The organism is Candidatus Oscillochloris fontis, assembly GCF_004138135.1.
GTDB classification, from domain to species: domain Bacteria; phylum Chloroflexota; class Chloroflexia; order Chloroflexales; family Chloroflexaceae; genus Oscillochloris; species Oscillochloris fontis.
On the sequence record NZ_RYFD01000026.1, the window covers coordinates 1 to 57,671 of the forward strand.

Genomic DNA, 57,671 nt, shown 5'->3' on the forward strand with positions numbered 1-57,671 from the left:
CGACGCAATATCACGACGCAATATCACGACGCAATATCACGACGCAATATCACGACGCAATATCACGACGCAATATCACGACGCAATATCTTGCGTCTCTACTTTATGCCTCGCGTTCCAACACAAATTGGGCTAGGGTGATCAGGGTGCGGCGGGCCGGGGTATCGGGGAAGATGTTCAGGTGGTTGATCGCCTGATCTACATAGCGCCGCGCCTCGTCTATCGCCGCAGTCGCCCCGCCGGCGGCCAAGACCTCGCCGATGGCGGCTTCAATCGTGGCATCATCGCTGAGGTTTTGCTCGACCACCGCTCGCAGACGTGGGCTACCCGTGGCCTGAAGTGCGTAGATGAGTGGTAGTGTGATTGTTCCCTGGCGCAGATCGTTGCCCGCCGGTTTACCCAGCGTGGCTTCGTTGCCGATGAAGTCGAGTACATCATCAACGATCTGGAAGGCAACGCCCACATCGAAGCCATACCCCGCGAGCGCCGCAATCTGGGCCTCATCGCCGCCGCCCGCCGCCATCCCAGCCTTACAGGCCGCCTCGAAGAGTACCGCTGTCTTCGCCCCGGTCTTGTAGAAATATTGGCGCAGTGCCGTTTCGGTAGGTTCCGCCACCATCACCGGGCTGAGTTCGCCCTCGACGATCACCTGCACCGCTTGGGCGTAGAAGGTGATGATGCGCGGATCGGGGCTGAGCGACATCTCCGCCGAAGCGAGGGCGAAGAAGTAGTCGCCGACCATCAGCGCCACGTCGTTATCCCAGCGTGCATGCACTGTCACCCGCCCGCGACGGCGCGCTGCCTGATCAACCAGATCGTCATGAACGAGCGAGGCCGCATGGATCAACTCCGCCGACGCCGCAGCATGAATGACGTGGCTGAGTTGATAGGTGCCGAGTTGGGCGGCCAGTAGCGCCATGGCGGCGCGTAGGCGCTTACCACCAGAGCGAACGGTATGCACCCCGGCTTCAGTGATCAGGCTCGAACGCGACTGGGAACGAGCGATTAGTAACTCCTCCACCGCCCGCAGATCGGTAGTCAGGTTGGCGCGCTCAAAGAGTTCTAGCAGATCCATACTGCGCCCATTGCGCTGCGATCCATGGCGATCCTCGCTCTCACTCGCTCTGGTCATTGGTGTCATTGTGTTGGTTAGAGTGCCATTGAATTGGTACGCAGCCATGCGGCTGTTCCTTCCTAGTGCCATACAACCTCTGATAGGCAGCGGTACGTCGCTGGGGGAACGCCCAGCATGCTACGCATGTGTCTGCGCGGGTTGGTGGGGCGTCGTGTAATTTCTTGTGATATTAACTACAAAATAACTATAACACAGCACGCCCGCTCGTCAACCTAGACGGTACGGCATTCAATCATACGGCTTGTCGGTCATTTGCACAAGGTGGGCATACGGGGCTTCTCAGCCACCTCTCATCTCGCTATGCAACACGTCTCAGCCGATAGGACGTATAATAACCAGAAATAGGTATCATATCTTTATGAGGGCGGTACTATGAATCAGCAGAACTTTACGACCCTCCATCCGGCCCACGTGGTGCGCCGGACTCTGGGTTTTCTCTTTTTAGGCGTTGGGATTGTCGGATCACTCCTGCCTATTCTTCCTGGGTGGCCGGGGTTGTTCGTGGCGATTCTGCTCTTAGGCCGCCGCGATCCGACTCTGCGCCGTTTGCACCTCTTTGGGCGGCGTAGGTTGCGTAGCCTGCGTACCTCGCGGGTGCCGCATATGCGCCGGGTGGGGCGTTGGCTTTCGGATCAGTATGTGGGGATGCGGCGTCTTATTACGCCTAAGTTGATCTGGGCGGAGAAGTTTTTTGTGTAGTTGGTGCTGATGGTGCTACGACGTTTTCGGCCTCGCTTAGCCCTTTTGTTGGCCTTCTTGCTCATCGCTTGCGCGCCGTTGGCTCCTGCTGATCCGAGTGATCCGGTGGCCAATCCGCATGGCTTGGCAGAGCCGTTCTTTGGTACATGGCGCACCAGTGGTGGCGAGGCGGTGCTGGGTGCGCCGCTGGGTTCCCCGCGCTGGGTTGATGAGTATCAGGTGCAGTTCTTTGCCCAGGCCGCGATTACGGCGGTGGATGCTGGCCGTGCGGTGGTGGATCGCTATGCCCCGGAGTGGCAGGCGCGTTACCCTGCTGACCTGCTGAGTCTGCCGGTGGCTCCGCTACGCGCTTCGGTGAGCCTCGTGGATATCCACGAGGCGCTGGCGCAACCGTTGTTGCCGGTGCGCTTGGCGCTGCGTATCGAGGGCTATACTGGCCCTGCCGAGGTGCGCCTCTATGATGCCCAGTTGCACCCCACCGCAACCGTGAGTGCCGAGGTGGTTGATGGCCACGCCGAGGTGTCCGTTACTGCGCGGGGTGGCCTGGGGCCACAGTGGGCTATCGTGCTGGTTGATGGCCAACTGGCGGGGGCGCGGAGTCAGATCTTTGTGCTTGAGGCGACCACAGCCATCCAGACCGGCGATGCGGAACTGGATGCGCTCTATCCCCGTCTGCACGGCTTCATGCAGCAGGACGTGGTTAGTTATGCACTGCACGGCCAGATGGTGCGTGGCTACCGTTCGCCGGATAACCCGCTGCTCTGGTTGCGCGATCATGTCTATCAGGGGCGCTCGTTCCGCTACTTCGAGACCGACATGACCAGTCTGCTTGATGCGTTTCGGCAGGCCCAGCGTGCGGATGGCAGTTTCCCGGATGTGCTCGACTACCCGGAGCGCTTTGTGCAGGCGACGCGCAAGGAGGTCGAGTCGGATCTGGAGTTTCTGTTTGTGCAGGGGGTGTATGAGGCGTGGCAGACGACCGGCGATGATGTGTGGTTAGCGAATCAGCTTGAGGCGATGCGGCGCGCCCTCGCGTATAGCACGAGTGATCCGCTGCGCTGGGATGCCGAGCGCGGGTTGGTGCGCCGCCCCTACACGATTGATATGTGGGATTTCGCCTATGGGCCGACGACGCTCAGCCCCGATGGTAAGCCCGCGCCGCGCCACTGGATCACACCGGATACGATCTGGGGCACCTTCCACGGGGATAATACCGGGTTGGCGCAGGCGCTCAAGCTCATGGCGTTGATGGAAGCGCGGGTCGGTGATGCGATGCGCGGTGAGGCGTATGCGCAGCAGGCGCAGCAGATTATGGAGCGGCTGAACCAGTTGGCCTGGAATGGCAACTTCTACACCCATTTTGTACCCGAAGCAGCACCCGATCTGGTATTGAGTCCTCAGTTGAGTCTCTCGAATGCCTATGCACTGAATCGGGGCGTGCTGAGCAGTAGCCAGGCGCGGGCGATTATCGAGAGCTACTACCAGCGCCGCGATTTTGGGCGCGCCTTTGCCGAGTGGTACAGTATTGATCCGCCCTTCCCGGCGGGCACGTATGGGATGGCGGGCGGTAAGGGCGAGAACCCCGGCGAGTATGTGAATGGCGGCATTATGCCGCTGGTGGGTGGTGAGTTGGCGCGGGGAGCCTTCCGCTATGGCTATGAGGCGTATGGCTTCGATATTCTGCGCCGCTATGCGGCCTTAACCCGGCTCACCGATGCGACCTACCTCTGGTACTACCCCGATGGGCGACCCGGTATCTCCGGGCCGGATACGCTCGACACTGATGGTTGGGGCGCAGGGGCGATGTTGGCGGCGCTGATCGAGGGCGCGGCGGGGGTGCGCGATGCCCAGAGCCGCATGCGCGATGTCATCCTTAGCCCGCGCTGGGCGGCTGACCCGACCTTGAGCCAGGTGCGCGTCGTGGCGCGCTATCCGGCCTCGGATGGCTATATTGCCTACCTCTGGCAGCGTGAAGCCAACGCGCTGCGGCTCAGCCTGAGCGGCAGCGCGGATGTTCTCTACATCAACCTGCTGCTCCCCGCTGACGCCCCCGGTGCTGTGCAGTTGCAGATTGATGGACTGGCGGTCGAGGCCGGGATCGCCCGGAGTGGGCCGAGCCGCTATCTCTCCTTCAGTGCGCCCGCCGATGCGCGGGAGATACTGGTAGTATACTGAAGCGTATGATGACCCCTATGCAAAGGAGAGCGTCTCATGTCGCGCACTGACTTCAAACCTGAGGTAAACGGTTTCGCCTTCGTGAATTCATGGAAACTCGACGCATTTGAGAAGAAACAGATGCAGCAGATCCTCTCCGGCTCGATCAACGAGGCGAGCCAATCGGCGGCGGGGGGCTTTGGGGCGATGCTGAGTGGGCGGATCGGCCCGCAGATCGAGCGCTGGATTGATGCGGCCCTGCCCGATTATTATGGCATGTGTGGTGGCATGGCCTTTGTGGCTGCCGACTACTATGCGGCCAACCAGCCCTTGCCTCGCGGTAACGACTACCACGATATTCCGCTGAATGATACACCGCGTGGGCGGGCGCTGCGGGCGCATCTCTGGACGCGCCAGGTGCAGAGCCTGCAACTGAATGCGGCGCAACTGCTGGCCTGGATGATCATGCTGCACATGCCGTTGCCCTTTGCTGGCCCTGGCTGGTTGCTCCAGCGCACCCGCGAGGAGTGGGAGCAACTCAAAATAACGCTCGATCAAGGCCACCCATGGCCGCTCTGCCTGATCGGCAGTTCGATCTCGCCCTTCAACAACCATCAGGTGTTGGCGACGGGCTACGAAGATCATGGTGATGGCACCGGGATTATCTATCTGTACGACATGAATGATCCGGGGAAAGAGCAGACGATCCGGCTCGATATGCGTGGTGCGGCGCTGGCGGCTGAGGAGAGTGTGCCTAACGCGGAGCGCGGATCCTTGCGCGGCTTCTTCTGTGAGCAGTACCAGCCGGGGGACGTACCGGATCTGCCAGAGGATTAGACTGGGGTAGGCAGGTTTCCCACTCCTACGCGAAGCCGTAACTGTTCACACTTCTCCTAGCTTCCAGTTTTTGACGCAAAGACGCAGAGGCGCAAAGCCTGCAACAAAACCTTTGCGTCCTTGCGCCTTTGCGTCAATACAAGATTTCTTTTACCCCAAGTGTGAACAGTTACGTGAAGCCTCTTTATTGAGGCAACGGCGCGATGGTAGTAGAGGCGAAACATCGCCCGCCAACGTCGTTCGGGTTCCCCTGCTCTTATGGCGGGCGATGCTTTGTCCCTACGTGATCTCATTCTCTGCGGAATCGTGCTTGCGGCCTTGCAATGGGCTTAAGAAGTGGCCCCTCGCCGCGCAAGAGTGCCAGCACTTCATCGCGGCGGGGTAACGAGGCTTGTGCACCGAGACGGGTCGCCGCGAGCGCACCCGCCGCACAGCCCCAGCGCAGCGCCTTGGTGGGAGCAAGCCCCTCGGAGAGCGCGACCGCAAACCCGGCCACAAAGGCATCCCCAGCAGCGGTCGAGTCCACGGCATGCACGCGGAAGGCAGGTTGATGGATCGCCCCACTGGGTGAGGCCATCACCGCCCCGGCTTCGCCAAGGGTGATGATCGCATTGGGCACCCCGGTGACGGCGGCCAGTGCGCGTGCCAAGCCCTTGGGCGGGGCTGAGCTTGGTTCATCGAGAAAGGCACTCGCCTCACTCTCGTTGGGCACCAGATAATCTACCATCGAGAGCAGCTTAGTCGGTAAGCGCCCAGGAGGAGCCGGAGCCGGATTCAGGATGACCGTCGCTCCCGCTGCACGTGCCAACTCGGCGGCGCGGATGACCACCGGCAACGGTACTTCGAGTTGGAGCAACACCACCCGCGCCGAGGCGATCAGATCGGCGGCCACCTCGACATCTTCGGGGGTGAGCGTGGCATTCGCACCGGGGGAGATCACTATCGTGTTCTGACCGCCATCCTCCACGGTAATCAGCGAAACCCCGGTTGCCATGGTCGGGGTATCAAGCACCTGATCCACATTTACGCCATCAACCTCAGCCGCGATGCGCAACATCTGGCCAAAACCATCAGCGCCAACCCGGCCAATAATGGCCGTCTTAGCCCCCATACGCGCCGCAGCCACCGCCTGATTCGCGCCCTTCCCACCAGGGTAGGTCGCAAACGGCCCACCACGCAGCGTCTCGCCCGGTTTGGGCAATCGCGGTGAGCGTACCACCAGATCCATATTGAGTGAGCCAACCACGACAATCATAGGTGCTGTTCCAATAGGGTGTCTACAAAGCTGCTTCCGGTGGGGGTGCGGGGCTGCCCCCGCAGATCTTTTTTTGGTTCTGTTTTGGCGGCGAAGCCGCCAAAACAGAACCAAAACTAGGGTTTGGGGCGCAGCCCCAAGAATCCCAGATTAGAGCAACCCAAACAATAAATACGATCCCAGCACACAGGCACACGAGAGTACCAAACCGGCAATCACCTGCATGAGCGTATGGTTGCGGGTGCGCAGCCGCGCCCAACCCAAGCTGATCGCCCCGATCCAGAGCAGCAACCCCAACGGCTCGGAGTAGAGTGCGGCGATGGTCGCACTCGATCCAATCCCTGCCGCATGGATACTGATCTTCCAAAAGAGGTTGATCACCCACGAAGTACCATTCAGCAAGGCCGCACTTGAGAGTAGCGCAATGAAGGGCAGCGGGGCTTTGAGTAGCATCAAGATACCCACGCCCACCAGCACCGTGACCATCCCAAAGAGATAGAGTTCGTTGCGTTGGGTGCGATCCGAGACATCATCGTCGGTGTAGGCACCCTGGCGCAGCCGAATCATAAAAAAGATGGTCGGCGGTAAGACCTGAAGAACGGTACACAAGGTAGCCCAAGCCAACCCCCGCAGAAGCGGCTGAACCCCCATGATGCCCACAATAAAGACGCTCAATACACTAAGTATCACCGGGTGGAAGATCTGTGAAATGGTACGGGCCACCGCATAGCCACGACCAGGAATGGCCCCACGGCGCAACGCCTCAGCGGTCAGATCATGCTGTTGTGTCATATTTTCAGTCCGTCATAGGCGCGGCTTGGCCAGCGCATGATAGATGTCAATCACATGCTCAGCGGCAGTCTCCCAGCGAAAGGAGGCTGCCTGAGGAGGGCCGGCAGTGCGCAGTTCTGAACTGTGCGCTAGGGCTTGCTGAACCCCAGCCGCAATTGCCTGGGGATCGTGCGAATCAACCAGGATCGCTGCTGTCCCGACAACTTCGGGTAAACTGGAGGTATTGGCCGTCACCACCGGCGTACCACACGCCAGAGCTTCAAGAACCGGCAGGCCGAAGCCCTCGTAGAGTGATGGATAGATAAAGGCTCTGGCCAGATTATACACTGCTGGCAAGTGTGCGTCGTCTACAAAATCGAGGAAGCGTATCCGTTCGTGCAGACTCAGGCGCGTCACGGTAGCAAAGATCTCCTTATAGAGCCAACCCCGCCGTCCGGCAATAACAAGATGGAGGTCGGGATACGCACCCGCAGCACCGAGCGCCCCAAAGGCTTCGATCAGGCGCACCAGGTTTTTGCGCGGCTCTAGGGTGCCCACAAAGAGTAAGAACGACGCGGGCAAGCCCAACTGGGCACGAATCGGTTCGACTGCTTCCGGCGGCATGGGGTGGAAACGTGGGTTGACCCCTGGATAGAGCACGCGCACCCGATCAGGGCTGACACCGAGTAGGCGCTGGAGATCGGCGCGGGTAGCCTGCGAGTCGGCCAGTACAAGATCGGCGCGGCGGAGCGAGCGTGGCACCGCGACCTCAAGGTAGCGCCGCAACCCAGCATCGGCGGTTTCTGGGCGCACCATAAAGGTGAGGTCGTGGACAGTGAGCAGGGCGCGGGCGCGGGTAGGCGGCAGAACAAAGTCGGGTGCGTGCAGAATATCGAGCTTGCCGACCCAATGTTCAACCGGCAAGGGCAGGCGTAGGCGCTGCCAAAGAATGGTGAGCAGGCGCGGGCTGATCGGGATGGGGCGCACTTGGACATTCGGGTTGGCCGCACAGAGATCGGCGAGGGCGCGTAGGTAGGGGCTGTGGGCGGGCAAGCCGCGTGCCGCGTAAAAGAGCACATAGCGCAGCGAGTGATCACGCGGGATCGTCGCGGCGAACAATTCGCGGGTATAGCGGCCAATCCCGGCACCCTGCCAGGCAGCGGCGGTGTAGTCAACTCCAATAATCATTGTGATGATGCTATTTGCGTTTACTGAAGAGGTAGAGGATAAACCCGCCGACCACAATACTCCAGAAATTGATTAGGCGATCCAGCAGCGTGACAGCGACCCCTAGGTGGCGATCCACGCCGAAGAAGGTCAGCACCACCGTGACCGTCCCCTCAACCACACCCAAACCGGCGGGAGTAATCGGCAGTGCGGTGAGCAGTGAAGAGGCCAGGGCGACAAAAATCACCGCCGACAGCCCCAGACTGAGACCTTCGTGGCCAAGCGCGAGAATGACGAAGTAGAGCCGTGTACCTTCGAGGAGCCAGATCACCCCGGTGAGCAGCACGAGGCGCGGCAGAATCGCCGGGCTAAACGAGCGCAGCGCGGCATACTCAAAGCGCGCATAGAAATCGTGGAGGCGGGTGGGAATAAAGCGGCGGATGAGCGGACTGAGCCAGCGCATCCCGGCCAAGCCGGTGAGAATGAGCACCACTAAGAGTGCTCCAAACCCAAAGACGATCTGGGTACCTTCGGGCATGTGGGCACCAAAGGTGAGCCAACCGGAGACGAGGAGCATCGCAAAGAGGCCGATCATATCGAGCAGGCGCTCGGCAAAGATCGTGCCAAAGGCGGAAGAGAAAGAGACCTTACCGTTATGCTTGAGGAGGTAGGCGCGGTAGGCATCGCCCAATTTGGCGGGCACAATACAGTTGGCAAACCAGGAGAGGTACAGGTACTCCATCAGTGCAGGGAACGAGGCCCAACTGCCACGCCCCTGATGAATCGGCACATCGGCATTGTGCAACAACATACGCCAACGTAGCGCCCGCATGGGGAAGGTGGTATAGAAGACCGCCAAGCCAAGCAGCATGAGCCACGGATTCGCCGCTCGCATGTAGGTCCAGGTCTGATCGAGATCAATATTCAGCCCACGAAAGGCGAAGATGATCAGAGCGAGGGCGATCCCAAATGAGATCAGGGTACGCGGGCTACGCAGGCGCTTCCAGAGCGAAAAACCTTCGCGCTCAACCTCAATATCATCCGCCGAACCCATCGGCTCATCTGTCGCATTCGCTCGCTGGCCCTCGGTCTCTTCCATCAGCATCCTCGTTACTTCCTCTCTGGTCGAATGGGGGCATTCCGTAGGGGCGAAGCATCGCCCACCAACGCAGTTCGTCTTCTCCAGGCCACATGGTCGGCGATGCTTCGCCCCTACTTCATAATCGTCGCCCGATACCATGCCCAGAAGCGCTCCAACCCCACCTCCACCGGTGTGGCCGGGGCAAACCCAAGCATCTGCTGGGCCTTCGCTGTGCTGGCAAAGGTGATCGGTGGCTCGGTGGCGGGCAGCGGGCGATCTTCGATCTGAGCGGGGTAGCCAGTAATCTGCTCCAACAAACCTACAAAACGACACATCTCGACGGGTTGCGAGTTGCCCAAATTGAAGATCGCATAGCCATTTGGGCGATCCAGCGCCGCCACGACCCCAGCCACAATATCATCAACATAGGTGTAGTCGCGGAAGAGATCAACCCCACGGTTAAAGAGCACAAACGGCTCGTTGCGCACCATTTTATCCACAAATAGGTGTGGTGTCATATCGGGGCGGCCACGCGGGCCATAGACGGTAAAGAAGCGTACTACACTGATCGGCATGGCATACAGGCTGTAGAAGGTGTAGGCCAGCACCTCGGCGGCCTTCTTACTGGCCGCATAGGGCGAGAGCGGTTTATCTGTGCGGTCATCTTCCTCAAAGGGTACCTTCTCGGCCTTCCCATAGACCGAAGAGGTTGAGGCGAGCACAACATTCTCAACCCCATGCTGGCGGGCACATTCGAGCAGGCGCACGGTTCCGCCCACATTCACCGCCTCGTAGAGCGCGGGGTCGGCAATCGAAGGCCGGGGACCGGGCATTGCAGCGAGGTGGGCCACGTGGGTCGGGCGGTAGGTGGCAAAGAGCGCCGCCAGCGCCGCAGCATCGCGCAGGTCGGCTTCAACCAGCGTATAGCCCGGTTGTTCCATCGCCCAGGTGATGTTGTGCCGCTTACGCAGCGGATCATAGTAGGGGGTGAAGTTATCCAAGCAGACCACCCGCTCTCCCCGCCGCAACAGGGTATCAACGAGGTGGCTGCCGATAAAACCAGCCCCGCCGGTGACGAGGTAGGTCATATGTGCATCTCCTTGTGTTGGCCTTCTGCGAGCACCAACAAGGCCCAGGTGGTACCCAACTGAAGCCCCATATTGAGGACGTGCAGGTTTTCAAAGAGGTTATGCACGACCACAGCGGCACTGATGCCCGTACAACCTATCGCCACACTGAGCCAGAGTAGGTTGGGGGCATGGCGGATGGCGCGCAACGCCTGATAGGCGACGCTCGCTAACAGTAGCAGGTAGGCTGCCAGCCCCAAACCGCCCGCTTCGGCGGCGATATGCAGGTAGTAGTTATGGGCATGTCCACGCGAAGTGTACCATGGACGGGTGGTGATGGGAGTCATGCCCGAATCGGGGAGTGACTCGAAGGCGAGGCTGTAGTTGCCTGGCCCCACCCCGGTGATTGGGTGGCGCTGGAACATGTTCCAGGCGGCTTGAATATGGGCCATACGCTCCACCACCGCGAAGTTCTCCGGGGTGACGACCGCGCCGCGCACATCAAAGAGGCGCATGCTGGCGGTAATGCTGCCTAGACGCCCGGCCAGCGAACTGGGCAGCCACCCACCACCGCCAAGCACGAGGAGGAGCAGCATGCCGGCACCGGCAACAATAAGCCCCCGCTGCGCCCAGCGCCGTAACTCCGGCGGCAGTGCGATCATGGTTGCCAGCCCTAGCACCAACATGCCCCCCAAAGCCCCCACCCAGCCTCCGCGTGAGAAACTGGTGAGCAGGCCCGCCAGGAGCACACCGCTGATGCCGCCGAGGAGCGCGAGGAGCAGAAACCGGGTATGGTGTTGTTGGTGCGCACGCGCAGCGTGCGCACCAACAACAGTTTGAACAACCCCCACCAACATCCCACCCGTCAAACTGAGCGCCAGCGGCCATGCCTGGTTCATATACCCGGCGAAGGAATTAGGCTGTCCAATCGTGCCATAGGCGCGGGTACGCCCGCCCCCGGCTCCGAAGCTCTCCGGGCCGATCCCAAACCAGAATTGCACTAACCCCAATGCTGCATTTAAGGCCGGAGCCAGCAGCAGACAGGCGAGTAGGCCATACAGACGCCAATTGGCCAGCCCCGCTCGCCCGCCCAGCGCCCGCAGTGTCAGCAGATAGACCAGCGGCACGGTGATCCAGCGCAGCAGTTCGCGGGTAGCCTCGCTACGGCTGAAGGGGGTGAAGATCAGCGCGGTAAAGAGGGCCAGGAGAAACAGCGCCAGTGGCCCAAAGAGCCGCCCCAAGCGTAGTGGACGTTCGGGGGCGGCAAGCGTGTGTAAGCCCAAACTACCTAGCATCAGCAAGAGGGTAGCCTGGGTGACACTGAGGCCACCGGGGAGTTGGATGAGTTCCTGCACCGGTACCGAGAGGATCGCCGCATAGAGCGCCCAGACCGGATCGATCAGGGTCAGGATGAGCAGCGCCAGCCCCAGACTGATCGCGGTTGCCCATTGCAAGGGCATGAACGCCAGCGGCAGTGCCAGCAACAGCAGCAACCAGAGTGGTGAAGGGACGCGACGGGAGAGATTCAGCATGGTACAGACAACCCTGAACGACTAATAGGCACCATGCCCACCGATAATGGCCGGGATGATCATGATCAGGATGCGCAGATCCATCCCTACCGACCAGTTCTCGGCGTAGTAGAGATCGAGGCGCACCTGTTCATCGAACGAGACATCACTGCGCCCCAGGGCTTGGCTGAGGCCCGCGCAGCCGGGTAGCACCTCAAGGCGGCGCATCTGCCAATGCTCATAGCGCGCTACTTCATCGGGCAGGGCCGGGCGCGGGCCGATTAGGCTCATATCGCCGCGCAGCACATTCCAAAGTTGGGGTAACTCATCGAGGCTGCGGCGGCGCAAAAAGCGACCCACTCGCGTCACTCGTGGGTCGTCGCGCATCTTAAAGAGCGGGCCATCGGCCTCGTTTAGCGCGTGGAGTTCGGCTTTGCGCGCCTCGGCATCGGGCACCATGGTGCGGAACTTGTAGCAGGTGAAGTGCTGTCCGCCCTTACCCACCCGGCGTTGGCCGAAGATGACCGGGCCGGACGAGTCGAGCTTGATCGCCAGCGCGATCAGCAGGGTGATCGGGATGACCACGATCAGGCTGGCCAGCACGAGCGTCACATCGAGGATGCGCTTGAGGACGAGGTTGGTACCCTCCAGCAAGATCTCCTTGGGACGCAACAGCGGGACACCGCTCAATTGCAAGACATCCACGCGGTCAAAACTGAGTTGGTAGAAGTCGGGGGCCACCTGATAGCCCACCCCCAGATCGCGGCATGTCTGTACCAGATCGGGCATACGTCCCTGCTCCCAGAAGGGCAACGCGATGATCACCTGTTGCACATTCTGTGCGCCTACCACCTGCTCCAGATCCTCGATCTGGCCAAGGTGCCGATAGACGCGAGGGGTGCGATCACTCGCCACAATCGGGCGATCATCCAAGTAGCCCACCAGCGCATAGCCTAAGCCGGGCGAGGCGGCAATTCCATTCATCACCTGCTGACCCAAGCCGGTACCGCCGATGACCAGAACGCGATCCTGGGCTTGCCCGCGTGTCCAGCGCCAGTGATGGTAGCCCCAGAGAACCAGACGCCACGAACCTAGCAGAAAGGTGATCGTCGCTCCAGCAAAGAAGAAGATCAGCCGTGAATAGAAAAAGGGCTTGTAGAGAAAGACAAAGACGATCAGCAGCGCAATACCGATCAGGGTCGTACTCACGATACTACCCATCTGATCGAGCAGATTGATACGCGGAGATCCCCGATAGAGCCCACGGGTTGCAAAACGCAGCCCCAAGAAGAACATCAGGGGGAGGACAATCGGCAGGAAAGCGACCAAATCAACCTGATTGCGCGTTGCGACCTCAACCACAATCCGGTTGAGTGGTTCGGGCCATGCCGCACTATAGCGCATCCAGTAGGCGATCACGAAGCCAATGAAGATCAGCACCTGATCCGCCACCATCAGACCGATTGCCGATAAACGCCGCGCCCGCCGATTGGCCAGACGTGTCGCATCGCCGTTGAGTGCCGGCCCGACGGGGGGGGGCAGGCTCCTATCCATACCAACTCCATGTGCCTGAATGGCAGCATACCAAGCGTGGCAGCAACTTCAGCCCCGCATGGGCCACCGGTGTGGATTGTACCACACTGCACACAGCCTACCGCCAGCCTTCAAGTGCGCTGCTGACAGGTTTTCGGGATCGAAACGTGGCTTGACCGAGAAGCACATGCCTACAAAGCACCCAGTTTGGAGCCGCACCAGCAGCGTCACGTGCAAGGCAATATTGGGCGGTGGAGTTGCCGTAGCAAGTAAGCTACCCAAGCCTAAAGGACTTGGGCTTTACTCTGGCGCTACCAGTCGATGAGCGACTGGCATCCGAGTAGTATGGCCTGCTTACCGAGGCCCTGCCGGGCGAACCCGGCAGCGATTGCCCGTCGAAGGAACGTCACCTTCAACCTTTTACCCATCGGAGGTTTCCCCGATGGAACCGCCAAGGTTCAGTTGTGTATGTACCAACCGTTTGCCCTGCAATCCTTCGCGACAGGGTGCCTCGTACAGAACAATTCTACGACACATCGAACGCCCGTGCAACTCTGGGCTAAAGCCGCTCAAGCGGGGCGCTCCTCCCACGGCTAAAGCTCGTGGGTTTCCGCGCCTAAAGGCAGGGTATATCTATGAGCTAGGTCTCTGATAAAGGAAGGGATGATTGCGTGGCAAGTTCTGTGTCCACTTCGTGCGCCACCTCCGCGAGGGTGCGTCGAGGGCGATGTTGAGCGCGCCGCGCATCCAGAAATGCCTGAAACGCGACACTTGCTCGCAATTGCTCCACTTCCTGCTCAAAATCATCCGCCTCTGCCACGAGGTATTCTTTTCCATCCGGTGCGACGAGTACCACTGGACCTGTTTGCACAAGCGTAAGGAGTTCCGTCATATCAACCGGATGTTCCATCAGGTTAACGCGCTTCATAGTTTGATGATCTTTTCACGCTCATATGAGCGTTATTAGCGTTTAGCTACCGGATCAATACTGGCTGAACGGCTCATCTCCATCTGGCCGCTGGCCCCATTGCGGTGTTCGACGTAGATTGAGATGCCGGGGGCTGAAGCAACTAGGATCATCAGGACAAGCAAGCTGAGCCAAAACATAGGTTGTCTCTCTCGTAACTAGTGCGATGTGTCTCTACATGACACGACAAGGGGTGGCGTGCTATCCTACCATGGATTATGCTCCCACACGTTACATACGGGGCCAATAGTAGCTGATAGCTAACTGATATGAAGGTGATAGCTCATGAACACATCAGCATCTTCAAGCAATGATCCCGAAGAGACGAACGAATCTGTGCCCCATCGCTATATTCCATTCCGCAACTTCGAGAGCCTGATTGATCAGCAGATGCGTACCGCTGAAGCGGCCGGAGCCTTTGAGCAACTGCCCGGTGCGGGGAAGCCGCTTGACCTCCACGATGATGACTATGTTCCCGAAGAGATGCGGGTTGGCTTTCGTTTGCTCAAGGGGAATGGCTATACCCCCTCGTGGATTGATATGCAAAAGCAGGTACGCGCCAGCCGCGAGCAGTTCAGCCACTGGCTGGCCCAATTGCGCCAGCGCTGGCCGCACCTCAAGCCCCACGAGCGTGCGGCATGGCAGCAGGAGTATGAACAGCGGCTGCGCGATCTCAACCGCGAGATTACCAACTATAATCTGACTGCGCCGCCGGTGGTGGGGCAGATGGCGTTGCTGCAAGCCGAGGATTTTGAGTAAGTGTATGTTGACGCCAAGGCGCAAGGACGCAAAGATTTTGCGATGGGTCTAGCCTAAAGACTTTGCGCCTTGGCGTCTTTGCGTCAAAACTGGGATGCCAACAAAATCATGAATTTTTTTTCTCTCTATACCCACGGTTTTGCTCGCGTCGCCGTTTGTGTACCCGCGCTGCGCGTCGCCGAACCGGCCTTCAATGCTGAACGCACCATCGCCTTGGCCCAACAGTCGTCGGCGGCGCACGCGGCACTTGCGCTCTTTCCAGAACTGGGGCTTTCCGCCTATAGCAATGAGGATCTCTTCCACCAGGATGCGCTGCTCGATGCCAGCCTCGCGGCGCTGCAACGGGTGGTGGCGGCCAGCACCGATCTGACCCCGCTGCTGCTGGTGGGGGTGCCGTTGCGCCACGAGGGGCGGCTCTTTAACTGTGCGGTGGCGATCTATCGCGGCCAGATTGTGGGCGTGACGCCGAAGAGTTACCTGCCCAACTACCGCGAGTTCTATGAGAAGCGCCAGTTTGCGGCTGCCCGCGATGCCCTCAGCGGTGCGATCCGGGTGCTGGGGCAGACGGTGCCCTTCGGGAACGACCTGATCTATGTGGCTGAGGATCTGCCGGGGCTGCGCATCCATAGCGAGATCTGCGAGGATGTCTGGACGCCCGTGCCGCCCAGTACAATGGCGGCGCTGGCCGGGGCGACGGTGCTGTGTAACCTTTCGGCCTCGAACATTACGATTGGTAAGGCCGATTATCGCCGCGATCTGTGTGCCGCCCAGTCGGGGACGTGTGTGGCCGCCTATCTCTATTCGGCGGCGGGGCCGGGCGAGAGTACTACCGATCTGGCCTGGGATGGCCATGCGCTGATCTATGAGAACCATGAGTGTCTGGCCGAGTCGCAGCGCTTCTGCGATAGCGAGCAGGTGATTCTGGCCGATATTGATCTGGATCGCTTGCTGCAAGATCGTATGCGCTTGGGCAGTTTTGGTGATAGTGTCGCCGACCAGCGCGAACGGTTGCGCCAGATGCGCCAGATCCCGTTTGCCTTCCAGGTGCCCCAGGGGGAGATCCGGCTACTGCGCCATGTCGAGCGGTTCCCCTATGTGCCCGATAATCCCGCCACCCGCGACGAGCGCTGTTATGAAGCCTACAACATCCAGGTACACGGCTTGCTGCAACGCCTGCGCTCGACCAAGATCGAGAAGTTGGTGATCGGCGTGTCGGGTGGCTTGGATAGCACCCAGGCATTGATCGTCGCTGCGCGCACGATGGATCGCCTGGGCTTGCCACGGCGTAATATTCTGGCCTACACTATGCCGGGCTTCGCCACTAGTGAGCGCACCCACCAGAATGCCCATGCGCTCATGGCGGCGCTGGGGGTGACAGCAGCCGAGATTGACATCCGGCCTTCGGCCCTACAGATGCTGCGCGATCTGGGGCACCCGTTTGTTGAAGGTGCCGCTCAGTATGACATTACCTTCGAGAATGTGCAGGCCGGGGAGCGGACTTCGCACCTCTTCCGGCTGGCCAACTACCACAACGCGCTGGTGCTGGGTACGGGCGATCTGAGCGAGTTGGCCTTGGGTTGGGCCACCTACGGGGTGGGCGATCATATGTCACACTACAATGTGAATGCCTCGGTGCCTAAGACGCTGATTCAGCATCTCATCCGCTGGGTGGTGCGTCATGGCGAGTTCGGGGCGGCGGCAAATACGATCCTCCAGTCCATCCTCGACACCGAGATCTCGCCCGAACTGGTACCGGCCACAGCGGGCAACCAGGACGAACCGGCGCAGAGTACCGAGGCCAAGATCGGCCCCTACGCGCTGCAAGATTTCAACCTCTACTACACCACGCGCTACGGATTCCGCCCCAGCAAGATCGCCTTCCTCAGCGAACATGCCTGGGCCGATGCCAGCCGAGGCCACTGGCCAGAGGGCTTGCCGCAGGAGAAGCGGGTCGCCTACGATTTCCCCACCATTCTGCACTGGCTAGAGGTCTTTCTGTTCCGTTTCTTCCAGATCAGCCAGTTTAAGCGCTCGGCTGTCCCGAATGGCCCCAAGGTCGGATCGGGTGGCTCGCTCTCGCCGCGTGGCGACTGGCGCGCCCCTAGTGATGCGAGCGCGACGGTGTGGCTGGAGGAGTTGCGGCGGGTGCGCGAGACAACTGTTCATACTTGGGGAAAGTAGAAATCTCGTGTTGACGCAAAGACGCAAAGACGCAAAGGGTTGTTGCAGGCTTTGCGCCTCTGCGTCTTTGCGTCAAAACCTGGAGGCTAGGAGAAGTGTGAACAGTTACGGGATAACTGTTACTGTGCGAGGAATAAGAATTGTAAGGACTACACAATGCGACGCTCCCTCATCTTCATTCTAGCCCTGCTCGGCCTAACTGCCTGCGGCATGACCGCCACTGCCACGGCTGACCCGGTAGCAACCGGGCGGAGTGCCTATACCATCCACTGCGCTGCATGCCACTCCGTCTCGGATGTCGGGAACACGTCGTTTGGGCCAAACCTGACCGCCCTCTATGAGCGTGCGCAGACCGAACCCGATCCCGAAACATGGCTGCGCGCGGCGATCATCTACCCCAACACCGAACTCGCCCCCGGCTATCAGGCGGGGATCATGCCCATGAGCTACGCGACGGATCTCAGCGCGGAGAAATTGGATGGTTTGGTGGCCTACATCCTGAAGGTGGGGGCACCCCAGCCATGAGGATGCTGCCGGCTGCGATTACCACTGCGTACCATACCGAACTGGGCCTGAGCTACCTGTGCGCCGGTGATACTGGCCCGGTGCTGCTCTTTTTGCACGGCTGGGGGGCGTTCAAGGAGTTGTGGTGGATGACGCTGCGCGATCTGGGGCAGGATTACCGCTGCTTCGCGCTCGACATGCCGGGGCATGGTGACTCGCGGCTGGGGCGGGCGGCGACGATCCCCGCTCTCGCTGAGGTGGTGATTGCCTTTTGCGAGCAGATGGGGCTGCGCGAGGTGATCCTGTTTGGCCACTCGATGGGCGGGAGTGTGGCGGCGGAGATCGCCCTCCAGCGCCCCGATCTGTTGCGCATGCTCTTCTTGGTAGATGCGGCGGTGGAGTCGCAGCGCATGCCGCTCTTCACGCGTATCTACCTGTTGCCGCATGTGGGCTGGCCCGCGCTGCGCCTGAGCCAGATGTTGGGGCGACTCTTCAGCCCGTTGGGGATGCGTGTCCCCCACGAGCATGGCGGGGGGGTGTTGCGGCCCTGGGCGCGCCGGGCGGCCTACCTGGCGCGCTTCGACCCCGAAGGACTCTATCGCCTCTTGCGCTCGCTCTTCACCCACCGCGAACCAGCGCGGCTGCGGGGCATCAGCACGCCAACCGTGGTGGTGAGCGGGCTGTTTGATCTGCTGGTGCCGATCTACCTCTCCTACCGCTTGGCGCGGCATATCCATGGAGCCAAGCTGTCCATCATCCCGGCTGCCGTCCACAACCCGATGGATGAACGGCCAGGCGATTTTTGTCGGGTGGTGCGTAGGTTGCTTGGGGAGTAAGCCGTGGACACCTTCGAGATCACGATTCAGCGCCGCGATGGGACGGGTTGGCCGGTTATTGTCGAGCAGAGTCATCCGCAGAGCCTGACCCCGGAACGTAGCGAGGGGCGGCTGCACTTCAACCTAGAGGAGTTGCGCGGGCTGGAGGTGCAGCCGTTGGCCTACGGGCGCTTCTTGGGCGAGGCGCTCTTTCACGGATCGATCCATGATGCCTTTCGGCGCGCCCTCGCCCGCAGCGAGGATCGGCTGCGGGTGCTGCTCTTCATTGAAGATGCCGAACTGCGCGGGCTGCGCTGGGAGCGTCTGTGCGCCCCGATTGATGCCGATTGGCCGATTCTGGCACTCAGTCAGCGTGCACCCTTTTCGCGCTACTTGCCCAGCCTGACCGACCGGCGCTTCCCGCAGATTGGCCGCCAGGATCTGCGTATGCTGATCGTGGCCGCTAGTCCGGCCAATATGTCCCGCTTTCGGCTCGAACCCTTCGATGTGGCGGCGGCGGTGAGCGGGGTGCAACGCGCCTTGGAGGGGCTGCCCACGAGCTTGCTGAGCGATCTGCCCGACTCGGCTGGCCCACCCAGCCTGGATGCGATCTGCGCCCAGATCAGCGCCGAACCCTTCACCATGCTGCATATTGTCTGCCATGGGCGGGTCATGCCCGATGGCGAGAGCGTGATCTTCCTGGCCCGCGACGATAATCCGGCTGAGGTTGATCCGGTTCCAGCGGCGCGTCTGATCGAGCGCCTAGGCAACCTGCAAGGAGCGCGGGGCTTGCCGCGCTTCACCTTCCTCTCGACCTGCGAGAGCGCTAGCCCCGGTGCTGATGTGGCGCTGGGCGGCTTAGCGCAACGCCTCGTGCGCGATCTGGGCATGCCCGCTGTGGTTGCGATGACCGACAAGGTGCAGATTAGTACCGCCAACGCGCTGGCTGCCGCCTTCTACCCGCGCCTGCGCGAGCATGGCGAGGTGGATCGCGCCCTGGTTGAAGCGAGTGCGGGACTCGCCGAACGCGGAACGATCCTGGTGCCGGTGCTCTTTAGTCGCCTGGGGGGCCAGCCACTCTTCAGCGACTCGCTGGATCGTCCGCTCTCCGCCGACGACATCGCCGCCGGGTTGGGTCTGCTGGGGCCACTGGTGGGTGAACGGGCGCCGATTCTGCGGGCTGAGCTTGATAGCGCCGCCGCGACCATCCGGCGCACGCTGCGTGCCGATCCGGGTGGCCTGACCCGCGAGGCGCGCCAGGAGCGCGATGCGGCAATGGCAGCCATCGAGACCATCTGTGCCGAGGCGAGCGACCTGAGTTTCCGCGCTCTGGCGCTGGGGCAACCCGTACCACCCTACGATGAGCGCTGCCCCTTCCCCGGTCTGCGCTCCTTCCGCGCCGATGGGCGCGACTTCTTCTTTGGCCGCGAACCGCTGGTGCAGCGTTTGATCCAGCGCCTCGCCCAACAGCCCTTCCTGGCTGTGCTGGGCGCAAGTGGCAGCGGCAAATCTTCGCTCGTCTTTGCCGGTGTGCTCCCGGCACTCCAAGCCAGTAGCCCCACCCTCCAAGTGATCACCTTCACCCCCGGCGAACGCCCGCAACTAGCCCTGGAATCCGCACTCGCCAGCACTGCCACGGGCGAGCGGATCGTGGTGGTGGATCAGTTTGAAGAGGCATTCACGATTTGCCAGGATCTGCAAGAGCGCAGCACCTTCTTCCAAACCCTGCTCGACCTCCATCCACAGACCCCGGTCATTATCACCATGCGCGCCGATTTTCTGGGTGAAGTGGCCCCCTACGCTGCCCTGCGCGACCGCGTGCAGTCGGCGCAGGAACTGGTGGCCCCGATGACCCCCGAAGAGTTGCGCCGCGCCATGGAGTTGCAGGCGGCGGCGGTCGGGTTGCGCTTCGAGGCCGATCTGAGTGGCCAGATCTTGGATGATGTGCGTGGCGAGCCGGGGGCGATGCCGCTGCTGCAACACGCGCTGCAAGAACTGTGGCAGCGCCGACGCGGGCGTTGGCTACGGGCGATTGAGTACCGCAATGTGGGCGGCATTCATCAGGCGATTGCGCATACCGCCGACCAGATCTATACGGCGTGCCGCCCAGCCGATCAGGAGCGGCTACGCGACATCTTCGTGCGGCTGACGCGCCTGGATCGTGATGCGCTGGCCGGTGAGGAGCGCCGCGATACCCGCCAGCGCGTGACGCTGCACGACCTGACACCCGCTGGGGCTGATCCGGCTCCGTTACGCGAACTGCTGCGGCAACTGGCCGATGCGCGCCTGATTGTGACGGGTGTGGATGCCAGTGGCGCAGAGACGGTGGAGGTGGCGCATGAGGCGCTGATCCGTTCGTGGCCGCGCCTACGCGGCTGGCTGGAGCAGGATCGCGCCGGGTTGCTCCTGCGCGACAGCATCCGCCAGGCGGCGCTGGAGTGGCAGCGCGAGGCGCACGATCCAGCGCTGCTCTTCCGGGGTGGCCGCCTCGATGAAGCCCTGGCGCTCGCGCTGCTGGCGCGTTTCGCCCCGAATGAACTAGAACGCCATTTCCTGGATGCCTCAGCCGCACAGCGGGAACAAGAAGCCGCCGAAAAAGAGGCCGTGCGCCAGCGCGAACTTGAACAGGCCCGCGCCCTCGCCGCCGAGCAGCAGCAACGTGCCGAAGAGCAGGCCACCGCCGCAAGCCAACTGCGGCGCCGAGCGATCTTCCTGGCGGGCGTCGCCGTCGTCGCCGTGGTCGCCATGGTCGCGGCGGTCATCTTCGGGGCGCAGGCGCAACGCAGCGAGCAAGCCGCCAAGCTCAGTGCCGCCGAGGCCAACCAACGCGCCCTGATCGCCAACGCCCAAACCTTTGCTGGCCAGGGTCAAACCGACTTGGCCATGGCGCTCAGTTTTCAGGCTGCGAGTAGTGACAGCCCCTTGCGGGCGGCGAATAGCGTGCTGGCCAGCATTGCCGAGAACGCCGCGCGCTGGCGCATCAAGCCGGAGAGCAGCACCCCGATCTATGGCATGACCGTTAGCCCACAGGGCGATCAACTCTTTCTTGCCGCCGACAGCGGGGTTGAAGTGTGGGGAATGGAACAGGGAACACTGCTGCGCAGCCTGAGTCTGAGCGCGATCAGCAACCTCGCAGTAGCGCCGCAAAACAGCGAGCCGATGATGATCATGGACGCCAATGGCCAACTTGTCCCCGTGGAGAGCGCTCCACAGACACTTGGTGTTGGGCAACTCATCATCAGCCCCGATGGCAGCCAGGTGGTGGCCACATCTAGCTACTCGCTGCTCAGTTGGGGCGTGGCGGGCGGGCGATCCTACCGCGAAGCCCTCGGCGAGATGCAGCCGGGGCTAATAGACTTTTTGCCCGACAGCCACACCCTGGCGCTCGCAAGCAGCAGTGAAGGCCCGCTGCTCTTCGATCTGGCCACGCAGCGCATCACGCGCCGCTTCAGCCCGCCCGCCGACACCTTCAGCCTGATCAGCCTGGATGTGAACCAGCAAGGCAGCCTCATCGCCGCAGTCTACGAGTCCCCTGCAATGGTGGTGATCTGGGATCTGCGGTCGAGCAACCCCAACCCCATCCACACGATCACCAACGAAGGCGGCTACTATGGGCCAGCCATGTTCAGTGCCGATGGCAGCCGCTTGGCCGTGATCGTGAACGGGCTAACCGTTGAGGTGTGGGAGACCAACAGCTACAGCCTGCTCTTCAGCATTAAGCACGACACCCTGGTGACGGCGCTGGCGCTGCACCCCGACAACCACATGGTCGCTACCGGCACCACCGACGGCCTGGTTCACCTGTGGAGCGACATGAACGCCGAGCGGTCGGGCGAAGCCGAAGAGCTACGCCGTTACAGCGGGCACACCCAGGGCATCAGCATCAACACCCCCATAGACAGCCTCATCTTCAGCCCCGACGGCAGCCGGATCATCTCGGCAGCGCGTGACATGTCGGTACGGGTATGGGACAGCGCCGGGTACACCACACCCAATGATGCGTGGCCCAGTGAAGAAGCCGCGAGCTACCCAGATGTAGGCGGGCAGATCGTGGCGGTGAGCGCCGACCAGCAGCAGATCGCCATCTTCCGCAGCCCGGACGGATCTGCGCCAGAGTATGGTTCCACCGGCGACATTGGGATCTGGAATATGGCACAGGGAAGCGCCCAGATGTTAGGCAGCGGCGCACTCTTACCCTTGGCCCACTTCAGCCCCGATGGTAGCACCTTCTTGGTGCAGGACAGCAGCGGCATGCTCCAGATCTACACCACCGCGAACCTCAGCCTCGTGCGCGAGCTAGGGCCGATCAACGGCATCTACCGCATCAGCCCCAACGGACAACAGATCGCCGCACAGAGCAAGGCCGAAAATGGCACACAGACCATTGCGCTGTGGGATCTGACGAGCGGCAGCATCAGCGCCACACTCAATGGCGAGCAGTCTGAAATTTACAGCAGCGCCTACACCAAGGATGGGAGGCTGTTAGCGGTGGGGTATGAGAACGGGCGGATCGAAATCTGGGATGTGGGCAGCGCCAGCCTCCGCCACAGCATCATTGCGCACCGCCAACTGGTGATGAGCCTGGATTTCAGCCACGATCAGCACTACCTACTGAGTGGCGGGGGTGACAAACTGGTGCGCTTGTGGGATGTTGCGAGTGGAGAGCTTGAGCGCGACTTCAGCAGCCTGCTGGACGTGATCGCCAGCGTTGCGCTCAGTGCTAACGGAGATCTGGTACATGCCACCGACCAACTCGGCAACAGCGTGACATGGAGCAACCTCACCGGCAAGGCACTCGTCGAGTGGGTACGAGCCAACCGCTACCTCCCCGAACTCAGTTGTGCTGAGCGAGCGCGCTACCTGGTGGAGCCAATTTGTCCATAACATGAAGGGGTGTAGCGGTTCTGCACAGAGCGCTATACCCCCGATTCTGTTCTCTGCCGCCATCTCTCTCTCCGCCAACGGCGAAGGCCGCTCCTAGCGCACCGGGGATTACCCGATTTACCGTCGCGGCGGCGATACGAGCGAGCGGGGTGGTACAAACGCCGTGCGGCTCCCACCGATAAGCCCGCCCCACATACCTTGCTCCCCATCAGCCGGCGCAGTCGCCTGGCCGCCGACATCACTGCCGACGCCGGTGGGCTCTTACCCACACCCTTTCACCCCTCACCGGGCGCACCCGGCGGGTCTGCTCTCTGTTGCCGTCTTGCGTCGCGCTGGCGTTACCACCAACGTGCCCCCACTTGCGGTTTCGTGGGGCGACCTTCCACCCCGATGGGGTGGGCGAGGAGTCGGGAAGTTCCTCTGGAGAAGACTCCAGCGGCGGCACACGCTCTGTGCATTCGGGCTAGTATACCACGGCATAAGGTCATACACTATGTTGGTTATCGTGCAGGTCAACTTACCGCAGGGGCTAACGCCCCACGGCTTGTACCTCACTCCTGACGCCTAGGCGTCGGGACGGATACGATTGGCTGGTTGACAGGCAGCCCGCCCGCAGGAGATGTACCCCCACGGGCATGGTACGTGGCCGCACTATTCCGCGCCGCGTTGAGGTCGGCATGCAGCTCGAAGCCACACACCCGACACACAAACCGACCACGGGAACGGCGGTTGTTGCGGGCGATATGCCCACAGCAGCTACAGGTCTGCGAGGTATGCCGGGGATCGACCCCAGCCACCGTACACCCCCGTCCCTCGGCTTTGTACTCGACAAATCCCTTGATCTGCGCAAACGACCAGCGATGCACCCGGCGGCTGGTTTCCGTAAGGGATACCACCTGTGCGGAAGCGGGAATTAATCGGATTCGGATGGTTCGCTGCATGCGTGTAGTATAACACAAATGTGCGCTTTTAGCAAATCGCAAGCCGTTGTTCGCGGCGCACGTATCCGAGGACTTCGGCGAGCTCAGTCGAGCCGTGCGTGCCTTCCATGCGCCGCGTCCGCGTTTCCTTTGCCGGGGTTAAAACCCCGCAACTACCACGCGGGTTCGGATGGTGTACGATCAATTGCAGGAGATCATCTCTGGCAATTGCAGGAGATCATCTCCGGGTACGTTCATGATCTTGACCGAACTTTAACTTTTGCGCGGCCCCTACGAAGGACGGTTGGTATGCAGCACCTACAACAACACAAACAGCATGGTCAATCGGCAGTTGAAATTGGTCTCCTCCTTGCGCTGATGGCTGGTATAGTCATCGCCACGATGAGCATCACCGGCACTAGCACCGAAGATGTCTATTGCCAAGTGAGCAGCGCCTTTGGTGGCGGGAGTTGCGGGGCAGACACACCACTCATGCAAGAGGATTTCAACGACATGAGTGACTGGAAGGTGGTATCGGGGTCGTGGAAAAATAGTGGCGGGGTGCTGCACGGCAACTCCGGGGAGGGACGGATCTTCGCTCCGCCGATCAACGCCAGCGACTATACAGTAGATGTGGGCATGGGGCGGCTGACCGCCGGAAACGGCTATGGAATCTTCTTCCGCGCCGACAACATCACCAAAGTGAACGGCTACACCTTCCAATACGATCCCGGCTTAGGCGGCTTCGCCTTCCGCAAATGGGTCAACGGCAACGAGATTGATAAACCCATCGCCTTCGTCAAGGCTCCTGCGGGCTACAACTGGCACAACACCGATCGTCAAGTGCAAGTGCAAGTGAAGGGCGCTACCTTTACCGCCGTCATTGACGGCAAACCCGTACTCTCAGTCACCGACGCGACCTATAGCCAGGGCGGCATCGGATTGCGCACCTGGTACGGCACCCAAGCCGACTTTGACAACATCACGGTACGTCCGACCCGTTAATACGATGAGGTGTCCTATGTTCTTCCAACAACTCATCCCCCCCAAACCACACCCGCGCCAATTCCCGCCACCCCGCCCGTATGAATGGGAGATTCGGGTAGGAGTACGGATTGGAACCCTGATCTTAGCGTTGGTTCTTGTCATCCTCGTCATCATCAAGATCGCCCAGAGTCCCGTGATGGGCAACATCGGCGGCTATGGCAGCATCAGTGGCGTCGTGATCGACTCGGCTGGACGCCCTACCAGCGCCGAGATCATTATTGAGCAGACCAACCTCATCATCCAGACCGATGCCAACGGGCGCTTTACGCTTGAGAAGGTGCCAGCCGGAGCGCACCTCATGGTTGTCGCACGCGGCAATTTGGGTGTCGAGTACCCAATCGTGGCCGTCGCAGGCAACAGCGTGGATATTGGCCAAGTGGAGGTGGTAACCACGGCGGTGCCGGAGCGGTAGCGAGTGGGGAATAAATACTCCTACGTGGAGCGTGGGCGTTGCGCGTAGGAGTGTAAACAATAACCCGAAAGAACCCTCTTGCAAAACTTCAAAGCTGTGCTATGATTAGCACAGACGTATTCAACACGTTTTCGTTTAGATACAAAGGAAGAGAAATATGAGTTCTATACATGCACTATCGGCATTTGAAGATGTTCTCACAGTTTCAGTAGAAGACATTGAGTTTAGATTACAGGGTCATACTTCCATTGAATGGTCGGATTTTATTTTAAATCCACGAACATTACGTGGTAGTGATTTTCTTATGCGTTGGTCTCAGGGTGTTTGGAGCGAAGAACGTATAGTACAAGCTGTCAATGCAACGAACCTTTACTACGCAGTCCCCTATGGGCCTAGCGGAACTGCACCTGATCATGATGTTCGTGAATTTGAACTGTATTTTGAACGATTAGATGCGGCAGGACTAGGGAAAATTAAGCGACCAGATCTTCTTGTCTTTAGAAAAAACGATCAATCTGTAGTTGATATGATAATAGACGAACTTGGTGGGCTTACAGAACTTCCATTCATCTCAGAAGACAACATGAAAGAGCTACTTAAAAAAGCTATCGTAGCAATTGAGTGTGAAAATAGTTTATGGAGAGCAGAGCAAATGCCAGATTACAATACACCTATGCGAAGTCAAAAGCGTTTAGGTGGAAAGTTGGGATTAAAGAAAGCGGCTGTACTTCCAACAATCATCATCAAGGAACAAGATCTACAACCCCTCCAAGACTGGCAAGACTATGCTGGAGTGCCAATTCACATTTGGCACGTATTTTATGACAAAGCTTACGGAATTGCGCTTGATGAAGCACAGAAACTCATTAGAGAAGGGCTTATTGAACCAACGAAACACGTTTTTCAAGCTCCTAATGGTGCCACTTCACAGAAAGTAATCTATAAATTTTACTATCATTATGCGTATAAACTTGGTCATTCACAAGAAGAACCTTCTCTGGTTGCTAAATCCATCACTGATAAAAATGGGCATATTTTGCCATACGTTGCCTTCAGTGGTGGCATGTTATCACTAGACAATGATGTATTTGAAGTTTTGGATGAGCTTACGAATAGGTGAAAAGGCAACCCTAATGTCATTGCAACAAAAACTACCAACAAACTGGGAAGAGCGCGAAAATCTTCGCATCAAGGGCCAATTCTGGACACCTGCTTGGGTCGCTGATGCGATGGTGAGCTACGCCATTGCAGGTGGTTTTAGAAAACTCTTTGACCCTGCGGTTGGTGCTGGAGCCTTCTTTCTCGCAGCCAAGCGAGTCTCACTTCAGACAGGCATACCGTTAACACTATCAGGAACTGAAGTTGATCCTGAAGCATTATACGAGGCAAAGAGATGGGGACTAACAGATGTAGATCTTTCAGCAGTCCAATTGCGCGATTTCGTGCTCAATCCGCCCCAAATATCTCTTACTGCCACGGTAGCGAACCCTCCATATATTCGACATCACCGCTTAGATAGTATTGTCAAATCCAAGCTCAAATTACTCTGTCAAAAAATTACAGGTTTTACTATTGATGGACGTGCGGGTTTACATGTCTATTTTCTTCTTAATGCACTTTCGATGCTCCATCAAGATGGACGACTCGCCTTTATTATGCCTGCTGACACTGTAGAAGGTGTCTTTGCAAAGAAACTCTGGACATGGATTACACAGCATTACTGCCTTGATGCGGTGGTAACATTTGCTCCTGAGGCTACACCCTTTCCTGGAGTAGATACCAATGCCCTGATTTTTTTTATCAGGAAGGCTGAACCCAAGCAGCATTTCTTTTGGGTTCGCTGTCGTTCGCAACATCCGAGTGACCTCAAAGAGTGGGTATTATCGGATTTCCTGTGCCTAACGAACACAACCCTCGATATTCACAACCGAACCTTAGAAGAGGCGATGAAGACAGGATTATCGCGCCCTCCAAGCATTGTTTCAGATGCTACCTACCGTCTTGGCATGTATGCAAGAATCATGCGCGGGGTTGCTACTGGTTCAAACGAGTTCTTCTTTCTTACCCGTCAGCAGGCCCGTGATTTGGCAATTCCTTCCTCATTTTTACGTCCGGCACTTGGTCGAACCAGAGACATACCCGAAGATGTAGTCACTGACAAAACCGTTGAGGATGCCGAACAGTCAGGTCGTCCAACCTTACTTCTCAATTTAGATGGCCGTCCTATCGAATCGTTCCCATCGCCAATACAAGAGTATTTAGCAAAGGGTATTGAACAAGGGCTTCCCTCGCTTGCACTGATTAAGCAACGTAAACCGTGGTATAAGATGGAGACCCGCACAGTACCACCATTCCTTTTCGCCTATCTAGGTAGGCGGAATGCACGATTTATTCGTAATGAAGCGAAGATTATTCCGCTCACAAGCTTTCTCTGTGTCTATCCACGCCACCAAGACAAACACACTATGAATGCGTTATGGTCTGTCTTATCGCACCCAGAGACTGTCCGTAATCTAGTACTTGTCGGTAAATCCTATGGTGCAGGTGCGATCAAAGTTGAACCAAGGGCACTTGAAAAATTACCCCTACCTGATGCGGTAGTAGAAGCATCAGGGTTGAGTCGTTGCAATCAATACACATTAGGTTTGTAACACCTCCACCACCCCCACGGATGCTGGTATCATACATGTTATGAAGTACCTCGCCTGCATCCTGCTGCTGCTCATACTCCCCGCATGCAGCCTCACCCTACCCGGTGTGGCCGAGGCTCCTGCGCTGACTCCGCCACCCAGCGAGCGCCCCTCACTCCCCCGACCGCCGCGCCCCCCCACGCCCACCCCACCCCAGCCGACGCTCGCGCCTACCCCCACCCTCGCCCCGCTCAGCCTCGCTGAACGCCGCCGGATCTTCGTGCAGGTCTGGGAGACGGTGCGCGATCACTATCTCTATGCCGATTATAACGGTGCGGATTGGCAGGCGGTCTATACCGAATTTTCGCCCCAGGTTGAGGCGAGTACCAACCCCGAAACCTTCTACCTCCTCATGGAGTTGATGATCGAGCGGCTTGATGATGACCACTCGCGCTACGAGTCACCCCAGGAGGTCGCTGCGCAACAGGCCGAGTTCTCCGGGACGCTGCGCTATGGCGGGATTGGGGCCGAGATCCGCGATGTGGATGAGGGCGGCTTGGTAACGTCGGTGGTGCCGGGTGGCCCGGCGGATCGCGCTGGGATTATGCCCCACGATCTGATTATCGCGGTTGATGGGGTGGATTACCAGGATAGCGCCGCCTTTGGCCCCGGTGGCCCGATCAGCCAGGTGCGCGGCGAACCCGGTACGCCGGTACGCCTCGGTATCCGCTCGCCCAATCAGCCGCTCCGCGAGGTGCTGGTGGTACGCGAGGTGATAGACCTCGATGCCTTTAATCGGGTGAGTGCCCGCCGCCTCGCGGGTAGTTCGGTCGGCCTGTTGAGCATTCCTAGCTTCTATGTGGAAGGGGTGGATCATCAGGTGCGCCACGCAGTTGCGGATCTGCTTCAGGATGGCCCGCTGAGTGGCTTGATCATTGATGTGCGCACCAATGGCGGCGGCTATGTTCACCTGATGCGCAATACCATCGCCCTCTTCCATGATGGTGGGCTGATCGGCAGTACCAGCGGGCGTACCAGTAGCGAGGAGCAGCGTATCCCCAGCGGCAAGCTGATCCCCGATCTGCAAGCGATACCGATTATCGTGTTGGTGAGTGAGGAGACCAATAGCGCCGCCGAGATGTTCGCCGCTGGAATGCAGGTGCTTGGCCGCGCCCAGGTTGTCGGTACCCCCAGCGCGGGCAATACCGAGAACCTCTATAGCTACGACTTCGCCGATGGTTCTCGGTTACTGCTGGCCGAGGTCGCCTATTACCTCCCCGATGGTACCCCGATTGAGGGCCAGGGTGTGCAACCCGACCGCATGGTTGTTGCTGAGTGGTGGCGTTATTTGCCCGAAGATGACCCCCAGATTCAGGCTGCGCTCGAACAACTCCAACATCCGTAGTAAGTCAAACGTGCTATACTTGGAGCAGCGTGTCGTAGACACTCCCAATCTCCATATATAGGAAAAGACTATGAGTACCCGACGTATCTTTCGCATAGACAACAGTGAAGATAAAAAGACTCTCAAAATGCAGTGCCGCCCAGTCAAATTGCCCGACCCCAATTTGAAGCAGTTGGTGGCCGACATGTTTGAGACCATGCGCAAGGCTCATGGGGTTGGTCTGGCGGCACCCCAAGTGGGCTTGCCCATTCAACTCTGCATTGTTGAGATCCCCGCCGAGATCGAGCAACTTGATGATGGTACCGAAGTTGAGGTTGCTCCCGCCGAACAGTATGTGCTGATTAACCCGCGCATCGTCAAGACCAGTGGCGATGAGATCATGCGCGACGAGGGGTGCCTCAGTTTACCCGGTTGGTACGGGATGGTTCCGCGCCACAGTTGGGTCACCGTTGAGTACCAGGAGCCTAACGGCAAGGTGCGCCGCTTGCGCAAGGCCGATGGTTTGCTGGGTTGGGCGATCCAGCACGAGGTTGATCACCTCCACGGTGTCCTCTTTACCGAGCGTATCCGCGATCTTTCCACCCTGCGTGATGTGAGTAAGCAGCCCGATGAGTTGGTGGCGGCGTAGGATAGGTGGATCTTTGTGTGGTGGCGTTTGCTGGCTGCACCGCCAAATGCCACCACACATTGGGGTTTGGGGCTGCGCCCCAAGGAATCATCCCGGCAGGTACAACGTAAAGATACTCCCCTCACCATAGCGACTCTGCACCTGAATTATGCCCCCTAACATCTCGGCGAGGCGTTGCGAGAGGTGTAACCCAAGCCCCGTGCCCTCACGTTGGCGCACCTCGGCAGAGTTGACTCGCCCAAACTCCACAAAGAGCAACGGCAGATCGGCTTCGCGAATCCCAATTCCCGTATCTACCACGCTGATCGCCACCTGATGATTCGTATTGGGGAGGGATAACTCGATCCGTACCGCACCGTGATCGGTAAACTTGATCGCATTACTCACCAGATTGAGCATGATCTGATTCAAGGCGCGCCGGTCGGTGTGGAGGATCTGCGCCGCTTGCGGTGCGATCAGACCCAACTCCAATCCCTTTTGTTCGGCCATCGGGCGTAAATGCTCGATCACCTCGTTCAGTACCTCTTGACAATTGACCGACTCCGAATGTATTTCAAGGCGTCCAGATTCGATCTTGGCCATATCCAAAATATCATTGATCATACTGAGCAAATGGCGCGAACTACGCTGAATGGTGTTTAATTGGCGCTCCTGATCAAATGTGAGCGGGCCAGGCAGTTTCATCAGCAGCGTACCAGTAAAGCCCATGATGGCATTCAGCGGCGTGCGCAGTTCGTGGCTCATATTGGCCAGAAACATATCCTTTGCCTGATTGGCCCGCTCCAACTCGGCAGTGCGCACGGCTACTCGTTGCTCCAACTCACTATTCAGCAATGCCAGATCGCGCTCAACTTGGCAGCGCGCCTGTTCAGATACTGCCTGCGCATGGCCAAAGCGTAACAATACCACAGCAAAGATCATCAACAAGATTGCTGCGAGACTCAAAAAGAACGTAAATACCTGATCAATCCGGATTGAAAAATCACGAAATTTACCCCGTACATCTTCATCTAAGCCATTAGCTTCCAATTCCAATTCGTGAAAACTGAGCAAAAGTGCGATTGTTTCACGTGGCGAGGGCTGCTCAGCCATATTCCATCGTTCAAGAGAGCGATAAAAACGTTCTTCTTTCATCTCATACGCAGCCAGAGCTTCTCCACTTGCATCAAGATTGATTGCATGGGTTCGGATCTGGGTGAGTGCCTGGGCGATCAACACATAGCCCTGCTCACGATTAAAGGGTAGCATCGGATCGCCCGCCATGGTGAACTGCACAAAACCTTCGGAGAGATCAATCCGTGCCTGCCGCAGGGTGTCAAGCTCACGCACGATGTCATAAAAAGAGCGCCGCTGTTCAAGATGCAACGCAACAATCACCCCGCAGATCATGATCGCGAGGAGTACTGTCATCCACGCCATTGGTTGGTTGCGCAAAGCGGCTAGTGGAGGTGTTGCGGGTGTCATTGTGTAAGAACCTCCTGGGTGGTGATTGCACCAGGCAGCTCAGCCTCTGTAAAACCAAATGGAGCAATGATCTGAAGATGATCACGGCTATTGATCAACGTATCCATGGCCCGATTCCACGCCGTTCGTAAGGCGCGATCTTCTTGGCGGAAGGCAAAACCACCATAACCTAAGCCATCCGTATGTGCTGGATCGGGTTGCACAAAGGGCGTCGCTACCTCAAGTTGGGGGACATACTCATACTTGACGAGCCAGCGGAGTGTGGGGGCTGAGATTGCAAAAGCGTCGGCCAGATCGCTCTCCACCGCCACCCGCGCAGTCGGAATATCGGGCGCACGGATTAGGCGCTCCGGTGCCAACCCGATCTGTTGCAACATGCGCTGTTCAATCGAGCTATCAAGCACAGCCACCCGAATCCCTGCCGTCTGCACCACCTGTTCATACGTATGCAGGTTGTGGGGATTGCCAATACGCACCAACAAACCCTGTTGGACATGAAAGGTGGGTTCGGAGAAGGCGACCCACCTGGCCCGTTCCGGCGTGATAAACATCCCCGCTGCGATCACATCAAAGCGCCCGTTGCGCAGATCGGGGATGAGTTGATCAAACTCGGTCTGTATCCAGGTGATCTGGCTAATCCCCATGCGCTCCACCACCGCACGGGCCACCTCCGGTGACTCGCCCGTGACGCGACGATTCTCACGGGTAAAGGCAAACGGAGCCTCAACTGCATAGCCAATGCGAATGCGATCTGCACGCTGGATGTTCTCAAATGACCGATCACGCGCCACAAAGAGGCCAACTAGGATGGCCAAAAGAGCCAAGCCTAGCCAAAAAGTGATTCTATTACGACGTTGTTGGTGTGTGATCATGCTTGCCACGACTCGTTATATCTAACTAGATACGATCTATTGTACTACCCCTATAGGCACACCATACAGGCGAACCAACCGTACCGCGCCCCTCGCCACACCCCATGCACAGGGTGTCACGTAACGTTTTGCAGCAACGCATTACTCAGTAAGGAACATGGAGGGGCGCGTCGCGACGCGCCCCTACGCACGCATGGACGGTTCCGTGCAAAACGTTACGTGACACCCCCATGCACAACTCTTATACTTCATGCCAAAGCCAGTGTGCTATACTAGATTTGGCGACATGATCAAGTTGTGCATCATCACGTCAATTCCGCTCCATCCAACCATCCGCTGTGATCGGGATTGAATGAACCAATGGCAAGCTATCGCGTCCCGGCTTCCCTGGGAATACATGTCGGCTTGCCTCACGAGGGAACTGATTATGAGACTTGAGCGCTTCACCGAGAAGGCGCAGGATGCGTTCCAGGCCGCCCAGGAGATCATGCAGGAGCAGCACCATACCCAACTCGATGTTGAGCATGTCTTCCTCGCTATGCTCCGCCAACGCGATGGCCTTACCATCCGTACAATGCAGCGTCTGAACCTTGATCCTGAGGTGGTGGCTTCACGGGTCGAGCGTGAGTTGGAGAAGTCGCCCAAGGTCTATGGGCAATATGGCTTCGGCAATCAGGTCTATGTCACGCCCCGTACCCAACGCCTTGTCAAACGTGCCGAAGAAGAGGCCAACCGACTAGGCGATCAGTATGTGGGGATTGATCATCTCTTGATCGCCTTGGCCGGTGAGCGCGAGGGCGCTTCGGCGCGCATCCTCAATACCTTCAATGTGGATCAAGAACGCATCTACCAGATGCTTATGGAGATCCGTGGCTCGCAACGTTCGGATGATCCCGGTGCTGAAGGGCGCTATGAGATTCTCGAAAAGTATAGTACCGACCTGACCGAAATGGCCAAGCAGGGCCAGCTCGATCCGGTGATTGGGCGCGAGCCGGAGATTAGCCGCGTGATCCGTATTCTCTCGCGGCGTAGTAAGAATAATCCGGTGCTCGTCGGCGAGACTGGCGTGGGTAAAACGGCAATTGCCGAGGGTTTGGCGCAGCGCATGAGTACCGGTGATGTGCCGCCAACTCTGCGCGACCGTAAACTACTGGCGCTCGATCTGGCCGGGATGGTCGCAGGCTCCAAGTTTCGGGGCGAGTTTGAAGAACGCCTCAAGGCGGTGATGGACGAGGTGCGCAGCGCGAAGGGCAAGGTCATCCTCTTTATTGATGAGTTGCATACGGTGGTCGGCGCGGGCGCAGCCGCTGGTAGTATTGATGCCTCGAATATGCTCAAACCGGCGCTCTCACGCGGCGATATTCAGGTGGTCGGGGCCACGACGATTGATGAGTACCGCAAACATATCGAGAAGGACGCTGCTCTCGAACGCCGCTTCAGTCCGGTCTTTGTGGAAGAGCCGGATGTCGAGATGACGATTGAGATGCTCAAGGGGTTGCGCCGCCGCTATGAGGAACATCACCAACTCACGATCAGCGATGATGCTCTGCACGCGGCTGCTCATCTCTCTAGCCGCTATATCAACGACCGCTTCCTCCCCGATAAGGCGATTGACCTGATTGATGAGGCCAGCGCTAAGCTGCGCATCGAGATCTTCGCCATGCCCAAGGATCTCAAGGAACAGGAGATCGCGCTCAAGAAGCTCCAGCAGGAAGAGGAAGAGGCCGGTGCGCGCCGCGATTATGAGCATGCAGCAGTTCTGCGCGCCCGCTTCTTGACTATGAACCAGCAGTTTGAGCACGAACGTGAGGCATGGCTCAAGTCGGCCAATCTCGATGAGGTGGTTGATGATGAGGATGTGGCCCAGATCGTTGCGAGTTGGACGGGTGTGCCGGTGAGCCGGATGCTCGAAACTGAGCGCGAGAAACTGATTGATATGGAGACGCGCCTCCACGAGCGTGTCATCGGCCAGCACGAGGCGATTGTGTCGCTCTCCGATGCGATCCGCCGCGCTCGGAGTGGCCTGCGTGACCCGCGTCGCCCGATTGGCAGCTTCATCTTTGTTGGCCCCACCGGGGTCGGTAAGACCGAGTTGGCCAAGGCGCTCGCTGAGTTCATGTTCGACAGCGAAGACGCGATGACTCGCGTGGATATGAGCGAGTTCCAGGAGCGCCACACGGTCAGCCGCCTGATCGGTGCGCCCCCCGGCTATGTCGGTTATGACGAGGGTGGCCAGATCACCGAGCAGATCCGTCGCCGCCCCTACCAGGTGGTGCTCTTCGATGAGATCGAAAAGGCCCACCCCGATGTCTTCAATGCCCTGCTTCAGGTGCTTGATGATGGCCGCCTGACTGATGGCCAGGGTCGCACGGTTGATTTCCGTAATACCGTCATCATCATGACCAGCAATGCCGGTACTGAACACCTGCGCAGTTCGGGTATCGGCTTCTCTACCATCAACCGCGACCACAAGGCGGTTGATATCAAAGAAGCGCGCCGTAAGGTGGACGAGGCGTTGCGCCAGGTCTTCCGCCCGGAGTTCCTCAATCGCGTGGATGAGATTGTTCTGTTCCATGAACTCGGCTTTGAGGATCTGACCCGGATTGTTGATCTCCAAGTGAATGATCTGGCTAACCGGCTGCGTGATCAAAAGATCGCGCTCACCCTCACCCAAGCCGCCCGTGAGTATCTGGTCAGCGAGGGCTATAACCCGATCTATGGTGCGCGACCATTGCGTCGCACAGTACAGCGGCTTTTGGAGACCCCGATCTCGCACGAGTTACTACGCGGCATCTTCAAAGAGGGCGATACAATCCATGTCGATCTGGAGAATGGCCAACTTGCATTCCTACGGGGAGGGGTGTTGGCGATTGAGAGCAAACATCCAGCCGAACCGTTAGGTGCATGAGCTTGGATCAGGGGTCACAATGCCCGATGAGTCCAGTAGAATGTGACACCTATGCCCACGCCGCTGAATACCATGCCGTTTGCATCGTCCAACCACCCGAACCGCCGCCTCCGCGAAGCCCTGGTGGGTTGTGGAGATTTCTTCGCCGCCGCACGGCGTCAGGCTGACCCACTCCCCACGCTGCGCGATCTGGCGGCGGATTGGTTACACGCCGAACAGCTTGAGATCATTGTTCCTGCCGGGACAGGCAGCCTACATACCGGCGAGCCAGGGGTGTTGTCTGGTCCCATCCTGATTGGGCGGCGCGTCATCGGGCGGATCGAGGTGCGCCGCTCACTCCCTTATACCGAGGATGACCAGGCACTTCTCGTCGCACTGGGCCAGATCATCGGGGCCGCCCTCGAATTTTCTGCCCAACAGGGGCAACTCGATCAGTACTACCACCAGTCGCAGGCCCATGCCGATACGCTCGACCGCTTGCTCGGTTTTGGCCGTTTAGTGGTGAGCGCCACCAGCAACCCCCGTCAACTGGCCCTCGAACTGGTGGTTCAGGTGCCCCACATGGTCACCGGCGAGCGTGCCGGGTTGTTGTTGCTGCCCGTGGATGACCCGGATGGCCCGATCCTGGCGTTGAGTAACGGTACCTTTAGCAGCACCGAGCGTGCGCGTGATGTGCGGGACCACGGGTTGGCCGGGTTGGTGTTGGGGTCGCGGGTACCCATGATTATTGACGAGACTGACACCGATGCGCGCTGGTTGGCCATCCGCGACCGTGAACAGGACGCGCCGACCCGTTGTGCCATGGCTGTCCCGCTGGTGTGGGGCCAGCGCCTGCTGGGCGCACTCACCGTCACTACCACCCAATCGCGCCTCTTCGGCCCACCGCAACTCAATCTGCTCGAACTGGCCGCCTGCCATATTTCGCTGGCCGTCCATGCCGCCAATAGCGATGCCTATTTGGCCCAGGCAATGTGCACCATGAGCGATCTGTTGCACGAGCTTGATCTGGCGATGGCCGAGGTGAGTAGCGCCGATCCCGCCGCCCTCAGTCGCCTTCAGGCCATCCAGCAGCGGCTGGCGTTGCAGCAACGTACCATCCACGAGGCGATTTAGGGGAAATCCCGGTTTTGACGCCAAGACGCAAAGGCGCAAAGTCTTCAAGGATATGCCCCCATCAAAACCTTTGCGTCCTTGCGCCTTTGCGTCAACATGAGGTTGCTGTTTCCTCCAAGTTTGAACGGTTGCGATTTGGGGTACAATACCGGGCATAGCAGCAGGGGAGTGGCTAATCAACCATGAACAACACACCAAACAGCCCCGATGTGGCCGAGGTCTTAGAGGCGTTGCGCGCCGAGGTGCGTGCCGCACATGCCAACACGCAGAAGAGCGATCATCACAGTGGCATTGAGCGCGAACTGGCCCATTGCGCCGAGGAGATCGAGATCGCCCGCGTGGTGAGCGCCCATTGGCCACTCGAAGGCCGCAATGCCTACGAGCGCGGCTGGGCGATGATCAACAAGGTGGTGCGACGCTACCTGCGCTGGTACATCAACCCGATTGTCGAGCAGCAGAACTCCTTCAACGATGCCAGTGCGCGCGCTATTCGCCAGTTGATCGCCGCCAACAGCGAATTACGTGCCCAGGTCGCCGAACTGCGCAGCCAACTCGCCCCCACCAAGCAAACTGAGGAATCATGACTGCCAAGCGCATCCTGATTGCCGCCACCCAGGTGCCGTTTGTGCGCGGTGGGGCGGAGTATTTGGTCGAAGGGCTGCGTGATGCCCTGCGTGAACGTGGCCATACGGTTGATGTGGTTGCTCTGCCCTTCCAGTGGAACCCGGTCGAGCGCATCCCCGAACATGCGCTGGCATGGCGCATGCTCGACATCAGCCATGTGAACGGCGAGCCGGTGGATCTGGTGATTGCCACCAAGTTTCCCTCCTACATGATCCGCCACCCGCACAAGGTGGCATGGCTGGTGCATCAGCACCGCCAAGCCTACGACTGGTACGGGACGGCGCTGAGCGACTTCAGCAACACCCCCGCCCACCGCCAAGTGCGCGAGGCGATCTTCCAGATGGACCGACGTGGCCTGGGGGAATGTCGGGAACGCTACACGATCTCGCGCAATGTCAGCGGGCGGTTGCGGCGCTTTAATGGCCTAGAGAGTACGCCCCTCTACCCACCCAGCCGCTACGCCCAGAGCCTGCGTGTGGGGCCATATGGCGACTACATCCTCTCCTCGGCGCGCCTCGACCGCGCCAAGCGTCTCGATCTGCTCCTGCATGCCCTGGCTCACACCGACGCTCCACTGCGTGCCATCTTCGCCGGTACTGGCCCCGACCGTACACGGCTTGAGGCCATCGCCGCCGATCTGGGGCTGGGCGAGCGGGTACGTTTTCTCGGCTTCGTGAGCGATGCCGAACTGATCGATCTCTATGCCAACGCCCGTGCCGTCTTCTACGCCCCGCTGGACGAGGACTACGGCTTTGCCACCGTCGAAGCCTTCGGCGCGGCACGCCCGGTCATCACCGCCGATGACTCCGGTGGGGTCTTGGAGTTTGTGGTTGATGGTGAAAACGGCCTCGTCACCCGCCCAGAGCCAGCCGCCCTCGCCGCCAGCATCGCCGCGCTCGCCCACGATCCGGCGCGAGCCGAGGCACTGGGCCGGGCGGGGCAACCCTTGGTGGCCGCGATTACCTGGGAGAAGGTTGTGCATGCATTGGTGCGGGATCGCTGATCCCGTTCTACATGTAACTGTTCACACTTGGCGTAACCAGAAGCCTTGTGTTGACGCAAAGGCGCAATGACACAAAGGTTGTGATTGGAGCCTATCTTGAAGGCTTTGCGCCTTGGTGTCTTTGCGTCAAAACCAGGATGTTAGGTAACTGTTCACACTTGGGGTAAAGGAAGCTTCTGATTGACGCAAAGGCGCAAAGACGCAAAGATTTTGTTGAAGGCTTTGCGCCTTTGCGTCTTTGCGTCAAAACCGGAATGCTAGGAGAACTGTGAACAGTTACGATGTTAGCAGAACTGTGAATAGTTGTATCTACATAAGGAACCCCTATGTCTATCGTGATTGTCGGCGGCGGTGCGATTGGCCTGCTCGTCGCTGGGCGCCTGAGCCACGCCGGAGTGCAGCCCACAACCCTGTTGGCACGTCCGAGTAGTATGGCCGCACTGGCCACCCAATCACTCAGCATCACCCAGCAGGGCCAGACCACCCGCCTCCCAGGGTTGCGCGTCGTCGCCGACCCCGCCGCGTGTGCCCAGCCCGATCTGGCCATTCTGTGCGTCAAGGGCTACGACACCCCCGGCGCAGTGGCTACGCTCCAGGCGCTTAACCCCAGCCAAATCCTCACCCTCCAGAACGGCATCGGCAACGAAGAGATCCTCATTGACGCCTTCGGTGCTGCGCGGGTGATCTCCGGGGCCATCACCACCTCAGTTGATCTGCTCAACCCGACCACGATCAGCGTCACCAAAGCGGGCGGCATCGGTTTAGCCCCGACCGCACCGGGTGGGAGCGTGCAACTCTGGGCCAAAGCGCTGGCAGGCGCGGGGTTTCGGATCGCCACCTACCCCAACCATCGCTCACTCAAGTGGTCCAAGGCACTCCTCAACATGCTCGGCAACGCCAGCGCCGCCATCCTCGGCATGAGCGTCGCCGAGGTCTACGCCGACTCTCGCCTGATTGCGTTGGAGCGCCGCGCCTACCGCGAAGCTCTCGCGGTGATGCAGCGCATTGGGGCCAGCCCGATCAACCTGCCGAGCTACCCGGCGGCCTCCCTCTCATTCGCCATGACCTGGCTGCCCCGTCCATTACTCTTCCCCATCCTGCGCAAAGTCGTCGCGGGGGGGCGCGGCGGCAAAGCCCCCTCGCTGCTCCGCGATCTGCGCGCCGGGCGCTCGCGCTCAGAGGGCGAGTTCCTCTACGGAGCCATCGCCGCCACCGCCGCTCAGCAGGGCATCGCCGCGCCGGTGAATGCCGGATTGTGGCGGGTATTGGGCGGCATCGCAGCCGGCATGATCCCCTGGGAAGAATACCGAGGCCGCCCGGAGAAGTTGTTGATGGCGGTGGAACGATCTTAGACAGGGTGCGTAGCAATGGGTCACATTGCCGCCGGATGCCCTCACCCCCAGCCCCTCTCCCGCGAGCGGGAGAGGGGAGATTCTGCACAGAGATGTGTTCGATTCCCCCTCTCCTGTGGGCGAAGCCCACGGGAGAGGGGGCTAGGGGGTGAGGGCCATGCGGCGGCGAACTGCCACGTGGCTACGAACCATGTCTAAAAAAGTGACACCCTTTGAGGGGGTGAGGGCCAATCATCCCGGCACGCGCCGCAACCGCGCCACCAACTCACTCAACGCAATCGCGGTGGCCCCCCACACCTTCTGGCCCGCGAGTGCAAAATAGGGTACCCGCACCGGGACACCCTGCATCTGCCACTCCTCGACCACCACTGTGGCGGGGTCGAGCAACTGATCGAGCGCCACCGTAAACGCCAGTTCCACCTCACCGGGATGCGGCTGGAGGGTGGGGGCTTGGGCACACAACCCCACCACCGGGGTGAGCATAAAGTTGCTGGGGGGAATATAGAAACTGCTCAAACACCCCAGCACCTCCACCATCCCCGGATCAATCCCCAACTCCTCGTGCGCCTCGCGCAGCGCCGCCGCCTCGGCACTCGCATCGCCGGGATCAATCGCCCCACCGGGGAGCGAAACCTGACCCCGATGGGTCGGCAAGTGGCTGGTGCGCAGCGTCAGCGGCAGGTGCAGGTGGTCATCCTGGGGAAAGAGGAGGATCAACGCCGCCGCCCGACGCGGCACGACATGGGGCGGAGCCGCCATCTGCCGCGCAATCTGGCCATCCACGTCACGCGGCAACAGCAAATCAGCGAGCGTCACCGCCGCCTGCGCGGCCATCGCCCGCCGCAGCCAAGCGGCTTGAATCTGCCAAGACATCATGGGCGCGGAAAGGTATGCTCGGCAGCAGGCACAAACTCCGCCGCAGCATCCTCGTAAATCATATGGGTAATCCGCACCTGCTGATCATCAATCGCGATCAGATTGCAGGAATTCTTGCCATGCTCACTACCATGGCCACGCTGCGAGGTACTGGTACCACTCTGACAGAGCAGCGTCCCCCGGCGCAGGGCAGGGTTGATATCGCGAGTATGGTTGAGCGCAAAGAAATGCAGATGGCCACTGAGCAGCAGATCCACCCCACATGCATCGAGCAACTGCATCGCCGCATCCGCCCCCTGCATTGTGCGATCACGCTTGCTCCCCGGCGGTGTCACCAGCGGATGGTGCCAGACCACCACCTTATAGGTCTCCGCGCCATAGCCAGCGAGAATATGCCGCAGCGTGTGCGCCTGTGCGCGACTGAGGCGCCCGCCATCAAACGTGAGGCCGTGGGCCGTATTGGCCCCCACCACCACCACCCCCGGCAACTCACACACCGGGTTCAGATCGCGGCTAATATGGCGCCGGTAGCGCCCCATCGGGTTGAACAGGCGCAGGTGCAGGTTGAAGAGCGGCACATCATGGTTGCCCGCCACCACCAACTGGGGCGTCGGCAGCGCCGCACGCAACTCCTTCGCCGCCCGCCACTGGCTGGCAAAATCGGCGCGCTGCACAAAATCGCCCGAAATCACTACCAGATCCGGCTTTAGGCGTTGGGCCTGCGCCGCCAGATGCTGCGCGACCTGCGGGAGGAAGGGTGGCCCGGTATGAAGATCGGAGATGTGCAGAATCCGCTGGGCCACAGAGCTTTACTCCTCGGTTGTGGCAGCCACCACTGCGGGCGACTTGGCCTTCTCAACCGCTAACGTCACAAGGGCACGCCCAATCAGCACAACCTCCACCACAGCGGCGGTGACAAGGCCGTAGCGTAGGATGGCAAGCATGATCTCCATAGATAATCTCCGTTAAACAGGTCGTTCGATGCCTCGCATTGTAGCACAGTAGGGGCGAAGCTTCGCCTCTCCGTAACTGTTCACACTTGGGGTAAACAAAGCCTCTGGTTGACGCAAAGGCGCTAAGACGCAAAGGTTGTGATTGGAGCCTCACTTGAAATCTTTGCGCCTTGGCGTCTTTGCGTCAAAATCGGGATGCCAGGAGAAGTGTGAACACTTACGCCTCTCCAACGGATCACCGCCGCTTATGCCGCAGCGCATACATAATCCCGGCTTGAAGCGTCCCTGGTGTGCGCAACCCACTCAGGTCGGCCCCGATCCCGATCAGCGTCTGGGCCACTTCGGGGCCAATACCAGTGAGCAGCACTTCAGCGCCGAGCAACTTAACTGCTTGGGCAGCTTGGAGCAGCGCATTGGCAACCTGCGAATCAACCACCGGCAGGCCGGTAATATCGAGGATCGCCAACTGGGCTTGGTGTCTACTCACCCCATCGAGGAGTGTCTCCATAACCTGAGTAGCGCGGGCGCTATCAATCGAGCCGATCAGCGGCATAATCACGATATCGTCATCGAGCGGGATGAGCGGCGTATTCAACTCACGCAGGGCCGCCTGCTGCGCGGCGATGATCTCCTGCTGGAGGTTCTCACGGTCGCGCTCGGCACGCTTCAGATCGGTCACATCGGTTGAGAGACCACAGATCGCGTATGGTTGGTGATCACCATCATAGAGTGGAAACTGCACACTAATGAACTCGCGTGCCTCACCATTGATAGAGAAGGTGTTGGGAAAGTGCATCGGCTGACCGCTAGCAAAGAGCTGTCGGTCACTCTCGCGCCAACTCGCAACCAGATCAGCGGGGAAGAGTTCGTCTTCTGTACGCCCAATCAGATCCTCGACCGTGCGCCCCATCACCGCTGCGTAGGTCGTATTGACCAGAATCAGACGATTATTGGGATCTTTGACATAGATGACCGTCGGTGAATTGTTGACGATCCCTTCCAGAATCCGCCGCGTCTCGGCATAGCTCGCCTCGGCCTGCACCCGGTCGGTGATGTCGGTCGCCACACCGCCGAGGGCAATAGGCGTTCCCGTGATGTCATAGAGCGGGAAACGCATATTATCGTAGTGACGGGCCGCGTCACCTTCGCCAAGGATCTCCTGATTGGCAACCAGAACGCCGCCCTGGATGGTGTCATGGACATTCTGTTGCCACATAGCGGCGATCTCGGCTGGGAAGAGATCGCTCAATGCACAGCCTTCAAAGTCGCTGGGAACCTTGCCCCAATTAGCGGCAAAGCTGGTGTTGGTAAAGGCGATGTGCCCATCTGCGCGGGTAATATAGATCGCCGCAGGTAGGTTGTTGAGTACCTGGCGTAGCATATGCCCGTACTCTTCACTCGTGTTCAAGCGTTGTTGTAACTCAGCGACATGATGCCGTAGAAGATCGAGTTCGCTCTGGTCTTCCGGTTGTTGATGATCAGACACGGGCTTCTCCCCTCATCATGAGCTATCGTTTGCCCATTCTCGACCATATCAACTCTATTGTAAATGAGATTTGCAACCACAACAAGACTGGCCGCACCTGTTATGGTACGGCCAGTCTTATGGTGGCGGGGAGGGAGGGATTCGAACCCTCGGTAGGATTGCTCCTACAGCGGTTTAGCAAACCGCCGCACTAGGCCACTATGCGACCTCCCCATAGATTGTAGACCGACAGATGTTGGTGGCGGAGGAGGTGGGATTCGAACCCACGGGCCTTGTTGAAGGGCCAGTCGTTTTCAAGACGACCGCATTCGACCGCTCTGCCACCCCTCCAACGATTGCCCTGAGAACTGTTGGCAGGCGGGACAGGAATCGAACCTGCAACCTGCGGATTTGGAGGCCGCTGCTCTGCCTAATTGAGCTACCCGCCTTCACACGCGGGATATAATACCATAGACTAGAATACTTTGCAACCGTGATCTCCGGTGGGGGTTCGGGGGCGGCGCATCCGCCCCGAAGATCTTCTTTTGTTGTGTATTGGCGGCTTCGCCGCCAATACACAACAAAAATCAGGGTTTGAGGCGCAACCCCAAGGACTTTGCACATGCGCTGAAAGTGGTACACTACAAGCTACGCAAAAGAAGATTCCATCGCCAGAGCATGCCACAAACTTCGTTCATACCGATCAAAGGCGGCTGACTCCTTCTACCCGACAGATGCGATGAAAGAACTCCTAGCCCATTTACCCTATCAGATCGCTGTCGATCTCCTACACCACGCTGAGGCCATGGTTGGGCGCACCCACCATGATGATGCAATCACGCTCTTTGCCGATGTCTCCGGCTTCACCCCGATGAGCGAGGCGCTCAGCCGTTTTGGCCAGGATGGTACCGAGGATCTTACCGCACTGCTTAACGACTACTTCGCGGTGATGATCGATCTGATTGCGGCCTATGGCGGGGTGGTGGTCTCGTTCGGTGGTGATGCGCTCACGGCGCTCTTTATCATTCCCAGTGGGCAACCAGCCACCAGCTATGTGCAGCGGGCGATTCGTTGTGCGCTCGATATGCAGATGCTGGTTGAACCGTACCATAACATCGAGACCCGTGCTGGTCAGTTTAGCCTCGAGATCAAGATCGGCTTGGCACTTGGCCCAATCCTCTCCACGGTGGTTGGCGATCCCGACGTGCGTTTGCAGAGTATCACCGCCGGCTTCGCGTTAGAACAGGCAGCACAGGCTGAACACCTCGCACAGCGTGGTGATGTGATGATCCATCGTGATCTGCTGGCCTGCGTGCCTGAGCTTGAGGTCGCTCACGACTACGGCGACTATCTCCAGATTGCCGTGATGCCATACCAGCCCGCGTATGCGCCGCTCGCCGCGCTGCCTGAGGTTGCCCCCACCCTGCTCCCAACCCTGAGCACGTTCCTGCATCCCTCACTGGCACGTCGTCTGCTGGATGGCAAGACGGGGTTTATCAATGAACATCGCAGCATTACCGTACTCTTTGTGGGCTTTAGTGGTTTCGACTATGACCACGACCCGGAGGTGGGGAGTAAGCTCCAAAACTATATTGCCCAAGTTGCCCGGATTGTCGAACGCTATGATGGCGATCTGAACAAGATTGATATGGGTGATAAGGGTAGCAAGATGGTGGTGATTTTTGGTGCCCCGGTGGCTCATGAGAATGACACCGAACGCGCCATGCGCTGTGCCTTGGCCCTACGCGATCTGCGGGTAGAACATTTGGGGATCGGGATTGATCCCCATACGCCCCCGCCGACTGGCTTCTCCATCCGCATCGGAATCGCCTCAGGGCTGGTCTATTGCGGGTTGGTTGGATCAGAAGAGCGCCGTGAATATACGGTGATGGGCGACACCGTCAATCTTGCGGTGCGTCTCATGCAGGCCGCCGCTGCTGGTGAGGTGATCGCCGCGAGTGGTAGCCATCGCCCCGTCGCCGACCAATTCCTCTGGACGGCGTTGGATGCGATACCGGTCAAGGGGCGTTCACGCCCGGTGCCGGTCTTCCGCTTGGAACAAGAACAACAACGCGCCAGCCGCCACCAAGAACCAGCCTATAGATTGCCCATGGTGGGGCGCGAGGCCGAGATGCAGGTGGTGGAGAAGAAGATCGATCTGACACGCCGCAACCTTGGGCAGGTGGTTGGTATTTGTGCCGAGGCTGGTATGGGCAAATCCCGCCTCTTGGCCGAGGCCATTCGGATGGCCGCTCGGCGCGGGATGGTGGTGCATAGTGGTGAATGTCTCTCCCATGGTGGCACTATGAGCTACTTGCCCTGGCAGAGCCTCTTGCTCGGCATCTTTGAGATTGACCCCAACTGGTCTAAAGAGGTACAGATTAACCACCTGCGTACCAGGGTGAGTCAGTTTTGCCCCACCATCCTACGCCGCTTGCCGGTCTTGGCGGGGGCGATGAACTTGAGTGTGGAGGAGAGTGAACAGACGCGGGGCTTGGATGTACGGGTGCGCAAGGATGTCCTTGAAACGACGGTCATGGAGTGTCTGCGGGCCATGTCTGCCGATGGGCCGGCCATCCTCCTTGTGATCGAGGATTGTCACTGGATCGATCCGCTCTCCCACGATCTGCTTGAGGTGGTGGCGCGGGGCATTCGTAATCTGCCGATCATGATCCTGCTGGCCTATCGTCCCCCAGATCATGAACATCACCGCCTGCGTGTTGCTCAGTTGCCCCACTTCCATGAGTTGGCGCTGCATGAGTTCAGCCTGCGCGAGACCGAGTGGCTGATTGGGCTGAAGTTCGGCTACCTCTTTGGGGCACGCGGCGTGCTGCCCACGAGTTTTGTCGAGCGTATCACGACCCGCTCGCAGGGCAACCCCTTCTACATTGACCAGATGATCAACTACATCCAGGATCAGGGTATTAGCCCCTTCGATGTCCATGCGCTCTCGATGGTGCGCCTGCCCGATAGCCTGCGCTCACTGATCATTAGCCGTATTGACCGTCTGAGTGAGCAGGAACAGATCACTCTCAAGGTGGCGAGTGTGATCGGGCGCGTCTTTCGCGCCAGTTGGATCTGGGGTATCTACCCGCAGATCGGCCACCCGGTACAGGTGCAGGCTAATCTGGATCGCCTGAGTCGGCTCGATCTGACCCCCATGGAGAAGGCTGAGCCAGAGATGGAATACCTCTTCAAACACATGATCACGCAGGAGGTGGCCTACGAGAGTCTGGCCCATGCCACCCGCACCATGCTCCATGAACAGGTGGGCGACTATATCGAGCGCGAGTTTGCCGATGATGTCGAGCATTATCTCGACATGCTCGCCTACCACTATGGGCGTAGCGAGAATTTGCAACGCCAGCGCCACTACTTCCGCCAAGCCGGGCAGGCGGCCCAGGCTACCTATGCAAATGAGAGCGCCCTCGAATACTATCGTCGGCTGCTCCCGCTCTTGGAGGGTGCCGAACAGGTGCCGATCCTGACCCGGATTGGTGAGGTACTCAAGCTGATCGGGCGCTGGGACGAGGCGATGGTGGCCTTCCAACAGGCTACCGCGATTGCTACTACCACCAACAACCATACCGGGGCGTTGCACTGCCAGAACGCCGCAGCGCAACTGCTGGCAGCACGCGGTGAGTATCAGTCCGCTTTGGTGTTGCTCGAACAGATTATTCCGGCCTGGGAAGAACTGGGTGATCTGGAGGGTCGCTACCACGCCCTACGCATCCTTGGCTCAATCTTGATTGCCAGAGGTGCCTATACCCGTGGGTTGCGCTCCGTCGAACACGCCCACGAACTGGCCGTTCAACTCAACGACGAGACCCTCATCGCCCGCTCCATCAGCGCGATGGGGGTGGTCTATCTCGATATTAGCGACTATGAGATGGCGCTCTACTGTCTCGAACGTAGTACCCAAATGGCCACCCGGCTCGGCGATTGGGATCTCCTGGCCTTCTCGCGTGAGCATATGGCGTCAATCTACCTCAACCAGAGTCAGTTGCTCGAAGCACTCGACATCTTTCAAGAATTGTTGTTGCGGGCAGTTGAAATCGGGGATCGCTGGGCAATGGCGCGGCTGAGCCGGGAGATTGGGCGTGCGCATACGTTGTATGGCGAGATCCATGTCGGGATTGAGTGTTACGCCCGCCAGTTGGTGATCGCACTTGACCTGGGTGAACGGCGTGAATTGGCAATTGGGCTAGGCTACATTGCCCATGCCTACACCCAATTAGATGAATGTCGGCTGGCCGAGCGGGTGAGTGATCTCGCAATCACGCTGTGTGACACGATGAATCTTGTCTATTGGGGTTGCCAGTTCCGCCACGACTACGCCCAACTGCTGATGAGCCAGGGCCGTTTTGCTGAAGCTGAGGCCATGAATAGCGCTGCCTTCGATGAGGCGCGGCGTTTGGGGAGTAATCGGGCGATGCAATTGCAAGCCACGTTGTTGGCCGCCCGCTTGGATGTGCAATTGGGGCAGGTCACTGCACCCAATGTAATTCAAGACCTACGCATGTTGAACGAGGATTGGTATGGGCCATGCGAAGAGGCGGCGATCCACTACACGATCTGGCAGATTGATCCTAGCCAAGTAGTCGATCAGGAAGCTGCCGGGGGCATCTACCAAGCTCTTGCCATCACCCAACCCAGCGCCAGACACCGAGCACGCGCACTAGAATTGGGCAACCCTGTTCTGCCTCCACTCACAGCACTTGCTCCACCACCCAGCCTGATCAGTAACAGCGCCAGCCCGAATCTGAGCAGCCTGATTGATCAGGTGGAACAGATGGAGGGGGAGTAGTTGGGTGTTGTTTGGCGGCGTAGCCGCCAAACAACACCCAACATTGGGGTTTGGGTAGGGGCGCGTCGCGTCGCGCTCCTACGCGATGTTCTGTAACTTTATACGGTGATCAGGTCGCGGAAGATGTTGATGTTTTTGTGGCCAATGCCAGAAATATCAGTGAGCTGATCAACCGAGGCAAATGGCCCCTTCTCTTCGCGGTGGGCGATGATGCGCCGCGCCAGCGACTCGTTGATGCCGGGGAGGTCAATCAGGGTCTGGAGATCGGCGGTGTTGATGTTCACCAGCGCTACCGGCTCGCTCGCCTCGGCCACTGCCTCCTCGACCGCCTCGACGACCGGGGCCGCTGCCTCCTCGACCGCCGCGACGACCGGGGCCGCTGCCTCCTCGACCGCCGCGACGACCGGGGCCGCTGCCTCCTCGACCGCCTCGACAACCGGGGCCGCTGCCTCCTCGACCGCCGCGACGACCGGGGCCGCTGCCTCCTCGACCGCCGCGACGACCGGGGCCGCTGCCTCCTCGACCGCCGCGACGACCGGGGCCGCTGCCTCCTCGACCGCCGCGACGACCGGGGCCGCAGTCGCTGCATTCACGGGGAGGATCTCATCAGCGGGCTTCGGCGGCTCAGGCGGGGCACCCCGATGCACACGGGTCGCAATCCGGCGCGCCGCGCCATTGTTCGCACCACCCGTGGCTGATGTGGTCGTTACCACCGTGGTGTTACGGGTTGGCGGTGGCGGAACGTGGGCATGGGTCGGGCCGGAAGCGGAACTCTGCTCCGCGACCTGGCTCTGCCGCCAGCGCCAAACCGCAAACCCCACGCCCACCGACAAACTAATCCAGAAGATCTTACGTGGCTGCAACATACACAATCCCTCCAGGGTGCAGCGGGTCGTCCGCTGCTAGGCAGTTGTACTCGCCTTCCCAACCAGCGAGCGCAAGAGCGACAAATTCTCTCTATCCTCGTCCATCGCGTCACCTTTGGGCGTCTCGATAATCATCGGGATGCCGGTGAAACGCGGATCGTTGACCAACAGACGGAACGCTTCCAGCCCAATGCAGCCCTGACCAATATGGCTATGGCGGTCTACCCGGCTGCCCAGACCCTTTTGCGAGTCATTCAAGTGGAAACATTTGATACGTTCAATCCCCACGAGGCGATCAAACTCGGCAAAGGTGGCGGTGTAGCTCTCCGCATCGCGGATATCGTACCCAGCGGCGAAGATGTGGCAGGTATCAACACAGACCGCCATACGATCATGGTGGGGCACCAACGCGAAGAGCCGTGCGAGGTGCTCGAAGCGGCAGCCCAACGCACTCCCCTGGCCAGCGGTTGTCTCCAACAAGACCACCGTTTGGCCCCCGATACCCGACTCAAAGATGCGGTTGAGTGCAACCGCCTCGCGTTCCAAACCCACGTCCTCGCCACTACCAGTATGGGCACCGGGGTGCGTCACCAAATAGGGGATACCCAACAGATCACAACGCTCAAGTTCGTGGCTGAAGGCGGCAATGGACTTCTCCCACAGTTCATCGGCGGGGGCAGCCAGATTGATCAGGTAGGAGTCGTGGACAATCACCGGGCCGATCCCGGTACGGGCTTGTTCTGCCTTGAAGGCGGCGACCTCCTCTGGTGGAATGGGCTTCGCATTCCACTGGCGCTCATTCTTACTAAAGATTTGCATGGCCTCACAGGCAACCTGTGTACCACGGGCAAACGCCTTTGAGACGCCGCCAGAGATTGACATATGAGCACCAAAGGGCATACCGCACTCCAGAATAGATGATATCTCATATTATAGCAGATGTAGCGCTGCTACCTATGCGCAGGGTGTGTGCAAACTCACCTCCGGTGGGGGTTCGGGGGCGGTGAAGCCGCCCCCGAAAATCCTTTTTGGTGTTTTTTGGCGGCGAAGCCGCCAAAAAACACCAAAAAGGTAAATTTGAGGCTACGCCCCAAACCCCTACCGGATGTAGCGCCACAATATCTTGATCTTGTGGCGCTACATCCCCGCCCGATCATAACGTCGCCCGGCGCGAGCACCTGGAACTGCTACCGCTGCCAGCACATCGGTGATTACCGCCGCCGGGGTGACACTGCGGATGCGGGCGGCGGGGCTGATGATCATGCGGTGGCCCAGCACCGGCAAGGCCAGGGTCTTCACGTCATCCGGGGTGACATAATCGCGCCCGTGGATGGCCGCCCACGCCTGCGCGGTGCGGTAGAGCGCCAACGAGCCACGCGCACTTGCGCCGAGGTAGACATCCTCGTGGTGGCGCGTGGCTCCCGCGAGGGTGACAATATACTCGCTGATCAGGTCATCCACATAGATCTCTTTGATCGCTGCTTGGAATTGAAGCAGGTCTTCGATCTGGGTGACGGGGTGCAGGTGTTCGAGCGGATGCGCTTGGCGTTGGCGCTTGAGGATGGCGATCTCGTCAATCCGATCCGGGTAGCCCATGTGCAACCGCAGCAAGAAGCGGTCGAGTTGGGCTTCGGGCAGCGGGAAGGTACCCTCATACTCGATGGGGTTCTGCGTAGCCAGCACAATAAAGGGCGCGGGCAAGCCATAGGTCGTCCCATCAACCGTAATCTGGCGCTCCTCCATCGCCTCCAGCATGGCACTCTGGGTCTTGGGGGTCGCACGGTTGATCTCATCGGCGAGCACGATCTGGGCGAAGATCGGGCCGGGGCGAAATTCAAACTCGTGGTTCTGCTGGTTAAAGATCGAGATCCCGGTCACGTCCGAGGGCAAGAGATCGGGCGTGAACTGGATGCGCTTGAAGCTACTTCCAATCGAACGGGCAATACTCTTGGCCAGTACCGTCTTACCGGTACCGGGAACATCCTCAATCAGCAGGTGGCCCCGGCAGAGCAGCGCCACCAGCACCAACTCAACGGCGCTGCGCTTCCCCACCATCACCTGCTCGACGTTCTGGAAGATGCGTTCGGCAAACTCTTTGACGGTATTCAAGCGGTAGCCTCAGTACTAGCGTATGTATCACCCAGAATCACTGCTTGACGCAAAGGCGCGAAGGCGCAAAGATGACGATGATTTCCTCTAAATCCTTTGCGTCTTGGCGTCTCTGCGTCAAAATCATGCTACGAAGCCAGAATCTGGCGCACCAACGCCTCCGGCACATCATCACGCACCTGCACCTGGCCAATCGCACACGGCAAGACCCAGCGGATCTTCTTGGCATGCACCTTCTTATCGCGCATCGTCAGGGCGATGACCGCATCGGAATCATGATTGGGCAGCGCCGTCTTCAGGCCATAAGCGTGAATAAGCGCAGCTTGACGTGCAACCAGATCGGGGTCACACATCCCCAACGCCTGAGCCAGACGCGCCTCAGCGTGCATTCCCACCGCCACCGCCTCACCGTGGAGCATGGCGTAGCGCGAAAGTTGCTCAACTGCATGGCCGATGGTGTGGCCATAATTGAGCGTGATCCGTTCACCCTGCTCGTGCTCATCAATACCCACCACCTCGACCTTGACCGCCACAGCGCGGCGGATAATCGCGGTGAGCCGGGCGGTCAGTTCCGCATCGTGGGCATCCCAGAGGCCACCGGGCTGATCGGCATTCCAGCCGCGTTGCGCCGCCAGCGCTTCGAGATCCGCAAACAGACCCGCATCGCGGATCACCCCATGCTTAATCACCTCGGCCCAACCCTCACGCAGCGAGTGGGGCGGCAAGGTGGCGAGCGTATCGGTATCGGCCAACACCATACGCGGCTGGTGGAACGCGCCGATCATGTTCTTGCCGAGCGGATGGTTAATGCCGGTCTTGCCGCCCACCGCCGCATCCACCATCGCCAGCAGCGTGGTTGGCAACTGCACCACCGCAACCCCGCGCAGAATAGACGCAGCCGCAAACCCGGCCAGATCGCCCACCACACCACCACCGAGCGCCAACACCGTATCACGGCGCTCAACACCACCGGCGATCATCCAGGTATGCAACTCGGAGAGCTGAGCAACATTCTTACTCGCATCACCCGGTGGAACAGGCATCATCTGCACAACAAAACCCGCATCCCGCAAACGCGCCGCGAGGGGCGCAGCATACCAATCCGCCACCGCGCCATCACACACCAACCAGAGCGTCCCGCCCAGGCCCAACGTGCGCAACCGCGCAGGCAGATCGGCCAGGGCACCCGCCGCGACAACGACCGGATAGGAGGTGGTGGAGGTGGTGAGAGTGAGATCAGAGTGCATATTATGATTGTTGACGCCCCAGCCCTAACCGATCATAGAGATCGGGTGGCTTTGGCCCAATATAGAGAAGATCAACCACAGATTCTTCATCGAGAACTTGATACACCAAACGATGCTGACGGGGCAACCAGATACGAAAATAGGTCGGATGCATATCAAGTTCCTTGGCTTTGGTTGGGCGTGGTGTATCGGCCAAGGAACGAATGAGGTGACGTGCAACACTCCGCAAGTCGCCAGGAAGCGACTCGAGTTGGCGCATGAAGCTCCGATCAAATCGCAGACGATAGCTCATGACTCTTGCTCATCCAGATGTGCGGTAAGCAGATCCCATGTTGCGACATCAACCGTTTGCACAGCGCCTGGATCGGCTTGGCGACGGTGTTGCACCTCCTCTACCTGCTGCCAGAGGAAGGCTTCTTCAGCTCGGCGCGCCTTGATAAAGAGCAGAAAGTCGAGTACCTCTTGGGCATCGGATTCATTGAGATCATCAATTTCTTGTTTGAGCATTGTATGTGTGCGTGGTAGTGCCATACATGCCTCCTCATCCCCTTGCCAAGTATCGCCCACCCACATCATACCATGTTGCTTGGTTGTGGGTGGTAGGTAGCGTGCTTCCCAGAAGTTCCCCCTTGACAACCCTCTAGAATAGTGTATACTAGACACCAAGTAAGGGTCAATGACCCTTCTTCTCTCAACATTAAATAGTGTCCTAACAACAATAACTACCAAGAAGGAGCCTCCGATGGAACTCTTCATCATCATCGCCATCAGCAGCCTCTTCGCCCTCGCCATCTTCAGCAGCTTCAACAAGCAGCCGAGCGCCCCGCCGCCCCAGGTGATCTACCTGCGCGCTGACCAGATCGAGGCGTTGTCGGCCCCGCAGCCGCAGAGTGGCTTCGCGTTCTTCATCTTCTGTGCGGTGGTGGTAGCGGCGATCTGGATGTTTTAGAGGGGTTGGATGTGCGCCCCATGCGTCTCCAAGTCTTATGAAGGCTCCGATCATCGCGCCAGAGGGCGCGTCACGACGCGCCCCTACGCATGCCCGAAGGCAGCACCTGCTTCTCGCCGGTCACGATGCACTACCGACGGGCGAGAAGCAGGTGCTACTTTTGGGCGTAACCGAATGCCTATGCGTTGATGACGCAACGGTCAAGCTGATTCGGCCATTCTGAAACCGCGCCTCTACGTCAAAACTAACGCTATGCTTCGAGGTAGGTGCCGATGGTGCGGTATTTCTGGTAGCGCTGTTTGAGCAGTGTACCGATCTCGATCTGGGAGATGATCTCTAGGTGAGATCGAATGCGCTCGCCAAGCATGCGGATCGCCTCTTGAGAGGCTTGGTGTGCGCCACCTTCTGGCTCCGCTACTACCTCGTCAATGATGCGCAGATCGTAGAGATCCTGGGCGGTCAGTTTGAGTGCCCGCGCTGCATCGGCGGCCTTGGCTGAGTCGCGCCAGAGGATTGAGGCGGTTGCTTCGGGTGAGGCCACCGAGTAGATGGTGTTCTCCTGCATGATCAGGCGGTCGGCGACGCTCAGTGCGAGTGCGCCACCACTGCCACCTTCGCCAATCACCGCTGAGATGATCGGTACGCGCAGGTTGGTCATCACCAGGATGCTCTCGGCAATCGCGTTGGCTTGGCCGCGCTCCTCCGACTCCTTCTTGGGGTCGGCGGCGGGGGTGTCCACAAAGCAGATCACCGGGATGGCGAACTTCTCGGCCTGCCGCATGAGGCGTTGGGCCTTGCGGTAGCCCTCTGGGTGGGGCATGCCGAAGTTGCGCTTCACATTCTCGCGGGTGTCGCTGCCCTTCTGGTGGCCAATCACCATCACGGTGCGGGCAGCAAAGGTGGCGAGGCCACCCACAATCGCCGCGTCGTCGCCAAAGCGGCGATCACCGTGCAATTCGGTAAAATCCTCACATAGCGCACCGATATAATCGAGCGTGTGCGGGCGCTGGGGGTGGCGGGCAAGCTGCACGCGATCCCAGGGCGTCAGTTCGTGGGGCTGGGTTTCAGCGTGTTTGGTCGTCTCGTCCATATACTTTCAACGTGATTTGGGGCGGGAACGCTCCGCCCATTGATATGAAGTTACGCCTCCAGGCGGGGGTTCGGGGGAGGCTTCGCCGCATAGGTATTCGGTTAAGCATCCTCTTGCGCCCCGATTGTTGACCGCAGAGGATGCAGAGGAGCGCAGAGGAAAAACTAGATGTCGTACCCACAGGGAGCGTGAAACCCATCCCTTTGCGTACCTCTGTGTCCTCTGCGATTGTTATGCCTGTTATGTACGTCCGTTGACATAGATCTCGGATGATACCATGAATTGCGCTACTGGCTCACGCCGCCCGGCGTAGAGCCGTAAGAGACGCCCTAGGGTGGCGCGCAGTTGGTTGCGTTCGACCACCATATCCACCATGCCATGCTCAAGCATGAACTCGGCGGTCTGGAAGCCTGCTGGTAGCTTTTGGCGCATGATCTGTTCGATCAGCCGCTTGCCCGCAAAGCCGATGTTGGCTCCTGGTTCGGCGATGATCACATCGGCCACCGACGGGTAGGAGGCTGTCACCCCACCATAGCACGGGTCAACCAGCAGCGCAATATGTGGCTGGCCAACCTCGGCTAAGCGGGTGAGCGCCATGGTCACTTTGGCCATCTGCATCAGGGCGATGACGCCTTCTTGTTGGCGTGCGCCGCCTGAGGTGTTGATGGTGAGGAAGGGGATGCCGAGGTCGGCGGCGCGCTCCGCCGCCCGCGACATCTTCTCGCCATAGACGCTGCCCATGGAGGCACCCATGAAGGCAAAGTCGCCTACCGCCAACGCCAAGCGCTGGCCGCCAATCATCCCCATGCCAGAGATGACCGCATCGGGCATGCCGGTACGCTGCTGGGATTTGACCAACTTGTCGGCGTAGCTCTCATCGAGCGACACAAAGCCAAGCGGATCGGTGGGCCGCAGATGGGCGTCCGTCTCGCTGAAGGAGTCGGCATCCAGTAGGTCGAGCCACTCCTGCGCACTCATGCGCATGTGATGGCCACACTTGGGACACACCTTGAGGTTGTCGTTCAGTTCCTTTTTGTAGACGAGATCGCGGCATGCTGCGCACTTCACCCACATATCGTCGGGAACCGGGCTACCCTCAGGTTGCTCGCCCGTGGTGAAGCTGGTCTTTCGTCGCCGGAAAAACTCTTTCACCGTGCCTCGCTTTTTCGATAGACCGCTAGCACGCTAGGGCTATACGGTATCATTGTTGTTTTTATCACGAAGTAGGGGTATCGCCACATTATAGCACTTCTGGCGCTGCGGCTGCGCAATCCACCTGGGCATGCTCGGCCACCCCATCCAGCAGATAGGCGATCACATCAGCGACGCGATACTGGCTACGTCCATTAAGGAAGGCCGCAATCTGGCGCAGGTCATCGCCACTAGTGATCAGGGGCGGTTCCACTAGCCCGTTGGCTTGCAGTTGCGCCAGCCCGACATTGGCCATGAGGGCGTTGCACAGGCACTTGCGGCCTGCGGTCTCTTCTACTTTACCGCCCTTAGATACATACCCATCCACAGGTGCAGCCGGGCAGCGGAAGCGAACCTGACCATCCGCATAGTAGGCACTGCGCAGATAGCCTAGGTCGCAGATGCGGGCGCGTTGCTCCCAATCGGCGGGGTTGGCGTCCCAATCCACCACCTTAAAAGGGAACCCGGTGGGCGAGGCACGCGGATCGGTCTTGACATCCACCGCATCGCGTATGGCGGCGGCCAGGATGGAGGACTTGAAATCGGGCGCATGACCGGCCTCATCGCAGAAGGCGAAGAGCGTACCGACCTGAATCCCCGCCGCACCGGCTTCGAGCGCTTGGCGCAGTCCTTCGGGGCTACCCATACCGCCCGCCAACCAGAACGGCAAGCCCAACTCGGCAATCTTGGCCAGATCAACCGCATCACGCGGGCCATAGATCGGCTCACCACGCGCATTGAGTTGGGTCGCGCCACGCGGTGGGGCGTTGTGGCCACCAGCGGTCGGCCCTTCAATAATGAAGCCATCAATCCGCCCGCTCGACTTCCGCGCCATCATCGTGGCCAGCGAGTTACTCGCAATGATCGGCAGGAACAAGGGGCGGCCTAGTGGCGCGGGAAGATTGGCCCAGTGCTGGGTTGGATCAAAAGCGATCTGGCAGATCTCAGGGTTAGGCGCACCCTCGACATCAAAGGCGGCCACTGCCGGGCGATGTTCAGCCAAGGCGTCCAGTGCTGCCGGGAACTCACGCGGGATGCCCGCACCCATCAGTACCGCATCCACACCGGCCAGCATTGCGCCATAGAGCGTGGCCAAGTTGGGAAGCTGGATCTTGGTCAGCAGGTTCATTCCCACCAACCCACGATGGCCCTCACGCGCCAAATAGACCTCAACAAAACCGGCCAGCATCAACAACTGCTCACGTTCCAGCCCCAATTGGGCGTGGTAGAGCGGCAGAAGTGTATAGGGTGTGCCAGCAGCGCGGCCTGCGGGCTTGTAGTAGCGATCAAGAATCCGCTCAGCCACTTCAGGCAGCGGGAAACGCGCCATCGCCCGCCGCATATGCCCATCGGGGTCACCATCCTGAAGGCGACGCACCAGAATCGTATCGAGTGCCGTCCCCGACACCACACCGAGTTGGCCCTGCTGCGCGACGGCATTCGCCAAACGCCAATCGGAGACACCGGCCCCCATGCCGCCCTGGATAATCATGGGAAGAATGACAGACTGCACAGGCATGCTGCTACTTTCTAGGTAGGAGTATGGGAGAGAGACGTGTTGAAAACCAAGGGAAACGGATCACACGCCAGGTAGTGCGGGTGTCAGCATGGGACACCGCAGCAGGGAGCGGGGCAAACTGCCGGGGAGGTATGCGCAACAACGAACAGCTCCTCAAGCGTACAGACGTGGTATCGCGTGTATAGCCTACCGATTCTGCGCATTGCTCGCAAGTGTCGCAAGACACATTAGAGGGGGATGTCGCGAGTCACAGATAATTCCGGAAGCGCAGTAGGGGCGAAGCATCGCCCGCCATGAATCCTCTACCTGGGTGGGTTGCCCGCAGGCGATGCTTCGCCCCGGCGGGTTCCATCGCCCGCCATGAATCCTCTACCTGGGTGGGTTGCCCGCAGGCGATGCTTCGCCCCGGCGGGCGCGTCGCGGGATGGCGGTGGCTGACCCATGGGCCATTGGGTACTCAGGGTGGCGAGGCTCTTTACCCCACGGATGAACAATTACCGCTACACGTAACTGTTCACAGTTCTCCTAGCCTCGTAACTGTTCACACTTCTCCTAGCCTTCAGGTTTTGACGCAAAGACGCCAAGGCGCAAAGCCTGCAACAACCCTTTGCGTCTTCGCGCCTTTGCGTCAATCAGAAGCTTCCTTTACCCCAAGTGTGAATAGTTACCTAGCCTTCAGGTTTTGACGCAAAGACGCCAAGGCGCAAAGCCTGCAACAACCCTTTGCGTCTTCGCGCCTTTGCGTCAATCAGAAGCTTCCTTTACCCCAAGTGTGAATAGTTACCTAGCCTCCAGGTTTTGACGCAAAGACGCAGAGGCGCAAAGCCTGCAACAAAACCTTCGCGCCTTCGCGCCTTTGCGTCAATACGAGATTTCTTTTACCCCAAGTGTGAACAGTTAC

General features: G+C 59.4%; 48 protein-coding genes and 3 tRNA genes. 22 read left to right on the plus strand and 29 right to left on the minus strand.

Annotation, left to right across the window (positions count from 1 at the left end):
• Positions 1–103 precede the first annotated feature (103 nt).
• The gene (locus tag EKD03_RS10945) at positions 104–1,180 is read right to left on the minus strand and encodes a polyprenyl synthetase family protein (protein ID WP_129630504.1); all 1,077 of its coding nucleotides are present in this window, start codon (positions 1,178–1,180) and stop codon (positions 104–106) included.
• 327 nt (positions 1,181–1,507) lie between these two features.
• Here EKD03_RS10945 and EKD03_RS10950 point away from each other — a divergent pair, with 327 nt between their 5' ends.
• From EKD03_RS10950 to EKD03_RS10960, 3 genes are read left to right on the plus strand one after another with little or no spacing between them, the layout of a single operon-like run.
• On the plus strand, positions 1,508–1,834 hold the full coding sequence (locus EKD03_RS10950; RefSeq protein ID WP_129630506.1) for a hypothetical protein: 327 nt from the start codon (positions 1,508–1,510) through the stop codon (positions 1,832–1,834).
• Between the two features lie 9 nt (positions 1,835–1,843).
• Complete coding sequence (locus EKD03_RS10955) at positions 1,844–4,009, plus strand: glucosidase family protein (RefSeq protein ID WP_238613489.1); 2,166 nt, start codon at positions 1,844–1,846, stop codon at positions 4,007–4,009.
• A 36-nt stretch (positions 4,010–4,045) separates the two neighbouring features.
• On the plus strand, positions 4,046–4,825 hold the full coding sequence (locus EKD03_RS10960) for a hypothetical protein (protein ID WP_129630508.1): 780 nt from the start codon (positions 4,046–4,048) through the stop codon (positions 4,823–4,825).
• A 289-nt stretch (positions 4,826–5,114) separates the two neighbouring features.
• On the opposite strand, the gene rbsK is transcribed toward EKD03_RS10960, so the two are convergent.
• The 9 genes from rbsK to EKD03_RS18420 all read right to left on the minus strand — a co-directional run bounded on the left by rbsK (position 5,115) and on the right by EKD03_RS18420 (position 14,317).
• Positions 5,115–6,080 carry a ribokinase gene (gene rbsK, locus EKD03_RS10965; RefSeq protein WP_129630510.1) on the minus strand — a complete coding sequence of 322 codons (966 nt, stop codon included), beginning with the start codon at positions 6,078–6,080 and terminating at the stop codon, positions 5,115–5,117.
• Between the two features lie 150 nt (positions 6,081–6,230).
• Positions 6,231–6,872 carry a PAP2 family protein gene (locus EKD03_RS10970; RefSeq protein ID WP_129630512.1) on the minus strand — a complete coding sequence of 214 codons (642 nt, stop codon included), beginning with the start codon at positions 6,870–6,872 and terminating at the stop codon, positions 6,231–6,233.
• Between the two features lie 12 nt (positions 6,873–6,884).
• Positions 6,885–8,039, minus strand: a complete 1,155-nt coding sequence (locus EKD03_RS10975) for a glycosyltransferase family 4 protein (RefSeq protein ID WP_129630514.1) — start codon at positions 8,037–8,039, stop codon at positions 6,885–6,887.
• Between the two features lie 10 nt (positions 8,040–8,049).
• Positions 8,050–9,117 (minus strand): lysylphosphatidylglycerol synthase transmembrane domain-containing protein, encoded by a 1,068-nt coding sequence (locus tag EKD03_RS10980; RefSeq protein WP_238613490.1) that lies wholly within the window; start codon positions 9,115–9,117, stop codon positions 8,050–8,052.
• A gap of 113 nt (positions 9,118–9,230) precedes the next feature.
• The gene (locus tag EKD03_RS10985; protein WP_129630518.1) at positions 9,231–10,187 is read right to left on the minus strand and encodes an NAD-dependent epimerase/dehydratase family protein; all 957 of its coding nucleotides are present in this window, start codon (positions 10,185–10,187) and stop codon (positions 9,231–9,233) included.
• Positions 10,184–11,698: an O-antigen ligase family protein gene (locus tag EKD03_RS10990; protein ID WP_129630520.1), complete on the minus strand. Its 1,515-nt coding sequence runs from the start codon at positions 11,696–11,698 to the stop codon at positions 10,184–10,186. The genes EKD03_RS10985 and EKD03_RS10990 overlap by 4 nt, the downstream gene beginning before the upstream one ends.
• A gap of 21 nt (positions 11,699–11,719) precedes the next feature.
• On the minus strand, positions 11,720–13,231 hold the full coding sequence (locus EKD03_RS10995) for a sugar transferase (protein ID WP_129630522.1): 1,512 nt from the start codon (positions 13,229–13,231) through the stop codon (positions 11,720–11,722).
• A 619-nt stretch (positions 13,232–13,850) separates the two neighbouring features.
• A complete protein-coding gene (locus EKD03_RS11000; protein ID WP_129630524.1) occupies positions 13,851–14,138 on the minus strand; it encodes a hypothetical protein in 288 nt (95 codons plus the stop codon).
• Between the two features lie 35 nt (positions 14,139–14,173).
• Positions 14,174–14,317, minus strand: a complete 144-nt coding sequence (locus tag EKD03_RS18420) for a hypothetical protein (protein WP_161569242.1) — start codon at positions 14,315–14,317, stop codon at positions 14,174–14,176.
• A gap of 145 nt (positions 14,318–14,462) precedes the next feature.
• Here EKD03_RS18420 and EKD03_RS11005 point away from each other — a divergent pair, with 145 nt between their 5' ends.
• From EKD03_RS11005 to EKD03_RS11025, 5 genes are all read left to right on the plus strand, one after another.
• On the plus strand, positions 14,463–14,936 hold the full coding sequence (locus EKD03_RS11005; RefSeq protein ID WP_129630526.1) for a DnaJ family domain-containing protein: 474 nt from the start codon (positions 14,463–14,465) through the stop codon (positions 14,934–14,936).
• Positions 14,937–15,044: 108 nt separating this feature from the next.
• Entirely contained in the window at positions 15,045–17,117 is a 2,073-nt protein-coding gene (locus EKD03_RS11010; RefSeq protein ID WP_174842858.1) for an NAD(+) synthase, read from the plus strand.
• A 156-nt stretch (positions 17,118–17,273) separates the two neighbouring features.
• Positions 17,274–17,642, plus strand: coding sequence for a c-type cytochrome (locus EKD03_RS11015; protein WP_129630528.1), 369 nt, complete (start codon positions 17,274–17,276; stop codon positions 17,640–17,642).
• Positions 17,639–18,457 (plus strand): alpha/beta fold hydrolase, encoded by an 819-nt coding sequence (locus tag EKD03_RS11020; protein ID WP_238613491.1) that lies wholly within the window; start codon positions 17,639–17,641, stop codon positions 18,455–18,457. The genes EKD03_RS11015 and EKD03_RS11020 overlap by 4 nt, the downstream gene beginning before the upstream one ends.
• A 3-nt stretch (positions 18,458–18,460) precedes the next feature.
• Positions 18,461–23,320 carry an nSTAND1 domain-containing NTPase gene (locus EKD03_RS11025; protein ID WP_129630530.1) on the plus strand — a complete coding sequence of 1,620 codons (4,860 nt, stop codon included), beginning with the start codon at positions 18,461–18,463 and terminating at the stop codon, positions 23,318–23,320.
• A gap of 551 nt (positions 23,321–23,871) precedes the next feature.
• Here the strand turns inward: EKD03_RS11025 and EKD03_RS19090 are convergent.
• Complete coding sequence (locus EKD03_RS19090; RefSeq protein WP_129630532.1) at positions 23,872–24,261, minus strand: zinc ribbon domain-containing protein; 390 nt, start codon at positions 24,259–24,261, stop codon at positions 23,872–23,874.
• A gap of 288 nt (positions 24,262–24,549) precedes the next feature.
• Here EKD03_RS19090 and EKD03_RS11035 point away from each other — a divergent pair, with 288 nt between their 5' ends.
• The 6 genes from EKD03_RS11035 (at position 24,550) to def (ending at position 30,362) form a co-directional block, all read left to right on the plus strand.
• On the plus strand, positions 24,550–25,245 hold the full coding sequence (locus EKD03_RS11035; RefSeq protein WP_161569243.1) for a 3-keto-alpha-glucoside-1,2-lyase-like domain-containing protein: 696 nt from the start codon (positions 24,550–24,552) through the stop codon (positions 25,243–25,245).
• Positions 25,246–25,261: 16 nt separating this feature from the next.
• Positions 25,262–25,699, plus strand: coding sequence for a peptidase associated/transthyretin-like domain-containing protein (locus tag EKD03_RS11040; protein WP_161569244.1), 438 nt, complete (start codon positions 25,262–25,264; stop codon positions 25,697–25,699).
• Between the two features lie 157 nt (positions 25,700–25,856).
• Positions 25,857–26,819, plus strand: coding sequence for an AccI family restriction endonuclease (locus EKD03_RS11045; RefSeq protein WP_129630538.1), 963 nt, complete (start codon positions 25,857–25,859; stop codon positions 26,817–26,819).
• 13 nt (positions 26,820–26,832) lie between these two features.
• The gene (locus EKD03_RS11050) at positions 26,833–28,350 is read left to right on the plus strand and encodes an N-6 DNA methylase (protein ID WP_129630540.1); all 1,518 of its coding nucleotides are present in this window, start codon (positions 26,833–26,835) and stop codon (positions 28,348–28,350) included.
• A 40-nt stretch (positions 28,351–28,390) separates the two neighbouring features.
• On the plus strand, positions 28,391–29,734 hold the full coding sequence (locus EKD03_RS11055; protein WP_129630542.1) for a S41 family peptidase: 1,344 nt from the start codon (positions 28,391–28,393) through the stop codon (positions 29,732–29,734).
• A gap of 70 nt (positions 29,735–29,804) precedes the next feature.
• Positions 29,805–30,362, plus strand: coding sequence for a peptide deformylase (def, locus tag EKD03_RS11060; protein ID WP_129630545.1), 558 nt, complete (start codon positions 29,805–29,807; stop codon positions 30,360–30,362).
• An 87-nt stretch (positions 30,363–30,449) separates the two neighbouring features.
• Here the strand turns inward: def and EKD03_RS11065 are convergent, their stop codons facing one another.
• The gene (locus tag EKD03_RS11065) at positions 30,450–31,826 is read right to left on the minus strand and encodes a sensor histidine kinase (RefSeq protein WP_129630547.1); all 1,377 of its coding nucleotides are present in this window, start codon (positions 31,824–31,826) and stop codon (positions 30,450–30,452) included.
• Positions 31,823–32,698: an ectoine/hydroxyectoine ABC transporter substrate-binding protein EhuB gene (gene ehuB / locus EKD03_RS11070; RefSeq protein WP_129630549.1), complete on the minus strand. Its 876-nt coding sequence runs from the start codon at positions 32,696–32,698 to the stop codon at positions 31,823–31,825. Before ehuB ends, EKD03_RS11065 begins: the two co-directional genes overlap by 4 nt.
• Positions 32,699–33,125: 427 nt before the next feature.
• Here ehuB and EKD03_RS11075 point away from each other — a divergent pair, with 427 nt between their 5' ends.
• The 5 genes from EKD03_RS11075 (at position 33,126) to EKD03_RS11095 (ending at position 39,698) form a co-directional block, all read left to right on the plus strand.
• Complete coding sequence (locus EKD03_RS11075; protein ID WP_129630551.1) at positions 33,126–35,606, plus strand: ATP-dependent Clp protease ATP-binding subunit; 2,481 nt, start codon at positions 33,126–33,128, stop codon at positions 35,604–35,606.
• Positions 35,607–35,657: 51 nt separating this feature from the next.
• On the plus strand, positions 35,658–36,719 hold the full coding sequence (locus tag EKD03_RS11080; protein WP_238613492.1) for a GAF domain-containing protein: 1,062 nt from the start codon (positions 35,658–35,660) through the stop codon (positions 36,717–36,719).
• Positions 36,720–36,901: 182 nt separating this feature from the next.
• Positions 36,902–37,303, plus strand: a complete 402-nt coding sequence (locus EKD03_RS11085; protein WP_129630555.1) for a hypothetical protein — start codon at positions 36,902–36,904, stop codon at positions 37,301–37,303.
• Complete coding sequence (locus EKD03_RS11090; RefSeq protein ID WP_129630557.1) at positions 37,300–38,346, plus strand: glycosyltransferase family 4 protein; 1,047 nt, start codon at positions 37,300–37,302, stop codon at positions 38,344–38,346. The genes EKD03_RS11085 and EKD03_RS11090 overlap by 4 nt, the downstream gene beginning before the upstream one ends.
• 326 nt (positions 38,347–38,672) lie before the next feature.
• The gene (locus EKD03_RS11095; protein WP_129630559.1) at positions 38,673–39,698 is read left to right on the plus strand and encodes a ketopantoate reductase family protein; all 1,026 of its coding nucleotides are present in this window, start codon (positions 38,673–38,675) and stop codon (positions 39,696–39,698) included.
• A gap of 231 nt (positions 39,699–39,929) precedes the next feature.
• Here the strand turns inward: EKD03_RS11095 and EKD03_RS11100 are convergent, their stop codons facing one another.
• The 7 genes from EKD03_RS11100 to EKD03_RS11125 all read right to left on the minus strand — a co-directional run bounded on the left by EKD03_RS11100 (position 39,930) and on the right by EKD03_RS11125 (position 43,441).
• Positions 39,930–40,574: an NUDIX hydrolase gene (locus tag EKD03_RS11100; protein ID WP_129630561.1), complete on the minus strand. Its 645-nt coding sequence runs from the start codon at positions 40,572–40,574 to the stop codon at positions 39,930–39,932.
• Entirely contained in the window at positions 40,571–41,377 is an 807-nt protein-coding gene (locus EKD03_RS11105) for a metallophosphoesterase family protein (RefSeq protein WP_129630563.1), read from the minus strand. The genes EKD03_RS11100 and EKD03_RS11105 overlap by 4 nt, the downstream gene beginning before the upstream one ends.
• 6 nt (positions 41,378–41,383) lie before the next feature.
• Entirely contained in the window at positions 41,384–41,527 is a 144-nt protein-coding gene (locus tag EKD03_RS18425) for a hypothetical protein (RefSeq protein WP_161569245.1), read from the minus strand.
• A 235-nt stretch (positions 41,528–41,762) separates the two neighbouring features.
• On the minus strand, positions 41,763–43,013 hold the full coding sequence (locus tag EKD03_RS11110; RefSeq protein ID WP_129630565.1) for a PAS domain-containing protein: 1,251 nt from the start codon (positions 43,011–43,013) through the stop codon (positions 41,763–41,765).
• Positions 43,014–43,136: 123 nt separating this feature from the next.
• Positions 43,137–43,226: transfer RNA gene (locus EKD03_RS11115), tRNA-Ser, on the minus strand.
• A gap of 26 nt (positions 43,227–43,252) precedes the next feature.
• Positions 43,253–43,343, minus strand: a tRNA-Ser gene (locus EKD03_RS11120).
• A gap of 21 nt (positions 43,344–43,364) precedes the next feature.
• Positions 43,365–43,441, minus strand: a tRNA-Trp gene (locus tag EKD03_RS11125).
• 290 nt (positions 43,442–43,731) lie between these two features.
• On the opposite strand from EKD03_RS11125, the gene EKD03_RS11130 reads away from it, so the two are divergent.
• Complete coding sequence (locus EKD03_RS11130; protein WP_129630567.1) at positions 43,732–47,799, plus strand: adenylate/guanylate cyclase domain-containing protein; 4,068 nt, start codon at positions 43,732–43,734, stop codon at positions 47,797–47,799.
• A gap of 98 nt (positions 47,800–47,897) precedes the next feature.
• On the opposite strand, the gene EKD03_RS19095 is transcribed toward EKD03_RS11130, so the two are convergent.
• Entirely contained in the window at positions 47,898–48,083 is a 186-nt protein-coding gene (locus EKD03_RS19095; RefSeq protein WP_420808798.1) for a ComEA family DNA-binding protein, read from the minus strand.
• Between EKD03_RS19095 and EKD03_RS19100 the strand changes: the two genes are divergently transcribed.
• The gene (locus EKD03_RS19100) at positions 48,000–48,497 is read left to right on the plus strand and encodes a hypothetical protein (RefSeq protein WP_420808799.1); all 498 of its coding nucleotides are present in this window, start codon (positions 48,000–48,002) and stop codon (positions 48,495–48,497) included. The two genes, EKD03_RS19095 and EKD03_RS19100, sit on opposite strands and share 84 nt — an antisense overlap.
• A 204-nt stretch (positions 48,498–48,701) precedes the next feature.
• On the opposite strand, the gene EKD03_RS11140 is transcribed toward EKD03_RS19100, so the two are convergent.
• The 5 genes from EKD03_RS11140 to EKD03_RS11160 form a co-directional block, all read right to left on the minus strand.
• Positions 48,702–49,565 (minus strand): deoxyribonuclease IV, encoded by an 864-nt coding sequence (locus EKD03_RS11140; RefSeq protein WP_129630569.1) that lies wholly within the window; start codon positions 49,563–49,565, stop codon positions 48,702–48,704.
• A gap of 237 nt (positions 49,566–49,802) precedes the next feature.
• Complete coding sequence (locus tag EKD03_RS11145) at positions 49,803–50,774, minus strand: AAA family ATPase (protein ID WP_174842859.1); 972 nt, start codon at positions 50,772–50,774, stop codon at positions 49,803–49,805.
• 128 nt (positions 50,775–50,902) lie between these two features.
• Entirely contained in the window at positions 50,903–52,021 is a 1,119-nt protein-coding gene (gene aroB / locus EKD03_RS11150; protein WP_129630571.1) for a 3-dehydroquinate synthase, read from the minus strand.
• A gap of 1 nt (position 52,022) precedes the next feature.
• On the minus strand, positions 52,023–52,313 hold the full coding sequence (locus EKD03_RS11155) for a type II toxin-antitoxin system RelE family toxin (protein ID WP_044199362.1): 291 nt from the start codon (positions 52,311–52,313) through the stop codon (positions 52,023–52,025).
• On the minus strand, positions 52,310–52,552 hold the full coding sequence (locus EKD03_RS11160; protein ID WP_129630573.1) for a hypothetical protein: 243 nt from the start codon (positions 52,550–52,552) through the stop codon (positions 52,310–52,312). Before EKD03_RS11160 ends, EKD03_RS11155 begins: the two co-directional genes overlap by 4 nt.
• 211 nt (positions 52,553–52,763) lie before the next feature.
• On the opposite strand from EKD03_RS11160, the gene EKD03_RS11165 reads away from it, so the two are divergent.
• Positions 52,764–52,970, plus strand: coding sequence for a hypothetical protein (locus tag EKD03_RS11165; RefSeq protein ID WP_129630575.1), 207 nt, complete (start codon positions 52,764–52,766; stop codon positions 52,968–52,970).
• A gap of 250 nt (positions 52,971–53,220) precedes the next feature.
• Here the strand turns inward: EKD03_RS11165 and EKD03_RS11170 are convergent, their stop codons facing one another.
• The 3 genes from EKD03_RS11170 to EKD03_RS11180 all read right to left on the minus strand — a co-directional run bounded on the left by EKD03_RS11170 (position 53,221) and on the right by EKD03_RS11180 (position 56,770).
• Positions 53,221–54,060: an acetyl-CoA carboxylase carboxyltransferase subunit alpha gene (locus EKD03_RS11170; protein ID WP_129630577.1), complete on the minus strand. Its 840-nt coding sequence runs from the start codon at positions 54,058–54,060 to the stop codon at positions 53,221–53,223.
• Positions 54,061–54,300: 240 nt separating this feature from the next.
• Positions 54,301–55,212 carry an acetyl-CoA carboxylase, carboxyltransferase subunit beta gene (gene accD / locus EKD03_RS11175; RefSeq protein ID WP_129630579.1) on the minus strand — a complete coding sequence of 304 codons (912 nt, stop codon included), beginning with the start codon at positions 55,210–55,212 and terminating at the stop codon, positions 54,301–54,303.
• An 88-nt stretch (positions 55,213–55,300) separates the two neighbouring features.
• On the minus strand, positions 55,301–56,770 hold the full coding sequence (locus EKD03_RS11180) for a nitronate monooxygenase (RefSeq protein WP_238613493.1): 1,470 nt from the start codon (positions 56,768–56,770) through the stop codon (positions 55,301–55,303).
• Positions 56,771–57,671 lie beyond the last annotated feature (901 nt).

Excerpts from the sequence above, each read along its gene's own strand:
- EKD03_RS10945 (WP_129630504.1), bottom strand. The coding sequence starts at position 1,180 with ATGGCTGCGTACCAATTCAATGGCACTCTAACCAACACAATGACACCA.
- EKD03_RS10950 (WP_129630506.1), top strand. The coding sequence starts at position 1,508 with ATGAATCAGCAGAACTTTACGACCCTCCATCCGGCCCACGTGGTGCGC.
- EKD03_RS10955 (WP_238613489.1), top strand. The coding sequence starts at position 1,844 with ATGGTGCTACGACGTTTTCGGCCTCGCTTAGCCCTTTTGTTGGCCTTC.
- EKD03_RS10960 (WP_129630508.1), top strand. The coding sequence starts at position 4,046 with ATGTCGCGCACTGACTTCAAACCTGAGGTAAACGGTTTCGCCTTCGTG.
- rbsK (WP_129630510.1), bottom strand. The coding sequence starts at position 6,080 with ATGATTGTCGTGGTTGGCTCACTCAATATGGATCTGGTGGTACGCTCA.
- EKD03_RS10970 (WP_129630512.1), bottom strand. The coding sequence starts at position 6,872 with ATGACACAACAGCATGATCTGACCGCTGAGGCGTTGCGCCGTGGGGCC.
- EKD03_RS10975 (WP_129630514.1), bottom strand. The coding sequence starts at position 8,039 with ATGATTATTGGAGTTGACTACACCGCCGCTGCCTGGCAGGGTGCCGGG.
- EKD03_RS10980 (WP_238613490.1), bottom strand. The coding sequence starts at position 9,117 with ATGGAAGAGACCGAGGGCCAGCGAGCGAATGCGACAGATGAGCCGATG.
- EKD03_RS10985 (WP_129630518.1), bottom strand. The coding sequence starts at position 10,187 with ATGACCTACCTCGTCACCGGCGGGGCTGGTTTTATCGGCAGCCACCTC.
- EKD03_RS10990 (WP_129630520.1), bottom strand. The coding sequence starts at position 11,698 with ATGCTGAATCTCTCCCGTCGCGTCCCTTCACCACTCTGGTTGCTGCTG.
- EKD03_RS10995 (WP_129630522.1), bottom strand. The coding sequence starts at position 13,231 with ATGGATAGGAGCCTGCCCCCCCCCGTCGGGCCGGCACTCAACGGCGAT.
- EKD03_RS11000 (WP_129630524.1), bottom strand. The coding sequence starts at position 14,138 with ATGAAGCGCGTTAACCTGATGGAACATCCGGTTGATATGACGGAACTC.
- EKD03_RS18420 (WP_161569242.1), bottom strand. The coding sequence starts at position 14,317 with ATGTTTTGGCTCAGCTTGCTTGTCCTGATGATCCTAGTTGCTTCAGCC.
- EKD03_RS11005 (WP_129630526.1), top strand. The coding sequence starts at position 14,463 with ATGAACACATCAGCATCTTCAAGCAATGATCCCGAAGAGACGAACGAA.
- EKD03_RS11010 (WP_174842858.1), top strand. The coding sequence starts at position 15,045 with ATGAATTTTTTTTCTCTCTATACCCACGGTTTTGCTCGCGTCGCCGTT.
- EKD03_RS11015 (WP_129630528.1), top strand. The coding sequence starts at position 17,274 with ATGCGACGCTCCCTCATCTTCATTCTAGCCCTGCTCGGCCTAACTGCC.
- EKD03_RS11020 (WP_238613491.1), top strand. The coding sequence starts at position 17,639 with ATGAGGATGCTGCCGGCTGCGATTACCACTGCGTACCATACCGAACTG.
- EKD03_RS19090 (WP_129630532.1), bottom strand. The coding sequence starts at position 24,261 with ATGCAGCGAACCATCCGAATCCGATTAATTCCCGCTTCCGCACAGGTG.
- EKD03_RS11035 (WP_161569243.1), top strand. The coding sequence starts at position 24,550 with ATGCAGCACCTACAACAACACAAACAGCATGGTCAATCGGCAGTTGAA.
- EKD03_RS11040 (WP_161569244.1), top strand. The coding sequence starts at position 25,262 with ATGTTCTTCCAACAACTCATCCCCCCCAAACCACACCCGCGCCAATTC.
- EKD03_RS11045 (WP_129630538.1), top strand. The coding sequence starts at position 25,857 with ATGAGTTCTATACATGCACTATCGGCATTTGAAGATGTTCTCACAGTT.
- EKD03_RS11050 (WP_129630540.1), top strand. The coding sequence starts at position 26,833 with ATGTCATTGCAACAAAAACTACCAACAAACTGGGAAGAGCGCGAAAAT.
- EKD03_RS11055 (WP_129630542.1), top strand. The coding sequence starts at position 28,391 with ATGAAGTACCTCGCCTGCATCCTGCTGCTGCTCATACTCCCCGCATGC.
- def (WP_129630545.1), top strand. The coding sequence starts at position 29,805 with ATGAGTACCCGACGTATCTTTCGCATAGACAACAGTGAAGATAAAAAG.
- EKD03_RS11065 (WP_129630547.1), bottom strand. The coding sequence starts at position 31,826 with ATGACACCCGCAACACCTCCACTAGCCGCTTTGCGCAACCAACCAATG.
- ehuB (WP_129630549.1), bottom strand. The coding sequence starts at position 32,698 with ATGATCACACACCAACAACGTCGTAATAGAATCACTTTTTGGCTAGGC.
- EKD03_RS11075 (WP_129630551.1), top strand. The coding sequence starts at position 33,126 with ATGAGACTTGAGCGCTTCACCGAGAAGGCGCAGGATGCGTTCCAGGCC.
- EKD03_RS11080 (WP_238613492.1), top strand. The coding sequence starts at position 35,658 with ATGCCCACGCCGCTGAATACCATGCCGTTTGCATCGTCCAACCACCCG.
- EKD03_RS11085 (WP_129630555.1), top strand. The coding sequence starts at position 36,902 with ATGAACAACACACCAAACAGCCCCGATGTGGCCGAGGTCTTAGAGGCG.
- EKD03_RS11090 (WP_129630557.1), top strand. The coding sequence starts at position 37,300 with ATGACTGCCAAGCGCATCCTGATTGCCGCCACCCAGGTGCCGTTTGTG.
- EKD03_RS11095 (WP_129630559.1), top strand. The coding sequence starts at position 38,673 with ATGTCTATCGTGATTGTCGGCGGCGGTGCGATTGGCCTGCTCGTCGCT.
- EKD03_RS11100 (WP_129630561.1), bottom strand. The coding sequence starts at position 40,574 with ATGATGTCTTGGCAGATTCAAGCCGCTTGGCTGCGGCGGGCGATGGCC.
- EKD03_RS18425 (WP_161569245.1), bottom strand. The coding sequence starts at position 41,527 with ATGGAGATCATGCTTGCCATCCTACGCTACGGCCTTGTCACCGCCGCT.
- EKD03_RS11130 (WP_129630567.1), top strand. The coding sequence starts at position 43,732 with ATGAAAGAACTCCTAGCCCATTTACCCTATCAGATCGCTGTCGATCTC.
- EKD03_RS11140 (WP_129630569.1), bottom strand. The coding sequence starts at position 49,565 with ATGCCCTTTGGTGCTCATATGTCAATCTCTGGCGGCGTCTCAAAGGCG.
- aroB (WP_129630571.1), bottom strand. The coding sequence starts at position 52,021 with ATGCACTCTGATCTCACTCTCACCACCTCCACCACCTCCTATCCGGTC.
- EKD03_RS11155 (WP_044199362.1), bottom strand. The coding sequence starts at position 52,313 with ATGAGCTATCGTCTGCGATTTGATCGGAGCTTCATGCGCCAACTCGAG.
- EKD03_RS11160 (WP_129630573.1), bottom strand. The coding sequence starts at position 52,552 with ATGGCACTACCACGCACACATACAATGCTCAAACAAGAAATTGATGAT.
- EKD03_RS11165 (WP_129630575.1), top strand. The coding sequence starts at position 52,764 with ATGGAACTCTTCATCATCATCGCCATCAGCAGCCTCTTCGCCCTCGCC.
- EKD03_RS11170 (WP_129630577.1), bottom strand. The coding sequence starts at position 54,060 with ATGGACGAGACGACCAAACACGCTGAAACCCAGCCCCACGAACTGACG.
- EKD03_RS11180 (WP_238613493.1), bottom strand. The coding sequence starts at position 56,770 with ATGCCTGTGCAGTCTGTCATTCTTCCCATGATTATCCAGGGCGGCATG.